The organism is Natronospira proteinivora (genome assembly GCF_024170465.1).
Lineage (GTDB): Bacteria > Pseudomonadota > Gammaproteobacteria > Natronospirales > Natronospiraceae > Natronospira > Natronospira proteinivora.
Genome location: NZ_JALJYF010000002.1, coordinates 917,984 through 975,396, shown reverse-complemented (window position 1 = coordinate 975,396; position 57,413 = coordinate 917,984). Strand labels below are relative to the sequence as shown.

The 57,413-nt window shown below is 60.7% G+C and carries 54 protein-coding genes and 1 pseudogene (2 of these 55 running past the window's edge); 34 read left to right on the top strand and 21 right to left on the bottom strand.

Annotated elements, in window-relative coordinates; genetic code table 11:
- Positions 1-432: the 3' end of a DegQ family serine endoprotease gene (locus tag J2T60_RS11455; RefSeq protein WP_253450205.1), read on the top strand. The gene continues 945 nt to the left of window position 1, outside the view; 432 of the gene's 1,377 nt are visible here — the last part of the coding sequence; its start codon lies beyond the left edge, outside the window; the stop codon is at positions 430-432.
- A gap of 92 nt (positions 433-524) precedes the next feature.
- On the opposite strand, the gene J2T60_RS11450 is transcribed toward J2T60_RS11455, so the two are convergent.
- Positions 525-1,037 (bottom strand): outer membrane beta-barrel protein, encoded by a 513-nt coding sequence (locus J2T60_RS11450; protein ID WP_253450202.1) that lies wholly within the window; start codon positions 1,035-1,037, stop codon positions 525-527.
- 41 nt (positions 1,038-1,078) lie between these two features.
- Entirely contained in the window at positions 1,079-1,870 is a 792-nt protein-coding gene (locus tag J2T60_RS11445; RefSeq protein ID WP_253450199.1) for a sulfite exporter TauE/SafE family protein, read from the bottom strand.
- A gap of 90 nt (positions 1,871-1,960) precedes the next feature.
- Here J2T60_RS11445 and J2T60_RS11440 point away from each other — a divergent pair, with 90 nt between their 5' ends.
- Complete coding sequence (locus J2T60_RS11440) at positions 1,961-2,410, top strand: DUF2914 domain-containing protein (RefSeq protein WP_253450195.1); 450 nt, start codon at positions 1,961-1,963, stop codon at positions 2,408-2,410.
- 75 nt (positions 2,411-2,485) lie between these two features.
- Here the strand turns inward: J2T60_RS11440 and J2T60_RS11435 are convergent, their stop codons facing one another.
- On the bottom strand, positions 2,486-3,850 hold the full coding sequence (locus tag J2T60_RS11435) for an NAD-dependent succinate-semialdehyde dehydrogenase (protein ID WP_253450192.1): 1,365 nt from the start codon (positions 3,848-3,850) through the stop codon (positions 2,486-2,488).
- Between the two features lie 88 nt (positions 3,851-3,938).
- On the opposite strand from J2T60_RS11435, the gene J2T60_RS11430 reads away from it, so the two are divergent.
- The 6 genes from J2T60_RS11430 to J2T60_RS11405 all read left to right on the top strand — a co-directional run bounded on the left by J2T60_RS11430 (position 3,939) and on the right by J2T60_RS11405 (position 12,416).
- Positions 3,939-5,954, top strand: a complete 2,016-nt coding sequence (locus J2T60_RS11430) for a lytic transglycosylase domain-containing protein (protein WP_253450189.1) — start codon at positions 3,939-3,941, stop codon at positions 5,952-5,954.
- 30 nt (positions 5,955-5,984) lie between these two features.
- Positions 5,985-6,941, top strand: coding sequence for a complex I NDUFA9 subunit family protein (locus J2T60_RS11425; RefSeq protein WP_253450186.1), 957 nt, complete (start codon positions 5,985-5,987; stop codon positions 6,939-6,941).
- 285 nt (positions 6,942-7,226) lie between these two features.
- A complete protein-coding gene (locus J2T60_RS11420) occupies positions 7,227-8,819 on the top strand; it encodes a putative bifunctional diguanylate cyclase/phosphodiesterase (protein WP_253450183.1) in 1,593 nt (530 codons plus the stop codon).
- Positions 8,820-9,076: 257 nt separating this feature from the next.
- A complete protein-coding gene (locus J2T60_RS11415; protein ID WP_253450180.1) occupies positions 9,077-10,615 on the top strand; it encodes a BCCT family transporter in 1,539 nt (512 codons plus the stop codon).
- 29 nt (positions 10,616-10,644) lie between these two features.
- A complete protein-coding gene (locus tag J2T60_RS11410) occupies positions 10,645-11,094 on the top strand; it encodes a hypothetical protein (RefSeq protein ID WP_253450177.1) in 450 nt (149 codons plus the stop codon).
- Positions 11,095-11,168: 74 nt separating this feature from the next.
- The gene (locus tag J2T60_RS11405; protein ID WP_253450174.1) at positions 11,169-12,416 is read left to right on the top strand and encodes a putative porin; all 1,248 of its coding nucleotides are present in this window, start codon (positions 11,169-11,171) and stop codon (positions 12,414-12,416) included.
- A gap of 71 nt (positions 12,417-12,487) precedes the next feature.
- Here the strand turns inward: J2T60_RS11405 and J2T60_RS11400 are convergent, their stop codons facing one another.
- Entirely contained in the window at positions 12,488-12,721 is a 234-nt protein-coding gene (locus tag J2T60_RS11400) for a hypothetical protein (RefSeq protein WP_253450170.1), read from the bottom strand.
- Between the two features lie 170 nt (positions 12,722-12,891).
- Here J2T60_RS11400 and J2T60_RS11395 point away from each other — a divergent pair, with 170 nt between their 5' ends.
- Together J2T60_RS11395 and J2T60_RS11390 are read left to right on the top strand one after the other, a co-directional pair.
- Complete coding sequence (locus J2T60_RS11395; RefSeq protein ID WP_253450167.1) at positions 12,892-13,233, top strand: SET domain-containing protein; 342 nt, start codon at positions 12,892-12,894, stop codon at positions 13,231-13,233.
- Positions 13,230-13,760: an outer membrane beta-barrel protein gene (locus J2T60_RS11390; RefSeq protein WP_253450165.1), complete on the top strand. Its 531-nt coding sequence runs from the start codon at positions 13,230-13,232 to the stop codon at positions 13,758-13,760. Before J2T60_RS11395 ends, J2T60_RS11390 begins: the two co-directional genes overlap by 4 nt.
- Before the next feature lie 124 nt (positions 13,761-13,884).
- Here the strand turns inward: J2T60_RS11390 and J2T60_RS11385 are convergent, their stop codons facing one another.
- From J2T60_RS11385 to pspA, 7 genes are all read right to left on the bottom strand, one after another.
- Positions 13,885-15,291, bottom strand: a complete 1,407-nt coding sequence (locus J2T60_RS11385; protein WP_253450162.1) for a KamA family radical SAM protein — start codon at positions 15,289-15,291, stop codon at positions 13,885-13,887.
- A gap of 215 nt (positions 15,292-15,506) precedes the next feature.
- On the bottom strand, positions 15,507-15,722 hold the full coding sequence (locus J2T60_RS11380; protein WP_253450159.1) for a hypothetical protein: 216 nt from the start codon (positions 15,720-15,722) through the stop codon (positions 15,507-15,509).
- A gap of 62 nt (positions 15,723-15,784) precedes the next feature.
- Entirely contained in the window at positions 15,785-16,588 is an 804-nt protein-coding gene (locus J2T60_RS11375; protein WP_253450157.1) for a hypothetical protein, read from the bottom strand.
- Between the two features lie 24 nt (positions 16,589-16,612).
- Positions 16,613-17,014: an envelope stress response membrane protein PspC gene (gene pspC / locus J2T60_RS11370; protein WP_253450154.1), complete on the bottom strand. Its 402-nt coding sequence runs from the start codon at positions 17,012-17,014 to the stop codon at positions 16,613-16,615.
- Between the two features lie 11 nt (positions 17,015-17,025).
- A complete protein-coding gene (locus tag J2T60_RS11365; RefSeq protein ID WP_253450151.1) occupies positions 17,026-17,316 on the bottom strand; it encodes a PspC domain-containing protein in 291 nt (96 codons plus the stop codon).
- Positions 17,313-17,564, bottom strand: coding sequence for an envelope stress response membrane protein PspB (gene pspB, locus J2T60_RS11360; protein WP_253450148.1), 252 nt, complete (start codon positions 17,562-17,564; stop codon positions 17,313-17,315). The genes J2T60_RS11365 and pspB overlap by 4 nt, the downstream gene beginning before the upstream one ends.
- Positions 17,565-17,589: 25 nt before the next feature.
- Positions 17,590-18,261 carry a phage shock protein PspA gene (pspA, locus tag J2T60_RS11355; RefSeq protein ID WP_253450145.1) on the bottom strand — a complete coding sequence of 224 codons (672 nt, stop codon included), beginning with the start codon at positions 18,259-18,261 and terminating at the stop codon, positions 17,590-17,592.
- A 183-nt stretch (positions 18,262-18,444) separates the two neighbouring features.
- Between pspA and pspF the strand changes: the two genes are divergently transcribed.
- The gene (gene pspF, locus J2T60_RS11350; RefSeq protein ID WP_253450142.1) at positions 18,445-19,479 is read left to right on the top strand and encodes a phage shock protein operon transcriptional activator; all 1,035 of its coding nucleotides are present in this window, start codon (positions 18,445-18,447) and stop codon (positions 19,477-19,479) included.
- 70 nt (positions 19,480-19,549) lie between these two features.
- Here pspF and J2T60_RS11345 read toward each other — a convergent pair whose 3' ends face one another.
- Complete coding sequence (locus J2T60_RS11345) at positions 19,550-20,029, bottom strand: outer membrane beta-barrel protein (protein WP_253450139.1); 480 nt, start codon at positions 20,027-20,029, stop codon at positions 19,550-19,552.
- A 176-nt stretch (positions 20,030-20,205) separates the two neighbouring features.
- Positions 20,206-20,718: a porin family protein gene (locus tag J2T60_RS11340; protein WP_253450136.1), complete on the bottom strand. Its 513-nt coding sequence runs from the start codon at positions 20,716-20,718 to the stop codon at positions 20,206-20,208.
- Positions 20,719-20,963: 245 nt separating this feature from the next.
- Between J2T60_RS11340 and J2T60_RS11335 the strand changes: the two genes are divergently transcribed.
- Both J2T60_RS11335 and dtd read left to right on the top strand, forming a co-directional pair.
- Positions 20,964-22,670: an NAD-dependent malic enzyme gene (locus J2T60_RS11335; RefSeq protein ID WP_253450133.1), complete on the top strand. Its 1,707-nt coding sequence runs from the start codon at positions 20,964-20,966 to the stop codon at positions 22,668-22,670.
- Positions 22,671-23,354: 684 nt separating this feature from the next.
- On the top strand, positions 23,355-23,804 hold the full coding sequence (gene dtd, locus J2T60_RS11330; RefSeq protein WP_253450130.1) for a D-aminoacyl-tRNA deacylase: 450 nt from the start codon (positions 23,355-23,357) through the stop codon (positions 23,802-23,804).
- Positions 23,805-23,885: 81 nt separating this feature from the next.
- Here dtd and J2T60_RS11325 read toward each other — a convergent pair whose 3' ends face one another.
- The 3 genes from J2T60_RS11325 to J2T60_RS11315 form a co-directional block, all read right to left on the bottom strand.
- Positions 23,886-26,693 carry a delta-60 repeat domain-containing protein gene (locus J2T60_RS11325; RefSeq protein ID WP_253450126.1) on the bottom strand — a complete coding sequence of 936 codons (2,808 nt, stop codon included), beginning with the start codon at positions 26,691-26,693 and terminating at the stop codon, positions 23,886-23,888.
- A 322-nt stretch (positions 26,694-27,015) separates the two neighbouring features.
- A complete protein-coding gene (locus J2T60_RS11320; protein ID WP_253450123.1) occupies positions 27,016-27,561 on the bottom strand; it encodes an outer membrane beta-barrel protein in 546 nt (181 codons plus the stop codon).
- Positions 27,562-27,652: 91 nt separating this feature from the next.
- A complete protein-coding gene (locus tag J2T60_RS11315; RefSeq protein WP_253450119.1) occupies positions 27,653-30,613 on the bottom strand; it encodes a Kelch repeat-containing protein in 2,961 nt (986 codons plus the stop codon).
- A gap of 314 nt (positions 30,614-30,927) precedes the next feature.
- On the opposite strand from J2T60_RS11315, the gene hisB reads away from it, so the two are divergent.
- From hisB to J2T60_RS11255, 12 genes and pseudogenes are all read left to right on the top strand, one after another.
- Positions 30,928-31,521: an imidazoleglycerol-phosphate dehydratase HisB gene (gene hisB, locus J2T60_RS11310; protein ID WP_253450116.1), complete on the top strand. Its 594-nt coding sequence runs from the start codon at positions 30,928-30,930 to the stop codon at positions 31,519-31,521.
- Between the two features lie 15 nt (positions 31,522-31,536).
- Positions 31,537-32,184 (top strand): imidazole glycerol phosphate synthase subunit HisH, encoded by a 648-nt coding sequence (gene hisH, locus J2T60_RS11305; protein ID WP_253450113.1) that lies wholly within the window; start codon positions 31,537-31,539, stop codon positions 32,182-32,184.
- Between the two features lie 14 nt (positions 32,185-32,198).
- Positions 32,199-32,954, top strand: a complete 756-nt coding sequence (hisA, locus tag J2T60_RS11300; protein ID WP_253450110.1) for a 1-(5-phosphoribosyl)-5-[(5-phosphoribosylamino)methylideneamino]imidazole-4-carboxamide isomerase — start codon at positions 32,199-32,201, stop codon at positions 32,952-32,954.
- Complete coding sequence (gene hisF / locus J2T60_RS11295) at positions 32,951-33,772, top strand: imidazole glycerol phosphate synthase subunit HisF (RefSeq protein ID WP_253450107.1); 822 nt, start codon at positions 32,951-32,953, stop codon at positions 33,770-33,772. The genes hisA and hisF overlap by 4 nt, the downstream gene beginning before the upstream one ends.
- Positions 33,769-34,167 (top strand): phosphoribosyl-AMP cyclohydrolase, encoded by a 399-nt coding sequence (gene hisI, locus J2T60_RS11290; protein WP_253450104.1) that lies wholly within the window; start codon positions 33,769-33,771, stop codon positions 34,165-34,167. Before hisF ends, hisI begins: the two co-directional genes overlap by 4 nt.
- Entirely contained in the window at positions 34,154-34,498 is a 345-nt protein-coding gene (locus J2T60_RS11285; RefSeq protein WP_253450101.1) for a phosphoribosyl-ATP diphosphatase, read from the top strand. Before hisI ends, J2T60_RS11285 begins: the two co-directional genes overlap by 14 nt.
- 75 nt (positions 34,499-34,573) lie before the next feature.
- A complete protein-coding gene (gene tatA, locus J2T60_RS11280; protein WP_253450098.1) occupies positions 34,574-34,822 on the top strand; it encodes a twin-arginine translocase TatA/TatE family subunit in 249 nt (82 codons plus the stop codon).
- A 2-nt stretch (positions 34,823-34,824) separates the two neighbouring features.
- Positions 34,825-35,058, top strand: coding sequence for a Sec-independent protein translocase subunit TatA/TatB (locus tag J2T60_RS11275; RefSeq protein ID WP_253450094.1), 234 nt, complete (start codon positions 34,825-34,827; stop codon positions 35,056-35,058).
- Positions 35,039-35,752, top strand: a pseudogene (gene tatC, locus J2T60_RS11270) (twin-arginine translocase subunit TatC); the annotation flags it as partial. The gene J2T60_RS11275 and the pseudogene tatC, both read left to right, overlap by 20 nt.
- 76 nt (positions 35,753-35,828) lie before the next feature.
- The gene (locus J2T60_RS11265) at positions 35,829-36,740 is read left to right on the top strand and encodes an EamA family transporter (protein ID WP_253450090.1); all 912 of its coding nucleotides are present in this window, start codon (positions 35,829-35,831) and stop codon (positions 36,738-36,740) included.
- A gap of 50 nt (positions 36,741-36,790) precedes the next feature.
- Positions 36,791-37,525 carry an LOG family protein gene (locus tag J2T60_RS11260; protein WP_253450087.1) on the top strand — a complete coding sequence of 245 codons (735 nt, stop codon included), beginning with the start codon at positions 36,791-36,793 and terminating at the stop codon, positions 37,523-37,525.
- Between the two features lie 28 nt (positions 37,526-37,553).
- On the top strand, positions 37,554-37,802 hold the full coding sequence (locus J2T60_RS11255; RefSeq protein WP_253450084.1) for a putative signal transducing protein: 249 nt from the start codon (positions 37,554-37,556) through the stop codon (positions 37,800-37,802).
- Between the two features lie 4 nt (positions 37,803-37,806).
- On the opposite strand, the gene J2T60_RS11250 is transcribed toward J2T60_RS11255, so the two are convergent.
- The 3 genes from J2T60_RS11250 to uvrD all read right to left on the bottom strand — a co-directional run bounded on the left by J2T60_RS11250 (position 37,807) and on the right by uvrD (position 42,915).
- Positions 37,807-39,258, bottom strand: coding sequence for a TrkH family potassium uptake protein (locus J2T60_RS11250; protein ID WP_253450081.1), 1,452 nt, complete (start codon positions 39,256-39,258; stop codon positions 37,807-37,809).
- Between the two features lie 19 nt (positions 39,259-39,277).
- Positions 39,278-40,654, bottom strand: a complete 1,377-nt coding sequence (gene trkA, locus J2T60_RS11245; protein ID WP_253450078.1) for a Trk system potassium transporter TrkA — start codon at positions 40,652-40,654, stop codon at positions 39,278-39,280.
- A gap of 95 nt (positions 40,655-40,749) precedes the next feature.
- Positions 40,750-42,915: a DNA helicase II gene (uvrD, locus tag J2T60_RS11240; RefSeq protein WP_253450075.1), complete on the bottom strand. Its 2,166-nt coding sequence runs from the start codon at positions 42,913-42,915 to the stop codon at positions 40,750-40,752.
- 113 nt (positions 42,916-43,028) lie between these two features.
- Here uvrD and J2T60_RS11235 point away from each other — a divergent pair, with 113 nt between their 5' ends.
- Positions 43,029-45,575, top strand: coding sequence for a putative bifunctional diguanylate cyclase/phosphodiesterase (locus J2T60_RS11235; protein ID WP_253450072.1), 2,547 nt, complete (start codon positions 43,029-43,031; stop codon positions 45,573-45,575).
- A 32-nt stretch (positions 45,576-45,607) separates the two neighbouring features.
- Positions 45,608-46,123, top strand: coding sequence for a BsuPI-related putative proteinase inhibitor (locus J2T60_RS11230; protein ID WP_253450069.1), 516 nt, complete (start codon positions 45,608-45,610; stop codon positions 46,121-46,123).
- 79 nt (positions 46,124-46,202) lie between these two features.
- Here the strand turns inward: J2T60_RS11230 and J2T60_RS11225 are convergent, their stop codons facing one another.
- Both J2T60_RS11225 and J2T60_RS11220 read right to left on the bottom strand, forming a co-directional pair.
- Complete coding sequence (locus J2T60_RS11225; protein ID WP_253450067.1) at positions 46,203-48,776, bottom strand: M14 family zinc carboxypeptidase; 2,574 nt, start codon at positions 48,774-48,776, stop codon at positions 46,203-46,205.
- Between the two features lie 652 nt (positions 48,777-49,428).
- Complete coding sequence (locus tag J2T60_RS11220) at positions 49,429-50,934, bottom strand: aminotransferase class III-fold pyridoxal phosphate-dependent enzyme (RefSeq protein ID WP_253450064.1); 1,506 nt, start codon at positions 50,932-50,934, stop codon at positions 49,429-49,431.
- A gap of 248 nt (positions 50,935-51,182) precedes the next feature.
- Between J2T60_RS11220 and J2T60_RS11215 the strand changes: the two genes are divergently transcribed.
- The 7 genes from J2T60_RS11215 to J2T60_RS11185 all read left to right on the top strand — a co-directional run.
- The gene (locus tag J2T60_RS11215; protein WP_253450061.1) at positions 51,183-51,848 is read left to right on the top strand and encodes a class I SAM-dependent methyltransferase; all 666 of its coding nucleotides are present in this window, start codon (positions 51,183-51,185) and stop codon (positions 51,846-51,848) included.
- Between the two features lie 49 nt (positions 51,849-51,897).
- Positions 51,898-52,371 (top strand): hypothetical protein, encoded by a 474-nt coding sequence (locus J2T60_RS11210; RefSeq protein WP_253450058.1) that lies wholly within the window; start codon positions 51,898-51,900, stop codon positions 52,369-52,371.
- Positions 52,368-53,249, top strand: a complete 882-nt coding sequence (gene nudC / locus J2T60_RS11205) for an NAD(+) diphosphatase (protein ID WP_253450055.1) — start codon at positions 52,368-52,370, stop codon at positions 53,247-53,249. Before J2T60_RS11210 ends, nudC begins: the two co-directional genes overlap by 4 nt.
- A 124-nt stretch (positions 53,250-53,373) precedes the next feature.
- Positions 53,374-54,771 (top strand): MFS transporter, encoded by a 1,398-nt coding sequence (locus tag J2T60_RS11200; protein ID WP_253450053.1) that lies wholly within the window; start codon positions 53,374-53,376, stop codon positions 54,769-54,771.
- 13 nt (positions 54,772-54,784) lie between these two features.
- Positions 54,785-55,198 (top strand): hypothetical protein, encoded by a 414-nt coding sequence (locus tag J2T60_RS11195; RefSeq protein WP_253450050.1) that lies wholly within the window; start codon positions 54,785-54,787, stop codon positions 55,196-55,198.
- Positions 55,199-55,210: 12 nt separating this feature from the next.
- On the top strand, positions 55,211-56,125 hold the full coding sequence (locus tag J2T60_RS11190; protein ID WP_253450047.1) for a DMT family transporter: 915 nt from the start codon (positions 55,211-55,213) through the stop codon (positions 56,123-56,125).
- A 95-nt stretch (positions 56,126-56,220) separates the two neighbouring features.
- On the top strand, positions 56,221-57,413 hold the 5' portion of the coding sequence (locus J2T60_RS11185) for a 1-acyl-sn-glycerol-3-phosphate acyltransferase (protein ID WP_253450044.1). Its footprint extends 277 nt past the window's final position; only the first 1,193 of its 1,470 coding nucleotides appear in the window; it begins with the start codon at positions 56,221-56,223; its stop codon lies off the right edge, out of view.

Here is a 57,413-nt window from a genome sequence, read left to right as displayed (position 1 = left end):
ACCCGGGTCAATGACCGGCCCATCACCAGCATTCGCGAACTGGTGACCCGAATCGGCCTGCTGCGGGTGGGCGAGTCGGTGTCCATCGAGCTCTTGCGGGAAGGCGAAACCCTGACCGTGGAAGCGGTGATCGGTGACCCGGAAGAAACCACGGTGAGCGCCGAGGATCTGCATCCCAAGCTGGAAGGCGCCAGCTTCACCGAGCTGGATGAGCGCTCGCCGCTGTTTGGCCGGGTGGAAGGCGTACTGGTAGAGGATGTCTCCGGCCGCAGTCCTGCTTCCCGACACCTGCGGGAAGGGGATGTGATTACCTCGGTGAACCGCCAGGCGGTACGCAATCTGGCCGAGTTCCAGGAAGCGGTGGAAGATGCCGACACCCTGGTCCTCAATGTTCGCCGGGGTGAAGGCGCGCTGTTCGTGCTGATTCGCTGAACTCACCCATCATGCCTCTGGCATGAAAAAGCCCCGTCCATTTGGGCGGGGCTTTTTTTGATCTTGTCTCCTTCAAACTACCGTGGCCGTAACTAGAAGCGCCAATGCAGGGTGACGGTATTGATGTTGCTGTCGATGGAGGTGACATGCAGCTCCAGGGGTTGGTCGAAGAGCTTGAAGCCCAGACCGACGCCCGCGGCGATGCCGACATCGCTGTCGGTGACGCCTTCCACATCCACGTAATTCGCTGCCAGCCCGCCCCGGAACTTGAGATAGAGCCTTTCACGGCCCCAGTAAGCGCTGAAATAGGTCGAAGCAGAGGCAGCAGACCAATCTCGGCCCTGCCAGCTACCGTCGGTGGGGGTCAGACCAAACTCGGCTTCCACACCCAGCCAGTCGGCAAACGGCTCCGGCGCGAAGCCCCAGGTACCGCCCAGGTAGCTGGCCACATTGCTGGCGTCAAAATCATTGAAGGCGTGATCATCCCAAACGTAGGCAAAGCCACCATGGATGGACCAAAAGTCTCGGCGATCATCCTCCGCCTGCAGCGGCGCAGCCAATAGCAGCGTGAGCAGGGCAAGTGGCCCAATGGCTGTTTTGCCCATGAATTGCCCCCTGTGGAAAGCGTGGGTGGTTGCGCTTGAGTCTAAAGCAACATGGTTAGCCCCACCACCAGCAAAACCAGGGCGAAGATGCGCCGCAGACGCTGGTCGGGCAGGCGACGGGCCAGGCGCCCGCCCAGCGGGGAGACCACCATGCTGACTGCGGCAATGGCTATCACCGAGGGCCAGTGGACCAGGCCAATGGTGCCGGGCAGGTCACTGGCAGCCCCCTTGAGCAAATAGACCGCGGTGGCAATCACGCCCACCACCATGACAGCGGTCACCGACACCGCCACGGCCTGGGCCATGGCCAGACCCCGCCACTGCAGCCAGGGCACCGTGAGAATACCGCCTCCCACGCCCAGCATGGCCGAGAGCAGGGCAACGCCCACACCACCAAAACCCAACTCCAGCGGCCGGGCCCGGCCCGCCTGTTGGGGTGAACGCTGGGGCATCGCCATGCGCGCAGCCACGGCAAACATGAAACCGGCAAACAAGGCGGTGAGGAATGACACCGGAATCCGGGTCACCAGGAAGGGTGCGAGCACCGAGCCCACGGCCACGCCGGGCAGCAACCAGGGCAGCAGATCCCGCCGGGTGGTGCCCAGCAACCAGTGAGCCCGGGCCGCAGTGGCCGAGGTGAGCACCATGGTGGCAAGCGATGTGGCCACCGCCACCTGCATGGCCAGCTCCGGAGCCACGCCCTGCCAGCGCAGCAGCCAGAACAGGGAGGGCACCACCGCCAGGCCGCCGCCCAGGCCGAGCATGCCGGCCAACAGGCCGGCCACCGCCCCGGTCAACAGCAGCAAGGGAAGCATCATCATCCAATCAGTCATGCGCGTATGCTACCCGTGGCAGGGGCATTTCTCATCACTTGGTCTAAAATAAAGGCGCCTGTTGAACCATTTAATGCGAAGGGGGAAATCATGAAGCATTGTTTGATTACACTCACACTGGCCGCTTTTCTCTGGGCCCCCATGGCCATGGGGGGAATGGCCATGGGCGAGATGGCCCCGAACGAGATGACCAATGAACAGAACGATGACACGGTGGAAGGCAGCGTCCACCGGGCCCAGTTCACCACGGCCCTGGAAGACCGTGAGCCCATGGATGATCTGGATGTTCTGGAACAGGATGTGGAACGGGTGATCTTTTTCACCGAGATTCGGGACATGGCCGAGACCACCCTCACCCACCGCTGGAGCCATGATGGCGAATTGGTCAGCGATGTGGAACTGGAGATCGGCTCACCTCGCTGGCGGACCTGGTCCAGCAAGACCCTGACGCCGGATTTGGCGGGCGAATGGACCGTGTCGGTGCTGGACGAGGACGGAGATGAAATGGGCAGCTGGTCTTTCGAGTACGCACCGGAATAAATTCAACCCTCAGCGGAACAAGAAGCCGCCGCCGGAGCCCGGCGGTGGCTTTTCTGTTCTCGACACCCGTGAAACTCAGGCAAGCCAGATGGTTTTGATGTTCACGAATTCCCGCAGGCCCAGATAGCTGAGTTCGCGGCCATAGCCGGAGCGCTTGATGCCACCGAAGGGCGTGCGGGGATCGCTCTTGGTGATGGTGTTGATGTAGGCCCCACCACTTTCCAGCTGGCGCGCCAGGCGCTCACCCCGTTGAAGGTCCCGTGTCCAGAGACTGCCGCCCAGACCATAGGGGCTGGCATTGGCCACTTCCAGAGCCTCGTCATCATTGGCCACGGTGATCAGGCTGGCCACCGGCCCGAACAGCTCTTCTTCCCAGGCCCGCATGCCGGGGCGGATATCGGCCAGAATGGAGGGCCGATAGAACCAGCCGGGCCCGTCCACGGGTTCACAGCCGGTCACCTTTCGGGCGCCCTTGTCCAGGGCATCTTCAACCTGGGCGTGAAGCTCGTCTCTCAGGTCCTTGCGGGCCATGGGGCCCAGCCGTGTCGCCGGGTCCATGGGATCGCCAAGTTCCAGCGATTCCACGGCGGCTTTGAAACGCTCTGTGAAACGTTCCGCAACTCTTTGGTCCAGAATAAAGCGTTTTCCGGCAATACAGCTCTGGCCATTGGCCTGGAAGCGGGCATTCACCGCCGCTTTCACCGCAGCATCCAGATCCGCATCGTCCAGCACGATGAAGGGATCCGATCCGCCCAGTTCCAAGACGGTTTTCTTGAGCGCGGCCCCGGCCTGGCGGGCCACGGCGGACCCTGCCCGCTCGCTGCCAGTGAGGGTGACCGCATGGACCCGATCGTCCTCGATCAACTTGCTTACCGCATCCACATCCACCGGCAGGTTCTGGAACACCCCGACGGGGTAGCCGGCATCCAGGAAGAGCTTTTCCAGGGCCCGGGCACAGTTGGGGACATTGGGGGCATGCTTGAGCAAGGCCGTGTTACCTGCGGTGACCGCCGGGCTGGCAAAGCGGATGACCTGCCAGAAGGGAAAGTTCCAGGGCATGATCCCCAGCACACAGCCCAGGGGCTGATAATGAATGTAACTGCGCTGGGCCCCGGTGGGGATGGTTTCGTCGGCCAGGAAACCGGCGGCGGTATCAGCATAGTAGTCACACAGCCAGGCGCATTTTTCGATCTCGGCCCGGGCCTCGCCAATGCATTTACCCATCTCGCGGGTAATAAGCGCGGCAAAGGTTTCCTTGCCGGCCCGTAAGCCGTCGCCCAGGCGAGCCAACAGGGCAGTACGCTGGTCAATGGTTTTCTTGGCCCATGCAGGGCCGATCTCATCGGCCCGCGCCAATGCCACATCGGCTTGGGCATGACTCATGGTTTCCACGCTCTCCATGACCTGGCCGGTCACCGGGCTGATACTTTGAATCGTCATGCCACCCCCTTTGGCTCGATTATGTTTGCCATTGCTCGATTCCGCTACAATAACGGCAGTTTCGGGGTTTTGACAGGGAAGCGTTAGCATGTGGTATCGGCCTGATGAGGGAAAACGGTTCTGCACCGCACCTCGCCCTTTCCCGTTCAAGGCGCTGCTGGCCCTGACCCTGCTCGCTTTTCTTCCTGCCACGGTTATGGCCAACCATGGCAGCGATGATCCGGTCCGTGACTTTACCCAGGCCCTGCTGGCCGGTGAACCCCTCCCCTATCCGCCCCTGGTGCTGGATGATCACCCGGCCATGCCCTGGCTGAAGATGCAGTGGATGCGCCCGCGACTGGGTGAACTGGATGCCGAGGAAGTGATCCGCTTTATATCCCGGCACCGGCATCGGCCCTTTGCCGCCGAATTCCGGCGGGACTGGCTGGTGGCCCTGGGGCAGGCGGAACGCTGGCGGGATTTTGACCGATATTATCGCGGCGAGCGGGACCAGACCCTGCAATGCCTGCATCTGCAATCGCGCCTGGTGCGCGATGACGAAGGGGCCCTGCGCGCCGCCGCCGGCCTGTGGCTAACGGGCCGAACCCTGCCCCGGGATTGTGAGCCGCTCTTCGCCGCCGCCCGCGAGGCCGGTGAAATCAGCGACTACATGGTGGCCGAACGGTTTCGTCTGGCTTTGAACCGGGACAATCTGGCACTGGCCACCGAGCTTGCGCCCCAGGTAGGCGAGGCCGCGGTGGCCCAGGTAGACCGGCTGCGGGCCATTCGGCAGAACCCGCGCAGCGTACTGGACAACATCGACCCGGCCCGAGCCGGGGAAGCGGCAATAGCGGATTTCGTGGCAGCCACCAAGCGCCTGGCTCGGCAGGACCCGGTTGCGGCCCATGAGCGCTTTGAAGCGGCCCTGGCAGAAGACCTTGAGACCACCGACCAGCAACGCTTCTTGGTCCAGCGCCGCCTGGCCCTGGAAGCGGCCCGGGATCATCTGCCCCAGGCAGAGGCCTGGCTGGAACAGACACCGGCCAATGATCAGTTCATTCGCGCCTGGCGAATTCGCAATGCCTTGCGACTTGGGGATTGGACCGCAGCCCTGGAGGCCATCGACAGCCACCCCCATGACAACAGCCGGCAATGGCAGTACTGGCGGGCCCGGGCCCTGGAGCAACTGGGCCGCGAGGATGAAGCCCGCCGGCTTTACACGCAGCTCGCTTCAGACAATGCTTATTACGGCATTCTCGCCAATCGGCGCCTGGGCCGGGCGATTGAAACCGAGCCACGGATCATCGAAGCGGATGCCACGGTACTGGCACAATTGCGAAGCGACGAGGACCTGCAGCTGGCCCGGGCTCTGCTGGATGTAGGCTGGGAAACCGCCGCCCGGACGGAATGGCGGCAAGTCCTCAATGAGAGCCCCCGCCACACCCGCTGCCAGTCAGCGTTGCTGGCCCATGAATGGGGCTGGTCCGGCGAAGCAGTGCGTATGGCGGCCCGCTCCGGCTGCCGGGGCGACCCCCGCCTGGACTACCCCCTGGCCTTTGCCGATTACATGAAACCCTCGGTGGCGCGTTTGGAGCTGGATGCCAGTTGGGCCTGGAGCATCATGCGGGCCGAATCCCTGTTTGCCATCGGGGCCGAATCCCATGTGGGGGCCCTGGGCCTGATGCAACTGATGCCGGGCACCGCCCGGGAGGTGGCCAGGGACCTGGAACTGGAGCTGAACGGCAGTCGTGACATCATTGACCCCGCCCATAACATCCAGCTGGGCACCGGCTATCTGCGCCAGATGCTGGACCGTTTCGATGGCCATCCCCTGGTAGCCACCGCGGCTTACAATGCCGGCCCCCATCGCGCTCAGGCCTGGCTGCCCGAAGAAGGCACCCTGGACGGTGATGTCTGGGCCGAGATCGTTCCCTTCCGGGAAACCCGCCGCTATATCCGCCGGGTGATGACCCATAGCCTGGGCTTTGACCGCCAGCTGGATGCGGTGGCCGGCAACGGAGACCGCTTGGCGATGCGCATGGCGCCGGTGGGTGAAACAGACCCGGAATCCTGCCTACTGGCGACAACCCCGGAACTGGACGAAGAGATCACCTTGAGCTGTTAGAATGGCGCTCTTGTTGAGCGGGAGATTTCCATGAACTATCGCAGCATCTGCCTTCTGGGCGGCACCGGCTTTGTGGGCGAACACCTGGCCGCACGCTTGGCCCAGGAAGGGGTCTACGTCAAGATCCTCACTCGCTATGCCCATGGCAACAAGCGTCTAAAGGTCTTGCCCACTGTGGAACTGGTGGAAGCCAATTGCCACGATCCGGCGGTGCTGGAGCGGGAGTTCCGCGGCATGGATGCGGTGATCAATCTGGTGGGCATCCTCAACGAGAAAGGCCGCAAGGGCGAGGGCTTTCGCCATGCCCATGTGGAACTGACCCGCAAGGTGCTGGATGCTTGCGAAACAGCGGGGGTCAACCGCCTGCTGCACATGAGCGCCTTGGGGGCGGATGCCAGCGGGCCCAGTCACTATCTGCGCAGCAAGGGCGAAGCCGAAGGGCTGATCCACGTGCACAGCAACAAACGCCTCAAGTCCACCATCTTCCAGCCATCCACCATTTTCGGGCCCAATGACAGCTTCGTGAACCGCTTCGCCGGTCTGCTCAAACTGCTGCCGGTCTTCCCACTGGCCTGCCCCAATAGCCGCATGCAGCCGATCTATGTGGGGGATGTGGTGGAAGCTTTCCTGCGCTGTCTGGATGACCGATCCAGCCATGGTCGGCGCTACCAGCTGGCCGGGCCGGATATCATGACCCTGAAGGAAATCGTGAGCTACATTGCCAAGGCCATGGGCAAGCGGCGCCTGATTATCGGCCTGCCGGATGTGCTGGCGCGGCTGCAGGCCAATGTCATGGAGTTCGTGCCGGGCAAACCCTTCTCCCGGGACAACTACAACTCCCTGCAGGTGGATAATGTGGCCAGCGACAATGACCTTGAGACACTGGGCATTGATCCCACCAGCATGGACGCGGTGGTACCCGGCTATCTCAGCAACTCGGGTCTGCGGGGGCGTTTCCCGGAGATGCGCCAGCACGCCAAGCGCTAACGGCCCAATACGCTGGTACCCCACTAACTGACTCGTTCGGGGCGGCCTGCGGATCCGGCTCCCCATCACGCCTCCGGAAAATCGAAGCAAAAAAAAGCCCGGCAAAGCCGGGCTAATCATTCTCGCTTCTTTATCCGGACCCCCCGTCCTTTTTTCTTCCCCTCGCCAATTGGTTTTCAGTCTACGCCGCTTTAAAGCCCTAAAATGTGAACCAGTTCACAGTTTCATAACCCCAGCCCCAGCAGCTGCTATAGTTCTTCAAGGTGACCAAGGACTGGAGAAACCATGGAGCTGAATGATTACCTCTCCCGGCGACGGCCGGGCATCTATGCGCTCAGCATCTCATTGACCTATCTGGTCTTGGCGGTCACCTGGATCGGGTTCTCGGATCAGTGGGTGGCCCGACTGGCGGATGAGCCCGAAACCGTCAGCCAGCTGCAGACGCTCAAGGGCATTTTCTTTGTGGTGGCCACGGCCACCATGCTCTTTCTGTTTACCTACTGGACCGGTCAATCCCTGCTCCAGGCCAATCGCATGGACCAATGGTCCCGGCGCGACCCCCTCACCGGCCTGGCCAGCCGCGTCCAGATCATGGAAATCCTGAAGCAGGGCTTGGCACATCGGGAGCACAAAGGCGGTCAGTTGGCGGTCATCATCCTGGATGTGGCCCAGTTACGGCGAATCAATGAAAGCTTCGGGGTGGCCGCCGGGGATGCGGCCCTGCTGCAGCTGGCCCATCGCCTGCGCCATGAAGCCGGCCCCAACATCAGCCTGGGCCGGCCGGGCGCTGGGCAATTCGTCGCCATCGTTCAGCCGCCCTGTGAGACGGAAATGGCAATCAGCTGGGCCGAGCGACTTCTGCAAGTCACCCGGGAAGCGGTGCAGGTGGGCGGCCGGGCCATTCGATTGCGACTGGATGCTGGTATTGCCCTGGCTCCGGATGACGGCGATGATCCCCAGACTCTGATTCAACGAGCCCATACTGCGGTGTTCCGGGCCAAGAAGCGGGAGAACCCCAGCGTCTGCTTTGCCTCGGAGCTACAGAGCGGGCCCAGCCAGCAAAGCCTGAAGCTGGAATCGGATCTGGGCCTGGCCCTCAAGCGGAAACAATTCCAGCTGCTTTATCAACCCATTGTCAACGCGCTGGATGGCCGGATTGAAGGCTGTGAAGCCCTGATCCGCTGGGAGCATCCGGAGATGGGTTTAATCCCGCCCAATCGCTTCATCCCCCTACTGGAACAATCCGGACAGATCGTGGACGTGGGCGCCTGGGTCATTGATCAAAGCCTGGCGCAACTAAGGCGAGTAGCGGATCCTGCCCTGTCCATGAGTATCAACCTGTCCCGGCGCCAGCTGTGGGACAGCAGCCTGACTGGCACCCTGGAAGCCGCCTGCCGGCGCCACCACGTGGACAGGCGGAAGGTCTGCCTGGAGGTGACGGAATCCCTGGCCATGCATGACCCGGCGGGCACCAGCGAAATGCTCCGGGAGCTTCAGCAAATCGGCTACTCCCTGGCCATGGATGATTTTGGCTCGGGCTACTCCTGCCTGGCTTATCTCAAGCAATACCCCCTGGATATCCTCAAGATTGACAGGGCTTTTGTCAGTGGCGTCCCTGAGGACCAGGGCAATCGGGATTTGCTGGAGATCATTATCCACATGGCCAAGCGCTTCAAACTCAAAACCGTGGCCGAGGGGGTGGAGACCGAGACCGAATGCCGCACCTTGCAGACTCTGGGTTGTGATTTTCTGCAGGGCTACTGGCTGGCTCGCCCACTTACCGGAGAGGGACTGGAAGCCCTCATGGTACGTCATAATGGCTACCTCTCCCTGGAGCCCAGCTTTCGCAACACACTCAAAAGGACCGCCAGCCCCTGAGGGACTGCCCAGGCCCATCTCATCGTGGTGAGCATGCCCCGCTAGGCAGTTTCTTTGGCAGAGACCGGATCTGGCTGCTACGGTATGAGGATGGGTTTGCCGCAATGGCAACACCTCTATCGACAAAAGGGGCCTCCGCTTCATACGGCCCTGGCGACATCAAATAAAAACCCGACTTGGCAATACCATACCGGGACAGACAAAGTCGCGCACCAACCCGTAGCAACTTTTGCGCGGCGTTCTCAAGGAGAAGCCGAATGAAAGTGAATCCTGTTATTTTCTTCACATCAGCCATTTTGGCGGTGTTGTTCGTGATCTACACCGCAACCTTCACCGTCCAGGCCAGCGAAGTCTTCGGTCAGGTTCAGTCCTATATCGTGGAGAACCTGGGCTGGTTCTATGTGATGAGCGTAACCATCTTCCTGGTTTTCGTCATTTACCTGCTGTTCAGCCGCTTTGGCGAGATCACCCTGGGCAAGCCCGGGGATGAACCGCAATACAGCCGTTTTTCCTGGTTCGCCATGCTGTTCAGCGCGGGTATGGGCATTGGCCTGCTGTTCTTCAGCGTGGCCGAACCCCTGTTCCACTACTCGTCGCCCCCCAGCGGGACCGAGGACAATGTGGAAGCGGCCCGGGAGGCCATGCGCATCACCTTCTTCCACTGGGGGCTGCATGCCTGGGCCATCTATATCGTCATTGGCCTGTCTCTGGCCTATTTCGCCTATCGCCATGATTTACCGTTGACCATCCGTTCCACGCTATACCCCATCCTGGGTAACCGCATACACGGTGGCATTGGGAACACGGTGGAAATCATTGCCGTGTTCGGCACCCTGTTCGGCATTGCCACCTCCCTGGGCCTGGGGGTGACCCAGATTAACGCCGGCCTGGCCCATCTGGGCTGGTTCGAATCCAATATAACCAACCAGATCATACTGATCGCCGTCATTACCCTGGCGGCCACCATCTCGGTGTTCTTGGGCCTGGATAAAGGCATTAAGCGCTTGAGTGAGATCAACCTGGTGCTGGGGCTGGCCCTGGTCCTGTTTGTCTTCCTGCTCGGGCCCACCACCTTCCTGCTCATGTCTTATGTGCAGGGCACGGGTGCCTACCTCTCCAACCTGGTGAGCATGAGTCTGCAGACCGACGCCTATGAGGGGCCGGAATGGCAGTCGGCCTGGACCATGTTCTACTGGGGCTGGTGGATTTCCTGGTCACCCTTTGTGGGCATGTTCATCGCCCGCATCTCCCGGGGACGGAGCATCCGCGAGTTTGTGGCCGGGGTGTTGCTGGTGCCGACCCTGCTGACCTTCGGCTGGCTGACGATATTCGGCAACACGGCCCTGTATTTGGAGCTCAATGACCTGGCCAATCTGGCCGGTGCGGAAAACGTGACTGATACGGCTCTGTTCCTGTTGCTGTCGGAGTTTCCGTTTGCCGCGCTGACCTCGGTAGTGGCGGTCATTGTAATTGCCACCTATTTCGTGACGTCCTCGGACTCCGGCTCGCTGGTGATCGACACCCTGACCTCCGGCGGTGAACTGAACACGCCCAAGTGGCAGCGGGTGTTCTGGGCCCTGTCGGAAGGGGCCATTGCGGCCGTGTTGCTATTGGCCGGCGCGAGGGCCGTCGCCAATGGCGGAGAGGAGGATGTGGACGCGGCCACCGGCCTGGAAGCGTTACAGGCAGCCGCCATCACCACGGCACTGCCCTTCTGCATCATCATGCTGGCCATCTGCTGGAGCCTGTACAGAGGGCTTTCCCGCGACAAACAAGCCAAATCCCTCAGCCGCTAAGGGCGGACGCAGAATCAGGAGTCACGACCATGAGTAACTGGAAAGAAAAACTGAAAAACATGGTGGAAGGCGCCTCCGAGCCCCAGGCGGATATGGAAGCCGCCCAACGCAAAGTGGATACTCGGCGCGAGGAGATCATGCAGTTCATTCAGGAAACCGTCCTGCCCGCCTTCGATGACATCAAGCAGGAGTTGGAGCAATACGGGCGGGAGGTGGAAGTCACCCCGGGCAAATACAAGGCCCGCTTGGTGGTTTATCTGAATGAGGCGGAAGAGTTCTCCTACGTTATTCGGGGCGACGCCTCCCACCATATGTCCTTCGCTTGGCCCGTGATTCGGCCCGGCGAAGAGGACAATGAAGTGGCCCGGGCTGAGATCCAGCGGCCCGGTGGCTTAAAGCGTGCATTCAAACTCGCCGAGTTCACACGAGAGGGCATCATTGAGGACTTTCTAGAGGGGTACAAGAACTGGGTGCAATGACATAGGCACCGGCGGGGCGGCTTGCGCCCCGCCAACCCCTCGATTCGAACGCGACTCAAGGAGCGTCAAGAATCATGAACAACAAGAATCGTTTCATCCCGCACTCAGCCACGCCCATTACCCTCCTCGCCTGTGCCGGCTTGCTGACCGCCCCGGCGGCGATGGCCGATCCACGTGCCAATGCGGATGCCATTGAAGGGCTGGAAGAGCGCCTTGTGGATCTGGAAGACACCCACGGCGAGTTCACTCTGGGTGGTGCGGCCTGGCTCAATTACGAATACAACACCTACGACGACCAGATACAGGACCGCCTGGGTGATTTCCGTTTTGACCTGATTCGCATCGAGGCCCGGGGCAGTTCCGGACCCTGGGAGATCAGCGCCCAGTATCGCTGGTATGAGTACATGGATGTGATTCACCATGCCTGGATCGGCTATGAGCTGGAAAGCGGCGCCCAGCTGCAGACCGGCATCAGTCAGGTGCCCTTCGGCCTGCAGCCTTATGCCTCTCACAGCTACTGGTTCGGCGTACCCTATTACCTGGGCTTCGAGGATGACTACCAGGCCGGGGTGAAGTATGTGAACCAGACCGGCGAATGGGACATTCAGGCTGCCTACTATCCCAATCCGGCCATCGCCACACCCAGTTCCAATGATCGCTACGCCTGGAACGTCGTGACCAACCAGGACCTGGATGCGCCGGAAGGCTATGAAACCCAGGCCAACCGCCAGAATGACCAGGCCAATCTACGGTTGGCCCGAACCTTTTTCCAGGACAGCGACTTTCCCACCGAGATCGGCCTGTCCACCCAGTATGGCCGGCTCTACAACGAGATCACCGAGGAGCATGGTGATCACTGGGCCACGGCCCTGCACTCCCGGACCAACTTTGGCGAAGACGAGGCCTGGGGCCTGGAACTGGAGTGGATCAACTACCAGTACAACCCCGAGAATCCCGAAGGGATCAATGACGATGCCGTGCTCTACGGGGCCTTCCTCTTCGACAGCCTCGCTGCCGCAGAGGGCGATCTCTACATCGCCAACCTGACCCGGGATTTCCACGTGGACTGGGGCCCGGTGAGCCACCTGACCTGCTATATCAATTACAGCGTGCTGGACAAGGCGCCCCAGGATTTCGCGGATTCCGAACTCCACACTACCGGTTGCGCGGTCACGGCCGGCCCCACCTATACCTTTGTGGACATTATCCGAGGCAAGAACCATAACTTCATGGGCAGCGACCCAGTGACCGCCTTTGCCCAGGGCGATCCCAATGCCGACTGGGAGACCCGCTTTAACATCAACATTGGCATTTATTGGTAATTCACCCGGATTTTGGCCCCAATTGGCCAGGGATGGCCGCTTTAAGAGCAGGGCCGCCTACAACAGCGTCGTCATTCGTCGGCCGAATAAGGGACGCGCTTGAGGGCACCACGGATTGACACCCCACCACTGACCACCACCATATCCCGACAAAGCTGGGATATTTCAGACAGGCCGTTGGCATACTCTGCCCCCGCGGGAGGGCCAGGATCACGCCATTGGGTATAGGCAACCACACCGCATACCACCAGGATGACCAGGGCCAGAATGGTTTCGGTGGGCCGGTTACGCAATCCTTTGATCATTTTTCGCCACAACATGGCGAAGACACCGCAAGTTGCGTGCCAAAGCACCACAAAGCTCGTAGGGGGCTGTTCGCCGGGCCGGTGCCGAACCATTTCCGCGATACCCGGGCGTTTTCCCGACCAGATGTGGCACAATTTGCTCCATCTTGTCAGTTAACGAGGAATGCATTTTGGCCAAGTACGATACCGAGCAGCATCCGCTGGTCTACGCCGGCCCATCCGAGATTCACGGCACCGGTCTTTTTGCCCGCAAGGCGATTCGCAAGGGCCGTCACATCGGCACCTATGAAGGCCCCAGCACCCGCAAGGACGGCATGCACGTGCTCTGGGTCTATGACGAAAATGACCAGAACCCCGTGGGCCGCAATGGCAAGAACATCCTGCGCTACTGTAATCACAGCAGTCGCCCCAACGCCGAGTTTGACGGTTTTGAACTGTATGCGGTGCGGGGCATCAAGAAGGACGAGGAAATCACCTTTCATTATGGCGACGACTGGGATGACGAGGAATGAGCCGTTTAGCCAAGTATCCTCAAAGCCTGTTGCTGCTCAGCTGCCTGGCCACGAGCCTGCTCTGGTCCGAAGCGGTGGATGCCAGCTTCCAGCTCCGAGCCCAGCAGGAAACCACCAGCACGCCCGCAGGCACCATTCGCGGCACCTCCCTGCGGGGTCACTGGCTGGCCTCACCCGGTGTACCGCTGGGCAACGGCTGGTTCCTGCGGCCCGGCGCGGAAGGCGCTTACGGTCGCTTTGAACGAGGCAGCCGAGAACAGCGTTTCTGGGAGGCCGGCGGCCTGGGACAGTTGAATTATCCCGGGGAATCGGTGGGCTTTTATGTGCAAGGGGGATTGTCTTACATCAACATGGCGAACCGGGACGATACCGTCGGCGCCATCTTTACCAGTAATGATGTGGTCTCCCAGGTAGAAGTGGGGATTCGAGTCCACGAGGGCATGCGGCTGGACCTGGGCTATCGCTATCGCCGTTATCACGACCAGAATTTGAGCACCCGGGGCTTCGTCCTCGGTCTAAGCTTCTAAGCCCTCGTGGGCCAGTCACTCAAACGACCATCGCAGGGCCAGCTCGTAAGTGGTATCCAATGAAAAAGGCCCCGACCACCATCCGGGCAGTCGAGGCCTTGTCGCGAGATCAGCACTGGCTTAATTAGACCAGTTTCTTGCCTTCCAGGAAGGTGCGGGCGTCTTCGCACATCTGGCGGTACTCGGCGTCGAAGAAAAACTCCTTCTCGCCGAAGGCCGGCTGCAGCTGATCCAGCCAGGTGGCTTCGGGATCGTACTTGGCGAAGAAGGGCCGGTTGACCCAATCCGGGTTACGGCCCTGGATGAAGCGCAGCACGATCACCTTCTCGCCCTTCACTTCGGTCACACCCTGGATTTCCACCTTGCCGGGCCCGGCACTCATGGACGGGCCCCGGGCGGTACGGCCCAGTCCGGAGACCTTCTGCATGGCCTGCTGATAGATCTCCCAGGCACGGACCAGTGGCACTTCGAAGTAGGCCTTGGCCCCGGTATCCCGCTCCACAAACATATAGTAGGGGATCATGCCCAGGCGAACCTGCTCGTTCCACATGCGGGACCAGACTTCCGGATCGTCGTTGATGTTCTTGAGCAGGGGGCCCTGACAACGGATCTCGGCACCGGTCTCCCGCACCCGGCGGATGGCCTCGTGGGCGATGTCGGTCTGCATTTCCTGCCAGTGATTGTAGTGGGCCATCACGGCCACATGCTTGCCGGAGGCCACTAGCTCACGAAACAGCGCCAGCACGTCATCGGCATCTTTGTCGGTGACAAAGCGATAGGGCCAGAAGGACAGGGCCTTGGTGCCGATACGGATGGTCTGGATATGATCAAAGGCCTCGGTGGTGAGCGGCTCCAGATACTCCCGCAGCTTGCGGGTCTTCATGATCATGGGGTCGCCGCCGGTGAGCAGCAGGTCACTAATCTGCTTATTGGACAGCAGATAGCTCTGCATCTTTGCCGCGTCATCCGAGGCAATCTTGAATTCCTGATCCCCCACGAACTGCGCCCAGCGGAAACAGAAGGTGCAGTAGGAGTGACAGGTCTGGCCGTTGGAAGGGAAGAACAGCACGGTTTCATTGTATTTGTGCTGCAGTCCGTCAATCACCTCACCGTCATCATCTTTGGGCAGATTCATCTCCTTCTGCCCGGCCGGATGGGGGTTGAGCGCCTCGCGCAGCTCACGGGCCTTGGTCTTGATTTCCTTCTTGTCGGCACCCCGGCGATGCAGCTCCGCCATCTCTTCATAGAGTTCCGGCGGCAGCATGTCCCGCTGGGGGAAGGTGAGCTGATAGAGGGGATCGTTGGGGACCTTTTCCCAATCGATCACGTCATTGATCATGTACTCGTTGACCCGGAAGGGCAGCACACTGGACACCACCTTCATCTCGAAGACGGTCTGCTCGTCGAGCTTGGACAGATGCTCGATCTTGTCCAGATTCTTGTCCGTAAAGACCTTGAAGCGGCGCGGCTCCAGATCGGATTCCGTCGCTTGATTCATGCGCCCTTCTTCAATTCTGGTCACCTTGGACATGGTCACCCCCATGTAACGTTACGCGCCGATTTTTTCGGCATAAAACCAGAACCGCGGGCACTGGGCCCGCGGCAAAAGACCGGATATGTTAACAGGCGGACAGAGTCTCCGGCTAGTTTCGCCGCCCAGGGATTTAGACCCGGGTGGTTTCTGCAAGTTCTCCGGCCTGAATAATCATCATTACAATCAGCATGTTGGCCTGCAACAAGCCCGACTCAGAGGCGATCGAATTCGTCTCGCAGGCGAGAGCGACGATCGGTCACGATGGCCTCCAGTGCCTCCACCCGCTCTCTCAGCTCGGCCAGCTCCTCGCGCACCTGACGGCTGGCGCCGCCATCCAGTTGTTTGCGGCGATTCTTGAGCCACTCGGAGATCACCCCACACACCGTGACCACCACCACAATCGCCACTACCATCTCAAACGGCCCCATAGCCTTCCCTCTTTGCTTTTCTGATCAATTGAATTGAATGGATTGGATGATCCGGCGTCACGCTACAGCCGCACACGGTCCAGAATGCCTTCCAGCACCAGGCTGTAGATCTTGCGATGCTTTACTAGACTGCGGCGGGTATCAAAAATAGCCAGAAACAAACCCGCCAGGCCGGTCAAGCCCATCAACCATCCGCCCAGCGACCAATCCATAACACCGATGAACCCCCACGCCATCAACAACAGGACAAAGAGGGCACCGCCCCAGCCGCCCAGGTAATCCTTGCGCTGATTGGAGATATCGGCAAACAGGGTGACACGGCTGTAGCCGGTCTCCAGGGGAATCACGCTGAGGGAGATGGATTCCGCCCCCGCCAGACGATAGCGCCGCCCGCTGAAATCCAGGCTGCGCTCGATGATTCCCGCCAGGTCCCCGCTGGGTTCCCAAACGGACAAGCCCCCACCCTGACGAATGGCTTGCAGGCCTTCGGCTTTCAGCTGGGCTTCCAGCTTTTCCTGTAGAGGGCCCGCCGACATCGGCAAAGAGCGTTCCACTCTCACCACAGTCTCACCCAACAAGCGATCCAGTAGGGGATGGCTGTCCGGGATCACCGCCTCGGGTACTTGGCACTGCATTTCCCGCAATGCCCGGCGAACGTACTCCGGCGCCAGACCCACGTCCTCGGCGATCCGGATCACTTCGGCCTCGCTGAAGGTACCCAAAGCCCCATCCCCATCGGCGGATTGCAGTTCCGCCGCCCGGCGAACAATGTGCTCCAGCTCTTCGGGGCTGTATCCCGGCGCCTGCGGCGTGGATTGCTCCGTGGCGGGCCCAGCGTGGCGATCCGCTTTTGCATCAGCATTCATCGTCTATCTCCGTCCCAAGAGCGATCAGCGCTCCAGATCGCGGAACTCACGATCCAGATTGTAGCGCCCGGAGGTCACATAGCGCTCCATCTTTTGGAGGCGGCGTTCCATGTCCCGGAAACGGCCGCGCACCGAGTCAAACGTGGAGGCCGGCGAGGCGCGCATGGACCGCCAGAAACGCTCGTCCTCTTCACCGCGGTACAGCCGGGGCGGGCGCTTGGACAGCACCAGGGCCAGCACGATATAGGCGGTGATGACAAAAGGCATGAAAAACAGGGCCAGCACCACCGTGATCAAGCGGATCCCGGCCGGATTCACGCTCAGGTAATCGGCGATGCCGGCACAGACCCCGGCCAACCAGCCGTTATAGGGGTCCCGATAAAGCCGCTGGGGCCCGTCACCATGGATATTGTTGATTCGAGTCATCGTTTTCTTCCTCAATCGCTTGCTTCACGGGCCGCCGCCCGCCAGAAATCCCGTTCGGATTGACGCCCGCGCCACAACAGCCGGCGGCGGGGCAATAGCAAGGCGCTTAGCAAATAGGCCGTCACCGTGGCCGCGGTGAAAAATACCAGAGCGATCAGCGCCAGCACCCGCAGCCCCCAGGGATTGATGCCCAGGCGATTAGCCAGGCCCGAGCAGATACCAAAGATCACCGCGGTTTCCGGGTCCCGATAGAGACCAAAAGGGGGTCCGGAATGCTCTCCATGCACGCGATACGGCTTCATTTCGGCCTCCTCCATTCACTGTTCTGCTCATCCAGAATCCGCTCAAGCGTCTCAATACGCTCTTCCATGCGGCCAGCGCTCTCCCACAGCTCCTCGAGCATGTGCTCGTCTTCCCGGGACAGGCCCCGGGATTGACGCCACCGGGTGATGTAGTGCAGCAAGAGCCACAAGGGCACCACGATGGTGATGAAGACGATGGCCAGTACAAAGGTCATTTCACTCATAAACCGCAAGCTCACTTCTTCCACGAAACATCCCCTTTATTGATCCGGCTCAGCCCTTGTCGCCGCCCCGCACGCGGGCCTTGAGCGCTTCCAGTTCGCTCTGCACCGCCTGCTCCGATTCCAGCTCGTCAAAGGCGGCCCGCAGGCCCGGCTCCCGGCCCATGTCCATGGCCTCGGCATCGCCTTCCATGCGGTCCAGGCGCTGCTCATAGCCCTCGAAGCGGGACAGGGCATCGTCCAGGCGCCGGTCATGCACGTGGCGACGGGCCTCCAGACGGCTACCCACCGCCTTGCGCCGCTGAATCAGGCTCTTCTGGCGGCTGCGGGCGTCATCCAGCTTGGCCTGGAGACGACCAATGTCTTCGTTGAGCTGCTCCAGATTGTCGGCCAGCGTCTTGTCCTCGGCCTCGATCCGCTCCAGCTGCTGGGCCAGCTGATTCTTTTCCAGCAAGGCCGCCCGGGCCAGATCATCCCGCTCTCGGCTGATGGCCAGCTCGGCCTTCTCTTCCCATTCCCGGATTTCGCTCTCCACCTGGGCCCGACGCCGCCCCACAGTCTTGCGGTCGGCAATGGTGCGGGCCGCGGTGGAGCGAACTTCCACCAGGGTTTCCTCCATTTCCTGAATGATCAGGCGGACCATCTTTTCCGGATCCTCGGCCTTGTCGAGCAGGGCATGGAGGTTGGAATTCACGATGTCGCTAAAGCGGGTAAAAATGCCCATGTATCTCACCTCATGTTGATCGTTGGGTTCCGGTGGCACATTGGCGTGCCTCACCGCCTCTTTTGCAGCTACCGTGCCAACCTCGTAAGTAATTGTTTTTCATGAACTTAATAAATTTCCCGCCGATTAAAAAATGGTCTAGAATGTCATTATTTGGTTATTTTCACCGACGCAGGTGGTTTAATGGACCAACAACTACGTCATCGTTCCGGACTCATCGGAGAGTCCAGCGCCTTTCTGGAAATGCTGGAGCATGCCTCCAAGGCGGCCTCCCTGAGCAAGCCGGTACTGGTCATCGGTGAGCGGGGCAGCGGCAAGGAGCTGGTAGCCGAACGCCTGCATTACCTCTCGCCCCGCTGGGATGGGCCGCTGGTTCGGCTTAACTGCGCCACCCTCAATGAGTCCTTGCTGGAAACCGAGCTCTTCGGCCACGAAGCGGGGGCCTTCACCGGCGCGACCCGCCAGCATCCCGGCCGCTTTGAGCGGGCGGACGGGGGCACGCTGTTCCTGGATGAATTGGCTACCATCTCGCAGCGCATGCAGGAACAGCTGCTACGGGCGGTGGAGTACGGCGAGTTCGAACGGGTGGGGGGCAACGAGACATTGCGCGCGGATGTGCGGGTGGTGGCGGCCACCAATGCGGACCTGCCCAAGATGGCCCGGCAAGGCGCCTTTCGCCCGGACTTGCTGGACCGCCTGGCTTTTGACGTGATTCGGGTCCCGCCCCTGCGGGAGCGGCCTGAAGATATTCTGCCCCTGGCCGAGCACTTCGCCATTGGCATCATCCGGGAACTGGGGAGGGATTACTTCCCCGGCTTTGATGAACGGGCCCGCCAGCAGCTGCTGGATCATCCCTGGCCGGGCAATGTGCGGGAACTGAAAAACGCGGTGGAACGCTCCGTCTACCGGGAAGAAGAACCCGATGCCCCCATCAGCACCATCGCCCTGCATCCTTTCGGCTCCCCGTGGCGGGCAACGGAAAGCGAAGCGGATCTGCCTGGGCAAGACAGCATGGAGGCAGCCGGAAAGAATACCACCCCCCTAAGTCACACCGCACCTCCCGACGATCTGGACCAGGCCCTCACGAATCTGGAAACCCATTGGATTCGGGGGGCACTCGAGCAGAACCGTTTCAATCAGAAAGCAACGGCCCGCGCTCTGGGCTTGAGATACGACCAGCTACGCACTCGCATCAGAAAGTATCGAATCCCGATCTGACTTGAGCGATGGCTTTGGCGTTTTTCATACGCCCCGCCTTAGCGGCAAACAAGGCGGGTATGGAGCGGCGCTAGAAACGGTAAGCAAAGTTGAATTGGAAGGAATCGATATTATCGCGAGTCACCAGCTCTCCCCTCAGATCCAACTGCTGGGTAATCCGGTAAGCGCCACCAATTCCCACCATGATGCCGTCATCATCACCGAAATCGAGACCGGCACGACCCAGCAAGCTCCAATGACCGGTCAGGGGCAGGCTCACCACCCCGTTGGCCCAAAGCCCACGGGCGGACACGCTCCCGGGGCTCCAGCTCCGGTCCATATTGCCCGTATTCATATAGCCCACTTCCGCCATGATACTGGCATCGCCAAGAATCGGCCCGAAATCGTAGCCCCCCAGCACCTGGGCACCAAACGCGCCGTCCAGGCCGGAGGCAGAGTTATGAGACAGACCACCGCCGATGTAGAAATTCTCCAGATCCTGGGCCATGGCATTGCTGGCTGCCAGACACACCCCAAGCACGAAAGCAGATCCAAAATATTGACGCTTCATTGATCACTCCTTGTCGATGGATGTGAGACCTGAGACAGGTCGAGACAAGGAATTATCCATTGGATATTCATTTTTGTATATCGGGTTTTTTCCATAAAAGAGATCTTTGGGACACAAAAAACCCCCGCCGAATTTCCCCGACGGGGGTCGATACTGAGCAAAGCCAATGGGGTGGTTTAGAAACCCACCACGAAATTGCCCTGGATAGAGGTAATGTTGTCACGTTCAACCAACTCACCACGGAGCTCGAAGTCGTCACCGAAGTGGAAAGCTGCACCACCGCCGATCATGAAACCATCATCATCGCCGAAGTCCAGACCGGCGCGGGCAAAGAAGGACCAAGTCGGGTTCAGGCGATAGCGCACGCCACCGGTGGTCCAGATACCGGAATGGTCCATTTCACTGGTAACCGGCTGGCCAAACCAGGTGGTGGTGGACTCGAAGTCGTCCGTTTGCATGTAGCCAGCTTCCACCAGCAGGTCCAGCTGGTCGACGCCGAAAATCTCGCCGAAATTGTAGCCACCGAAGACCTGGAAACCAAAGGCATCATCCCAGCCGGACAGGGAGTTATTGCTGATACCGCCACCGGCGTACATATTGCCGGCGTCGAACTCCATCGCGTCCGCGGCGACGGGGGCGGACAAAGCCAGCCCAACAGCAGCTGCCAAAACACCACGCTTCATCATCATGAATACTCTCCTTGGTTTTACTGATATGGCCATCAGCCCGAAGAATTTCTTGCTGGTTTTCGGGCTCGGTCATGCTTGTCACCCACCACGCTCAGCGGTGAGAATGAACCTTTTGATCCACTGCGTATTTTAGCAGACGCGCGCCGCTGGAATGACCCCCCCTGAATGGGGTCCCCCATAGTGCCACAGCTGGGTGGCAACGGTGAGCGAGACCTATTCACTGGAACCTGATTGAGGCATTGTCCATGCAAACATTCCGACTGCAGCGTAACCCCGATGGCCCGGACCGGCTGGAAGTTCCCCTGCGAGGGCGCGCCCTGCTGGCCCATCCCATGTACAACAAGGGCACGGCGTTCACCGCCGAGGAGCGGCGAGGCTTTGGCCTGGAGGGTATGCTGCCGGAACGGACCTCCAGCGGGGAGGTGCAGCGTAAACGCACCTACCAGGCTATTGTCCGCAAGGATGACCCCATTGAACGCTACATCGGCCTGGCGGCCCTGCAGGATCGCAATGAGGTGCTTTTCTATCAGCTGTTGCAAGAACACCTGGATGAATTCCTGCCCATTGTCTACACCCCCACGGTGGGCCAGGCCTGCAAGAAGTACAGCCATATCTTTCGTCGGGGCCGGGGGCTGTGGATCACGCCCCGGGACAAGGGTCGGATCGACGAGATCCTGGGTAATGCACCCTATGATGATGCTCGCTTGATCGTGGTCACCGACAATGAACGGATTCTCGGCCTGGGGGACCTGGGTGCCGGGGGGATGGGCATTCCCATCGGCAAGCTGGCCCTCTATACCGTGGCCGCCGGCATCCACCCCAGCCAGTGCCTGCCCATCAGCCTGGACGTGGGCACGGACAACGAAGCCCTGCTCAACGATGAACTCTATGTGGGCTTCCGCGAGAAGCGCCTGCGGGGCGAGGCCTATGATGAGCTGGTGGAGGAATTCATCCAGGCGGTCAAACGACGTTTTCCCAAGGCCCTGCTGCAGTGGGAGGATTTCAAGAAGGCCAATGCCTTCCGCCTGCTGGATCGCTATGCCGACCGCCTGCTTTCCTTCAACGACGATATCCAGGGCACCGCGGCCGTGACCCTGGCCGGGGTCATGGCCGGCTGTCGCATTCTGGGGCAAAGCGCGGCCGAGCAGCGGGTGTTGATCCTGGGCGGGGGTGCCGCGGGTATCGGCATTGCCCGTCAGCTGCGGGAATGGCTGCGCCGGGACGGGGTGGAGGGCGAAGCCCTGACCCGGGCCATTGCGGTACTGGATAGCAAGGGCCTGATCATTGACGATGGCTCGATTAGCGACGAACACAAAAAAGACTTCGCCTGGCGGCCGGAGGATGCCAAAGCCATCGGCATTGATCCGGAAGGGGACAAGGGCCTCGAGACAGTGGTGGCCGCCCTCAAGCCTACGGTCTTGCTGGGGACCTCCGGACAGCCCGGGATTTTCACCCGGGAGGTGATCGAGTCCATGCAGGCGGGTGCCGAACGCCCCATCATCCTGCCCATCTCCAACCCCACCGCCAACACCGAGGCCCGTCCGGAAGACTTGATTCACTGGACCAAGGGCCGGGCACTGGTGGCCACGGGCAGCCCCTTTGACCCGGTGGAGTATGAGGGTGAGACCCATGAAATCGCCCAGGGGAATAATGTGTATATCTTTCCGGGCGTGGGCCTGGGTGCCCTGGCGGTTGAAGCCCGGTCCATCTCCGACCGCCTGTTCACCGTGGCGGCGGAATCGTTGGCCGAGTGCATTTCACAGGCGGATCTGGATAAAGGTCGCCTCTATCCACAAATGAGTGGTCTGCGGGACATCACCCGCCATATCGCCCTGACCGTGGCCCGGGCCTGCATTGAGGATGGCCTGGCCGAGGAGCCGGTGGGCGGCATCGAAGCCGCCGTGGATCATTTGATGTGGGAGCCGGAGTATCCGGAGATGGTGCCGGTCTGACAGGGGTAGCCGGGCCAGGAATGGCCCTCCCACAGCTCCTTTTCGGGCATGGGGTCGCTGGCCTGGGGTAGCTGTGAGTGGCTGGTGGGCTGTGGCGTGCGCTCGCGCCGGGCTGGACTGAAAGGCGTAGCAGCGCTTATCGAAAGCGGCTAATCGCCGCTTTCGTCGCGGATGAATCCGCTCCTACGGCTTCCAGGGTCGCTGACCCGGGGGATCTGCGGTGGCTGGTCGGCGTCAGTGGTCTCTCGCGCCGATCTGGAGCGAGGTGCGTAGCAGCGCTACGTGCCGAGTGAAGATCAAGCGAGAGGCCGCTGACGACGGCCAGCCACCGCAGATCCCCCGGGCCAGCGACCCCCAAACAAAAAAACCCCGGCCTTCCTGGCCGGGGTTCACCTGATACGCAAAGGTGATTGAGTGCGTGCCCGCCACCTTACCTGGCGTGTGCTCCCTGCTTTGGCCGGCTGACCGCCATCCCGCGATCTCTCCCTTGAGCGACTTCCTGTCGCCTCCTGCCTGGCCAACGGACGCTTACAGTATGGGCGGTAGCCGGTCCGTCCACAGTCCTCCCAAGGCTGATTCGCCTGTAGGACAACCCCTACACTGGCCTGGCCGGGCTTGGCCGGACGGTGTGTGGAAATGCCATAATCAAGGACTTTACACTCACCCCCGGATAAGGATTGTGATGTGATTGCCTTATTGCAAAGAGTCAGTGAATCCCGAGTCGTGGTGGATGAGGAGGCCATAGCTACCATCGATCAGGGCCTGATGGTCTTGCTGGGCGTGGAAAAGGGCGACCGGGAGAAGGGGGCCGAGCGCCTGATGCAGCGGATCCTGGGCTATCGCGTCTTTCCCGACGATCAGGGCCGGATGAACCGCAGTCTCAAGGACGCCGGCGGCGGCCTCCTGCTGGTCCCCCAGTTCACTCTGGCTGCAGACACCCACAAGGGCACACGCCCCAGCTTTACCCCTGCGGCCCCGCCCGAGGAGGGCGAGCGCCTGTTCCAACACGCCCTGGCATTCGCTCGGAATCATCATGGCCCGGTGGAAGCTGGCCGCTTCGGGGCTGAAATGCAGGTCTCACTCACCAATACCGGCCCGGTCACCTTCTGGTTGTCGGTACCCCCCACCGCCTGAATGCCAAGTTCTGATGACGAGCAGGGGAGACCGATGGGCGGCCTCCCCGCATTGCCAGCGCCCTGATACGCAGCAATCCGCTCAAATGGGTTCCAGGGTTTCGGCATCCAGCACGACGAAATTTTGATGATCATCCCCATTGACCCGATCAAAGGAACCGAACACGAGAAGATACTCACCCGCCGGTTTTATGCCGTTCACCTGATGACCCTCGAAAGTGGGGCCATTGTCCTGGTGAACGAAATCGCTGCCGTCGAATGTCATCGCCGCAAAATTGGACCGATTCTCATTTCCCAGAGTAGAAAATCGCCCGCCCAGCAGCAAACGGTCTTTATCTGAATTCCACTGCAATGCCCGCACCGACTGTGTGAAGCCGAGGGTGGGGGTGGACAGATCCAGCTCGGTGTCATCGGAATAGCCGAAGAAACCCTGATGGTCCTGGCCTTCTACCTCTTCGAAGTTCCCCCCGATGAATTGATAACGGTGTTCCGCCGAGTAGGCCGTTGCGTGGATAGAGCGGTTCCGCTCGGTTTCAAAGGCATGCATCAATTCCTGGGTGTCCGAATTGATTACTGCATGGTCACGCACGGTCTCGCCATAGATCTCGTTGAACAGGCCGGTAACAATGAGACCCGGCTCGCCGCCAAAGTCAGGTACCCAGGCCAAGTCTTCTACCCGGCCATCCATGTCCACATCGGCAATTCCGCCACTCTCAATGCACAGACCGGTTTCCTTATCCACAAAAGCCAGTTGGCTCTGCTGACAGTGGTCATCGTGGGTATTGAGATGGGCAAAGTTGCCGCCAAGATAAATGCCATCCGGGCTCAGGGCCATGGTATTGATCCGGCTGTCTGTTTCCGGACGCCAGGACAACAAGTCGCCGGTTTCCCGGTCGAAAGCCGCCCCATTCCGTCGCTGGGCACGCTCTTGGCCAGCATTAACGAATTCCCCGCCAACATAGAGGGTATCGTCGTCAATGAGCAGAGAACGGACCGTGTCACTGGTGCGTCCCAGCCAAGTCTCGTCGCGAAGACCGGTTTCCAGGTCGAGTGCGACCAAGTTGTCCAGAGGAGATCCCGGCCCCGAGAAGCGGCCGCCCAGCGTGACCTGATTCCCATGCACAAAGCTGCGGAAGGCGGCTGTCCCCGTACCCATGTCGTCAAATTCCGGCAGCCAGTCCTCATCCCACTCGCCGCTTGCCATGGCGTATCGGCGATAGCCGGGCCTTTGACCTAGGAAGCCAAAGGGGTAGATGGCGGACACATAGAGGTATTCGCCATCGGAAGTCACATGATGGGCCAGTCTGTCTCCACCCACATCCCAGCTCTCGTCCAGCGCCCCGCTGTCTCTATCCAGGCGAGCCATGCCACGGCGGATTACGCCCATGGCCTCCCTGAAATACCCGGCGACGATTAACTGGTCGTCCTGCGGGTAAAGGGCCCAGACATCGTCATCCAGCTCAGGAGCAAAGTCTTCGTCCAGAGCGCCTGACGCTCGATCAACCGCTGCAAGATAGGCTTGCTCTTCACCATTGACCTGGTCGAAGCCACCCGCCAGAACCACTCGATCTTCCTCTATCAGAAGATCCCGAACCGGTCCGTTGGCACTGGCGGCGAAGCCGGCAATCGCGGCACCCGTTTCAGCCTCCAAAGCCACCACTCCAGACTGCTCATCCGGACCATAGTCATCGAAGTCGCCAGCAACAAAGAGCTGATCATCCACTGCCACCAGGCGATGGACCTCACTATTGGGCACTTCCGGCTGGAATGTGTCGGCCAAACTCCCATCGAGATTCAAAGCCACCAAATGCTGGTAAGCCGGATCATCCACCGAATCAAACCAGCCACCGAGATACAGCCGATCCTGATGCACGACCATGTCGTAAACAATGTACCCTGTCAGATTAGCCTGCCACTCGGTATCCACACTCCCGTCCGGGTGAAGGCGGGCGATGTTGGCCTGTGAATGGCCACTAATTTCGCTCCAGTTCCCGGCAACGAACCAACCGCCATTGGGATCCTCCACCATTGTCGTCAACTTGGCGCTGAAAGGCTCCAATTTAAGGACAGCTCCTCCCAGGCGGGCCTGTTGGTGGTCGGTCTGGTAGGTCGCCACGCCTCGAGCGCGGCTGTGGTAGGCGCTCAGATTGCCGCCGATAAAAATCTGCTCACCTCCCATGACGGCATCATAGATGGTTCCGCCCACGGAATGGCGGATCGGGGTGGCATGGGCCGGCCGTGAAAGGTCATTACCCTGGCTCAGGACAAAGGTATAAGGCTGGTCATCCAGCAAGTCATCTTCATGGACGGAGAGATGGAGAGACCCGTCTTCGACCTGGGGAATGTGCCCCCCGTTTTCGCAGCTGGAGACATTGTTCCAGTCACATTCAAGATCACTGCTGTAGAGGATATCCACCAGGCCATCGACGCTCCAGGCCAAGCTCACAGCCCGGTCTCCACTGACTGCCTCCAAGGCCAATTCACTACAATCAACCGCAACCGCGGTTGCGGCGTCGCTGCCCACTGGCCCTTGCTCACCGGAGAGCGTACAGGCCTGCCCCATGGAATGATCAATGAGTTCGACCAGATAATCCTCCCCCTCTTCCAGCTCTTCCGGGAAGAGGAAACCACCATTGGATGTCAGTGTCAGTTCACTGCTGTCATTCAGGGAGAGAGTGAGCTGACCATGCACGAAGCCGGATAGCTGCCCACCGACGGGGTAGGTGACGGGCTCTCCACCATTTCCGCCATTTCCGCCCCCGCCACCGTCGTCGCCGTCACCGGGCCCCTCTCCGGAACCACCGTTCCCATCATCACCCCCACTATCACCACTGCTGCCGGAACTGCAGGCGGTGAGGGTAAAAAGCAGAATCAGGACAAAAGCCGCCATGCGGACACAACGAGACAGGACTGAGAACCGGGATTCACAGTCTTGGAAATTTGAAGAAAACATGGGTACTTCCCCCTCCCTGGTGGACAAATCAGGCGCACAGACGCCCTGACAGACCGGCGGTGACCGGCAGGAACAGAAAATGGGGGAAGGAAGGTCAAGCTGTTGAAAGCGTGGCGGTATCCAGCCGTGGTGCGGTGCCCCATCCCCAATTCCCCCTTGAAGGGGGAATATACACAGTCATTATTTGGGGATCAAATAGCAAAAAATCTTTCACAGGGAGGGAAACGGGCGGACCCAAGGGCCCGCCCGTCAATATTCATCAGAATCGGAAACTGCCACCCAGACGGATGAAGGTCTGGTCGAGGAAATCGGCTTCGTAGATTTCCACATCCATACCCACGGAGATCTCGGGCGTGATGTCGTAAGCCGCCCCCAGCCCGATCACCAGGGTTTCGTCATCCATGTTGTCAAAGCTCAGGAACTCCAGCTTGCCCTGGACGGAAAACTCGTCCATGACCTGATAGCTGGCAATACCATGAAGGCCGTACACATCGTCTTCGAACGGGCCTTCAAAATCCCAGAACTGGTAACCAGCCCCCAGCTCAATCTCCAGGCCCATTTCTTCCATGCCCAGGACCCAACCGGCCCGGCCCACCAGGGCATCCAGATTGTCCACGGCGGTGTAGGAACCGGACAGGCGCACGGATTCGATCACATCCAACTGCCCGTGAGCGCCAAAGCCGGAATCAAAGTCGTCATAGTCGGCAAAATGGATTCCGACTTCCATGTCTATTGCGCTGGCGGAGCCGGCCCCCATCAGCAAGGAAACTGCAGTCACCACCAGAAGGTTCTGTTTAGCTTTCATTTCATTCTCCCTAAGAATGCTTTGCGATATTGCATGATTTTGTGCTCGATCATCAGGGCCCGCCACTTGAAAGTAGCGAGCCCTGAATCTCTTAATGGTTACGTTCAGTCCCCATAAGCTTTTCCAGAAGCGATCCTTGCTTAACGTCAACATCATCGCCCAACTCCCGTTCATCCTGAGGAGATGAAAGAATCCGACGATCAGAGGACAAGAGCGAGGCCCGCTTCATGGACTGAGGCTCCTGATAACTCTCGTATGACGAGCCTGAGCCAAGCACAAGGTCACCACTGATCGCATCCAGCAAAGCAATACCTGACCGTAACTGCTCATTGACCAGAGTAAATTCACCGCCCGCTCGAACAGCTCCAGCCTCAACATGAAGGCCGAAAACAGGGCCGTTCACCGTGGGCCGCCAACCTAAATCCAGGTTTCCATTGGAAGCATTTACGGCTGCGAGACCTGATTGCTCGTTGCCATCGATCTCCGTGAAGTCACCACCGACAAAAATACGGTCGCCATCCACACTCAAGGCGTACACACTGTCACTGGCACTTGGCGCCCAACTACGCAACGTTGGATCCGGGGTATCCTCCGCGCTGAACGCTGCCAGGAAATCCCGGTCATCTCCATTAGCTTCCGTGAAGTCACCACCAATATAGATATCACCGTTATGCTCAATTAGGACATTGACCGGCGAATCCACACTGGGGTCCCAGTTATTGAGGTTACCTGTCGATGGATTGAGGGCCGCAAGATGATCGCGATCTTCGCCAGATGCATCTTCGCTAAAGGCTCCACCGATATACAGATAGCCATTATGCAATAGCAAATCCCGAACCTGACCGTTGAAACCAGCGCCATCCAGGCCGGCATGCTCCTGGCCGGTTTCAAGATCAAAGGCTGACAGGTGGTCCGCCGAGAAGTCATTCATACCAACATAAAGATAGGAATCATCTGCAACTATTGCATTCACATTACTTGCACCATCAGGTGCCCAACCGTCCAAGCCTCCATCAGAAAGATCATAGGCAGCTAGGTTATCTCGAGGCTCACCGGGCGGAGTAGCTGACAACACGGTTGCCAAGTCAAAAGGCCCGCTGCCTGCAACACCGAAGTCACCGCCGATATAAAGGCGGCTATTGGCAGTCTCAACAGCATCAACGCCTGCCGGAAACACATAGCCTGTCCAGTCACGATCAACAACACCCGTCTCAGCATCAAAAGCAGCAACGCCAACATGGAGATGATCACTTCCGTCCAGATAACCGTCCACGAGGCCGCCGATGAACACTTCACCATTATGGCCCGGTGTGATCTCCCAGAGGTCCACCTCGCCAAAGCTGCCGTACTCAGTCAGCCACGGCCGCCAATCAACATCGGGTGAACCATCCACCGGGTCCAGGGCGGCTGCGTGCATGGCGAGATCGTCATCAACGACCACCATGTTGCCTGCCACATATATTCGACCATCTTGATAGCTCAGGCCTCGGATGAGGGCAGGATCTCCCGGATCATCCAGGGCTTCAGGCGCCCAATCAGAAAGGCCTCCGTCAGCCACATCGAAGGCGGCCAGACTAGTCCGCTCAATGGCCTGACTGGTCTCAGTAAATTGACCACCCACATAGAGAGTGTCATCGTGAATTTCCAGGGCAAGAACTGGCCCATCCAGCCCAGCGTCCCAAGACGGATTCAGGTTACCGCTAACAGTATCGATCGCAGCCACATGTCCAACGGATTGACCATCGATCTCATCGAATTCGCCACCAGCAAAGACGGAATCCCCCTGTGCTGCCAAGGTCCACACCGAATCGCTGGCTTGCGGTTGCCAATCCGACACCACCTCGTCTGAAGATAGATCGAAGACAGCAAGGTTTCCAAAACCGCTTATGCCTTCGATTTCGTTGAACTCACCGCCGATATAGAGATGTCCGTCATGCTCCAACATGGCAAGGACTGCACCATCAAGCATGGGTGAGAAATCACCTACCAGCTCACCTGTTTCCGGATCCATCGCGGCAAGCGCTCTGACCGTTGAAGATTGATCCTCAAACTCACCAGCCACATAAAGACGTCCGTCTACAAGACTCAAACCCAGTATCTCGCCACCCAAAATTTCGGGATCAAAACTCTCATTCAGTGAACCGTCGGCATTCACATGGGCCACGGATGGCCTTTCCACCCCGTCGACTTCACTGAAAAGGCCACCAAGATACCAACCACCGGCCCCATCCGGCTCGGCGGTGGCAACAACACCCTGATCCGGTGCGCCAAATTCCTCAGCGGTAAAGCGGGGCATGCTTCCGCGAGGCGCTGCAGTGTCCCGGTCCACGGTCAGGCCACCGGGGGTTGCCATACCAACACCTACTATGTCACCTACCATATAGAGACGGCCATCGGCTTCGGCAAATTCTCTGGCACCCCCAAAACCCCAGAAGCTTGGGGCGGCAGCCCGGGCACCGGCTACTTCGGAACGAACCGCCTCACTTTCGACGACAAAATACAGGGGGGCATCAACCACCATACCCTCTTCCACGGCCACCAGAGTCGATTCATGTCCAGAGGCACCACTGATTCGGCCCCCATCGTCACAACTGGCGTAGTTGCCCCAGTCACAGTCGGGGTCGGTGGAGTAGACCAGGTCAACAGTCGATGGCCCTGTCCATGCCAAATGGACCTGCATGATATCCGCGGTGGCGGAAATCATAGTGCAATCCAATTGCACATCATCGACATCCTGGCCATCAACGCTGCCATCACTGTTGGCCAGACCACATTGCCGGTCTCCCGGAACATCACTAATACTGACCGAATAGCTGTCACCGTCTTCCAGCTCGGTCTGGAACTCAAAGCCGCCATCGGCATCAACGGTTAGATTCTCACCGCCTGACAGGGACAGTTGCACCGGCGTATCACCGATGCCCACTGCCTGACCAGAGACGGAATACGTGTCGGCGGACGGCGGACCCCCATTTCCACCGAAGTCCGGTCCCTCATCCGTATCCATATCGTCAGCCAGACAACCTACCAATGTCAGGGTAGTCGCAAGCAGCACGGCGCTACCAACCGTTGTACGATTCACCTTCGAGGCGTTGCTCAAACTCGTGTTCTTCCAATCAATCTCAACCATCCCTTTACTCTCCCGTTTCAGTTTAGGATCCTGGCATATCTCAGTTCCCTAAAGCGCAGGATAATTGAGATCGATGTACGAATTCCCCCCCCCATACAAGGGGCACCCGCCCCCCCACACGGGGACCATCCAGGGACGACTGACCACGAAACCCGCCCCGATCAGCCCGCTGAAAAGGCTGAACAGAAGGTTGACTTGGGGTATGCTGGCGGTTCCAGACACCAGCAAGAAGAAACGTCATGACCGCCCGCAAGGCAACCATTCATCGCAAGACCCGTGAAACCGATGTCCGTGTGGAGTTGAATCTGGACGGCAGCGGTGAGCGGCATTTCCAGACCGGCGTCCCCTTTCTCGAGCACATGCTGGATCAGATCGCCCGCCACGGCATGGTGGATCTGACGGTGGAAGCGGACGGTGATCTTGAGATCGACGCCCACCACACCGTAGAGGATGTGGGTATTACTCTGGGCCAGGCCCTGGCCCAGGCCTGGGGCGATGGCCGTGGCATTGTCCGCTATGGGCATGCCTATGTGCCCTTGGACGAAGCCCTTTCCCGGGTGGTGATCGATCTCTCCGGCCGCCCCGGTCTGGAATACCGGGTGGATTACCCCCGGGCACGTATCGGTGATTTCGATGTGGACCTGATCCGGGAGTTTTTCCAGGGGGTGGTCAATCACGCCCGAATGACCCTGCATGTGGACAATCTCCAGGGGCGGAACGCCCACCATATCGCGGAAACCATCTTCAAGGCCTTCGGCCGTGCCCTGCGCATGGCCGTCGAGCATGACCCCCGCCTTGGGGATGCCACGCCATCCACTAAGGGGAGCCTCTGAGGCCGGCTAAGCGCTATGCATCAGATTGCCCTGATTGATTACGGAATGGGGAACCTCCACTCCATGGCCAAGGCCCTGGAGAAGGTTGCACCGAATAGTCACATTCGTATTACCGACGAGGCCGAGACCGTCCGCGCAGCCGACCGGGTGGTCTTCCCGGGTGTGGGTGCCATGGCGGCCTGCATGCAGGCACTGCAGGAGCGGGATCTGATCCCGGCCATTCAGGAGGCGGCCCGGAACAAGCCCATGCTGGGTGTCTGCCTGGGCATGCAGGCCTTGTTCGATGAAAGCGAGGAAGGGGGCGGTGTAGCCGGGCTGGGCTTGATTCCAGGCCGCGTCCGCCGCTTTACCTTTGACGAGGCGGCGCGGCTCAAGATCCCCCATATGGGCTGGAATGAAATCCAAGCGAGCGGCACCCACCCCCTCTGGTCCGGCATTCAAACCCCCTGGTTCTATTTCGTGCACAGCTTCTATTGCCAGCCGGACGAGACCGCCCACGGTGCCGCCTACTGTGACTACGGGCAGCGTTTTTGTGCCGCTGTGGCCCATGAGAACCTGGTGGCGGTTCAGTTCCACCCGGAGAAGAGTCAAACCAGTGGGCTTCGCCTGCTGGCGAATTTCGTGGCCTGGAATGGAGAGTCCAAGCACTCTCCGGCAGCCTGAATGGAGGAGAAACCATGCTTGTAATCCCCGCAATCGATATCCAGGACGGCCGTTGCGTGCGGCTCCGGCAAGGCAAGCTGGATGATGCAACGGTCTTCTCGGACGACCCGGCGGCGGTCGCCCGCCGCTGGGTGGATGCCGGCGCGGAACGGGTGCATGTGGTGGACCTGGACGGAGCCAAGGCAGGCAAACCGGTGAACCAGGGGGTGATTGCCGAGATTGTCGAGGCCTGCGGTGATATCCCCGTTCAGGTTGGCGGCGGCATCCGGGATGAGGACAGTGCCGAAGCCTATCTGAGCACTGGGGTTGAATGGGTGGTGATCGGCACCCGGGCAGTCAATACCCCGCATTTCGTGGAAGACTTGTGCGTGGAGTATCCGGGGCGGATCATCGTAGGCCTGGATGCCCGGGACGGCAAGGTGGCCATCGACGCCTGGTCCAAGCTGTCCGAACATGATGTGCTGGATTTGGCCCAGAAATACGAAGGCGATGGTGTTTGCGCCATCATCTTTACCGATATCAGCAAGGACGGAATGATGGGCGGACCGGCCGTGGATTCCACCGCGGAACTGGCCCGCAGTATCAACATTCCGGTTATTGCCTCCGGCGGGGTCAGCAAGCTGGATGATCTCAAGGCCCTGGCCAAGCATCAGGATGACGGCATCCAGGGCGCCATTGTGGGCCGGGCCATTTATGAAGGCGGTCTGGAGTTGACCGAGGCCATCAAGCATTTCCACGGCGATCCCCGACCGGACGATGACATCGTATGAGCGCGCTTGGCGGCAGGCAGGGTGCCAACAAGCTGGCCCGCCGCATCATCCCCTGCCTGGATGTGGACAAGGGCCGGGTGGTCAAGGGTGTTCAGTTCAAAGACATTCGTGACGCCGGTAACCCGGTGGAGATCGCCCGCCGCTATGACGCCGAAGGCGCGGACGAGATCACCTTCCTGGACATCTCCGCCAGCCATGAAGGCCGTGAAACCATGGTGGAAATGGTGGAACAGGTGGCCGGGCAGGTTTTCATGCCCCTGACGGTGGGCGGCGGCATTCGCACACCGGAGGATGTACGCCGCATGCTGCGTGCCGGGGCCGACAAGGTGGCCATCAATACCGCGGCGGTGAACAACCCCGAGCTGGTCCGCCAGGCCGCCGAGCGCTTTGGCAGTCAATGCATCGTGGTGGCGGTGGACGCCAAACGGGTCTCGACAGAAGGACAGATGCCTCGCTGGGAAATCTTCACCCATGGTGGGCGCAAACCCACGGGCCTGGACGCGGTGGAATGGGCCAAACGCATGGCCAGCCTAGGCGCGGGCGAGCTGCTGCTCACCAGCATGGACCGGGATGGCACTCGCATCGGTTTCGATCTCGAACTGACCCGTGCGGTAAGCGATGCGGTGGGCATTCCTGTCATCGCCTCCGGTGGCGTGGGCTCTCTGGACCATCTGGTGGAAGGCCTACAAGCCGGCGGGGCCGACGCGGTGCTCGCCGCCAGCATCTTCCACTTTGGCGAATATCGCATCCAGCAGGCCAAGGACGTCTTACGTGCGGCCGGTTTGCCGGTTCGTCCGGTACCGGAGGAGGCGGCATGAGCCAGAGCACCTGGCTGGAGCAGATCCGTTTCAATGAACAGGGCCTGGTGGCCGCCATCGCTCAGGATGCCGACAGCGGGCAGGTTCTGATGATGGCCTGGATGGACCGGGAAGCGGTGGCGGAAACGGTTCTACGCGGCGAAGCCGTGTACTTCTCCCGCTCCCGCCAGCGACTGTGGCACAAGGGCGAGACATCCGGCCATGTCCAGCGGGTCCATGAGATCCGACTGGATTGCGATGGCGACACCCTGCTTCTGCAGGTCAGCCAGCTGGGGGGCATTGCCTGCCACACGGGCCGTGCCCGATGCCTATTTCGACGACTCAACGAGCAAGGGGAGTGGGTCAGCACCGATCCGGTGCTAAGAGACCCAGACGACATCTATGGCCAATCCTGACACCCACTCCATCCTCCAGGACCTGGACCGGCTCATTGCCGAGCGCCGTTCGGCCGATCCGGAGGCCAGCTATGTGGCCGGCCTGCTCCGGGACGGTCCGGCACGTATCAGCCGCAAGCTGGGCGAGGAAGCCGTGGAATCGGTGATCGCCGGCCTCCAGGAAAGCGATGAGGCCCTGGTCGGGGAGATCGCCGACCTCTGGTTCCACTCCCTGGTCTTGCTGGCCACCCGGGGCCTGTCCTCGGAACAGGTCCTGGCCGTGCTGGCCGATCGCTTCGGGCTCTCGGGCCTGGAAGAAAAACGCCGCCGGCAGGAGCCCGGCAGCGCATAGGCAAGCCCGGATTGAGGTACAATCGGCCCATCAAGACCGACCGGGTCCCACACCTTGATCTTGCGGAGTATGACCATGGGCTTTGGCAACATCGGTATCGTTCAACTCCTGATCGTTTTGGCGCTGGTCCTGCTGCTGTTCGGCAGCAAACGACTGCGTAGCCTGGGATCGGACCTGGGTAGCGCCATCCGCGGCTTTCGCTCCTCCGTTCGAGACGGGGAAAATCAGGATGAGGAAGACGAACAGACCTCGGAACAACTGAGTCAGAAGGATGACAAGGCGGACGCCGAGTTCGACAAGCAAGAAGAGCGGAAAGAACGCTAGGAATGGGCGTCTGGGAGATCGTACTGATCGCCTTGATTGCCCTGGTGGTGGCCGGCCCCGAGCGATTGCCCACCATCATGCGGACCCTGGGCTACTGGGTGGGCCGGGGCAAGGCCACACTCCATGGTCTGCAATCCGAACTGGAACGCGAAACCAACAGCCTGGGCCGCGATCTGGACCCAAGCGAGGGTCCGGAGAAGACCACCCCCAACAAGCATGAGGATGGGCGTGACTGAATCAGCGCCTGAAACGCCCCTGATCAGCCACCTGGTGGAATTGCGCAGTCGCTTGTTGCGTATCGCGGCGGGTATTCTGGTGGGGATGTTGATCCTGGCGCCCTTCGCGCGGGAACTGTTCACCCTCATGGCCGAACCCCTGGCCCGTCATTTACCGGATGAGAGTTCGCTGATCGCCACCGAAGTGGCCTCGCCCTTCCTCACGCCCTTCAAGCTGGCCCTGGTGGGCGGAGTGATGCTGAGCATTCCCCACACCCTGTATCAGATTTGGGCCTTCGTGGCGCCGGGTCTGTACAAACGGGAACAACGTTTGGTGTTTCCGCTGCTGGTCTCCAGCAGCCTGCTTTTCTACCTGGGTTCGGCATTCGCCTGGTTTGTGGTACTGCCCATCATCTTTGGCTTTTTTGTTGCCGTGGCACCGGAAGGGGTGGCGGTGATGACCGACATCCGGCACTACCTGAATTTCGTGCTGGCCCTGTTCGTGGCCTTCGGCATTGCCTTTCAGGTGCCCGTGGCCACCGTGCTGCTGGTCCGGGCCGGGGCCACCACGCCGGCCGCACTCAAGAAAAAACGACCCTATGTGCTGGTGGGTACCTTTGTCATCGGCATGGTATTGACCCCACCGGACATCATCTCCCAGACATTGCTGGCCGTGCCGGTCTACGCCCTGTTCGAGCTGGGCCTGATCATGGCCTACCGCCTGGTCCCCGGCATCAAGGAAGTGGAAGCCCAACGCGGCGAACGCTGACCGAATCGAAGGATTCAGCCCCATGTCGTCCCAACCCCCCTGGCTGGCCAAGCTTGGTCTGTTCACTGCCTTTGCCCTGATCTGCCTGATCTGGGGCTCCACCTTCATGGCCATCCGCATTGGGGTGCAGGATCTGCCCCCGGCCCTGATGGCAGGCTTTCGTTTTCTGATCGCCGCCGGGCTGCTGGGCCTGGTGGCCCTGGCCTTCGGCCAGCGCCCCCGGGGCCGCGCGGATTGGCTGGCGGCCACGATCATGGGTCTGTTGCTGGTGGCAGCGGGCAATGGCTTGGTTACCTGGGCCGAACAATGGGTGCCCTCCAATCAGGCCGCCCTGCTGATCACCACCGGCGCCATGTGGATTACCCTGTTTGGCAGCCTGGGCCCAAACGGCCACCGGATTACCCCGCGCATTGGCATCGGCCTGGTGGTGGGCCTGGCCGGCGCGGCCATGATGCTGGCGCCCCAGAACGGTCTGGACCTGCAATATCTCTGGGCCCAGATTGTGATCCTGGCCTCCTCGGTAGGCTGGGCCCTGGGCACCACCTATCGACGCAATATCAAGGTAAAAACCGGGCCGCTGATGTTTGCCGCCATGCAGATGTTCACCGGCGGACTGATTCTGACGGTCATCGGCCTTGCGGCCGGGGAGCTGTCCGAATGGCAATGGACCGCACCTGGCATTGGCGCCATGGCCTATCTCACCATTTTCGGCTCCTGCATTGCCTATGCCTTCTATGTCTGGCTGATCGATCGAACCACGCCGGCCCGCCTGGGAGCCACTGCCTATATCGTCCCTGCCATTGCCACGGTCTTGGGTTGGTGGCTATTGGATGAGACCCTGCAGGGAATTCAGTTCATTGGGGTGTTCGTCATTATTGTCGGCGTCATCCTGGTCACCACACCCGCCCGTCGCCGGCGCAGTGCTGGCGATTAAGTTCAAACCACTGTTATTCTGATCCAGCCTCAAACCAAAAGAGACACAGCATGAATGACGATAATTTCAGGGAACTCACCGATCGCCAGAAGGCGCGTCAACGCAATGACAGCAGCCTGACCCGGGAGTCCTGGAAGATCTTCCAGATCATGGCCGAGTTCGTGGAGGGCTTTGAAAAGCTGTCACGCATCCGGCCTTCGGTGAGCATCTTCGGCTCGGCCCGAACCAAGCCGGATCATCCCTATTTCAAGCTGGCCGAGGAAGTGGCGCATAAACTGTCCGACTCGGGTTTCTCGGTAGTCACCGGGGGCGGACCCGGCATCATGGAGGCCGCCAACCGAGGCGGCATGAAAGGCCGCGCGCCTTCCATCGGTCTCAATATTGATTTACCCCAGGAGCAAAACGCCAACGGCTTCCAGGACATTGAGCTGCATTTCCGGCACTTTTTTACCCGCAAGGTGATGTTCGTGAAATACGCCTCGGCCTATGTGGTGCTTCCCGGTGGCTTTGGCACCCTCGACGAACTGGCAGAGATTCTGACCCTGGTACAAACCGGAAAGACACGCCGTATCCCCATCGTCTTGGTGGACAAGGCATTCTGGTCTGGTCTGGTGGATTGGTTGGAGGCACAGCTGGTGGACAAAGGCATGATCTCACCGGAAGACATGTCCCTGTTTCACTTGGTGGATGAAGCGGACGATGTGGTCAAGATCATCTTTGATTATTACAGCACCCGCCAATTCGAACCGTCCGACACGGAAGCAGATCTGATGCTGGATCTCTAAAGGCAATAGCCGAGACAAGGGTGAAAACGTGAGCTACCAAACGGTTGAAAAATTCAAGAACAGTCTGGAAGCCGAAGTGGCAAAGGCCCGGCTGGAAGCCGAAGGCATCCCGGTTCTGCTGGCCGGGGTAGGCCTTGGGCCCCTGGTGGGTTTTTTCAATCCGCGAAGCAATTTCGTACGGCTTAAGGTCCCCGAAGAACGCATGCGGGAGGCCAGGGAGATCCTGGACACCGACTGGTCCGCGGAAGTAGATGAACAATGGGATCAGGATCAATAAGAACCTAACGTCGCCAGAAGGCCGGCGTGAGCAAGACCAGTACAGTGAAGATTTCCAGCCGGCCCATCAGCATGGCTGCCACCAATACCCACTTGGATACATCATCCAGCACCGTGAAGTTGGCCGACACTTCCCCCAGGCCCGGCCCCAGATTATTCAAGGCGGCGGCTACGGCCGAGAAGGCTGTGACCTGATCATGTCCTGAGGCCATCAGGATCAGCATCATCACTACGAACAAGGCCACATACACCGAGAAAAAGGCCCAGACGGAATCCAGCACCCGTTGGGGCACGATACGCTTACCCAGCTTGGCCGGTATTTCGGCATTGGGATGAACCAGGCGGTTGATTTCCCGAGCCCCCTGGCTGGCCAGCAAACGCATTCGAATCACCTTCATGCCACCACTGGTGGATGCCGCACAGGCGCCAATGAAGCTGGAAAAGATCAACAGGACCGGCAGAAAACCCGGCCAGCCCGCATAGTCCGCCGAAGTGAAGCCCGTGGTGGTTGAAATGGACACCGCCTGGAAGGCGCCCTTGACCAGGGCATCCAGACCCGATTCATACACCCGGGTCAGCAATAGATAGCTCACCACACCCACGATGATGACCACCTGAACCAACAGGTAAGTCTTGAATTCGGGATCCTGAAAATAATGCCCCACCATTTGCCGGCGAACCGCCAAAAAATGCAGAGCAAAGTTCACCCCGGCGATAAACATGAAAGCCACGGCCACCATTTCGATAACATGATTATCGAAATACCCCAGGCTGCCGTCATAGGTGGAGAAGCCGCCGATCCCCACGGTTGAATAGGCATGACCAATGGCATCGAATGGCGTCATCCCCGCCAGCCAGTAGGCGAAGGCGCAGGCCGCAGTCAGACCCAGATAGATATACCAAAGTCCCTTGGCCGTTTCGGCAATCCGCGGGGTAATGCGGGTTTCCTTCATGGGACCGGTGATTTCGGCCCTAAACAGCTGCATGCCGCCCACGCCCAGCATGGGCAGCACGGCAATGGCCAGCACAATGATCCCCATGCCACCCAACCATTGCAGTTGCTGGCGATAATAAAGAATCGATTTGGGAAGCTCTTCCAGCCCCACCAGTATGGTGGAACCGGTGGTGGTCAGGCCCGAGACCGCTTCGAAGGCCGCATCGGTAAAACTGATGTTCGGATTTTCCGACAGCATCAGGGGAACGGCACCGGCCAGGCCCAGCACCGTCCAGAAGCCGGCCACCACCACAAAGCCATCCCGGGCACGCATGTCCCGGTATTCCTTGCGGGCAGGTAGCCACATCAAAAAACCCAGCCCAGCGACAATGGCAAAACCACTGATAAAGGCCATGTGGCTGCCATCGGCATACCAGAAGGAAACCCCAATGGGGGGCAGCATGGACAGGCTGAAGGCCATGAGAAGGAGGCCGAGGATGCGCTGAATAACCTTCACATGCATGGCGGGCCCTCGAGTGACACTAAATAAATGTCACATCCACCTGGAACAAACGTTCCACATCAGTGACGTATTTCCTGTCCACCAGGAAAAGAATGACATGGTCTTCAGGTTCGATCACGGTGTCATGGTGGCCCATGATCACTTCGTTTTCTCGCACAATGGCACCAATGGTGGTCCCCGGCGGCAGGGTGATTTCGCCAATGGCCTTGCCCACCACACTGGAGGTATTTCGATCACCGTGGGCCACCGCCTCAATGGCCTCGGCTGCCCCCCGGCGCAGGGAGTGAACCGCCACCACATCACCGCGACGGATATGGGCCAGCAGGGAACCGATGGTTACCTGCTGGGGAGAGATGGCCGTATCAATGGCGCCACTCTGAACCAGGTCCACATAGGAAGGGCGATTGATCAGGGCCATGGTCTTTCGTGCGCCCAGATGCTTGGCCAGCATCGCAGATAGGATGTTGGCCTCTTCCGCATTGGTCACACCACAGAAAACATCCGTGGCCTCGATGTTTTCGTCCCGAAGCAGTTCCTCGTCGGCGGCATCCCCATGCAGCACGATGGTCTTGTCCAGACGTTCGGACAGCTTGCGGGCCCGATCCCGGTCCCGTTCAATGATCTTGACGTTATGGGTTTCTTCCAGGGCCGCGGCCAGGCGCTCACCGATGTTGCCACCGCCGGCAATGATGATGCGGCGGGCCGGCTTGTCCAGCTTGCGTAGCTCGGAGATGACCTGGCGGATATCTTCACGGGCAGCGATGAAAAAGACTTCATCATCCGCTTCAATTACGGTATCGCCTTCTGGAATGATGGCCTCACCCCGGCGATAGATGGCCGCCACCCGGGTATCCAGGTCAGGCAGGTGTTCGCGAATGGTTCTTAACTGACTGCCCACCAATGGGCCGCCGTAATAGGCCCGCACAGCCACCAGGCGGACCCGACCCTCGGCAAAGTCCAGGACCTGCAAGGCACCGGGATACTGAATCAGGCGGCGAATGTAATCCATCACCAGCTTTTCGGGGCTGATGGCCACATCCACGGGCATGGCCTCCTGAACAAACAGGCCCTCGGCGTGAACGTATTCGGTGGAACGGATGCGGGCGATCTTGGTGGGGGTGTGATACAGAGTGTAGGCCACCTGGCAGGCCACCATATTGGTTTCATCGCTGTCGGTGACGGCAACGATCATTTCCGCATCGTCGGCACCGGCTCGCTTGAGCACGTCGGGAAAAGAGGCAAAGCCGCGAACCGTGCGAATATCCAGGCGATCCTGAAGCTCCTGCAGACGCTCGGCGTCCAGGTCCACCACGGTGACCTCATTGGCCTCTTCCCGGGCCAGGTGTTGTGCAACGGTGGAACCGACCTGGCCGGCCCCAAGAATCAGGATCTTCATGCAGGCGAAGATTACGCCCAGGGGGGGATTTCTGCAATGGCCCGGGACCGCCGCCAAACCTGTTCATGGCCTGGCCATAAACCTATCCTGCCCCATCAAACCGCTTCCAGGTTTGCATAGCCCAACACCAGCCATTTGCTGCCGACCCCTTCAAAATTGATCTGCACCCGGGCCTGGGGGCCATCCCCTTCACGATGCAGCACCACCCCTTCACCAAAGGCCGGATGACGCACTCGAGCGCCCAGGGTAATCCCGTCATTGGCCGGGGCCGGATCACTGAAGCCCAAGCCGGAAGCCGGATGGCTGACCTGGACCCGCGGCCGCACCTCATGCAGACAATCCTGGGGGATTTCCACCAGGAAGCGGGAGGGCACGCCATAGGTCTGATTGCCATGCAGGCGGCGGCTTTCGGCATAACTGAGATACAGGTGCTTCATGGCCCGGGTCATGCCCACATAACAAAGGCGGCGTTCTTCCTGAATACCTTCAGGGTCTTCGATGGACCGTTGATGGGGAAAGAGGCCATCTTCCATACCGGTGAGAAAAACCAGGGGGAATTCCAGGCCCTTGGCCGAATGCAGGGTCATCAGCTGAACACAGTCTTCCCAGGCATCGGACTGTCCTTCCCCGGATTCCAGGGCAGCGTGGGATAGGAAGGCGGCCAGCGGAGGCAGCTCTTCTTCCAGCGGGTCGGGCTCATAGCCCCGGGCCGCGGAGACCAGTTCGTCCAGGTTTTCCAGACGGGCATCGGCCTTTTTTTCCCCCTTCTCCCGGCCATAGTGGTCATACAGGCCGGACATCTGAATGACATGGTCCACTTGCTCGTGAAGATCCAGACCGGCAGTGTCTGCGGCCAGGCGATCCACCAGATCCAGGAATTTTTGCAGCGCACCACCGGCCCGGGCAGAGATATGGCCGGATTGAATCAGATGGCGGGCTCCGGTCCACAAACTGCTGCCCTGCTCCCGGGCATGAGCACGCAACTGTTCCATGGTGCGCTGCCCAATACCCCGGGTGGGCACATTGGCCACCCGTTCCATGCTGGGGTCGTCATCCCGGTTGGCCACCAGGCGAAGGTAGGCCAGGGCGTCCTTGATTTCCTGGCGCTCGAAGAAGCGCAGGCCGCCATAGACCCGGTAGGGAATGCCTTCCCCCATGAGCAGCTCTTCAAAGATCCGGGACTGGGCATTGGAACGGTAAAGAATGGCGGCATCGGAGCGGGCACCCCCGTCTCTCAAGTACTGACGCAGGGATTCGATCACATACTGGGCCTCGTCCCGCTCATTGTAGGCCGCATAAAGGGTGACCGGCTCACCGTCTTCGCCATCGGTCCAGAGATTCTTGCCCAGCCGGTCATGGTTGTGCTGAATCAGGGCATTGGCGGCCCGGAGGATGGTGCCGGTGGAACGGTAATTCTGCTCCAGGCGCACCACCTTCACCTCGGCAAAATCCTCCCGGAAGGTCTGCAGGTTTTCCACCTTGGCCCCGCGCCAGCCATAGATGGACTGATCATCATCGCCAACAGTAAATGGCTGGCCCTCGCCCCCGCAGAGCAGACGAATCCAGGCGTACTGGATGGCATTGGTGTCCTGGAACTCGTCCACCAGCACATGGCGGAAACGGCGCTGGTAGTGACGCAGAATCTCAGCATTGTCCCGCAGCAACTCATGGGCCCGCAGCAACAATTCCGGAAAATCCACCACCCCGGCCCGCTCACAGGCTTCCTCGTAGGCATGATAAACCCGAACGAATTGTCGCTTGATGGGATCATCGTTGTCCGGCACATGCCGGGCTCGCAGGCCTTCGTCCTTGCGGGCATTGATGAACCACTGAATCTGCTTGGGCGGCCAGCGCCCGTCATCGATTTCCATGGCCCGCATCAGACGCTTGATCATGCGGTGCTGGTCATCGGCATCCAGAATCTGAAAGCCTTCCCGCAAACCCGCTTCCCGCCAATGCAGGCGCAGAAGGCGATGAGCCAGGCCGTGAAAGGTGCCCACCCACATGGTGCCGGCGGGCGCACCCAGCAGCTGTTCAATGCGGCCCCGCATCTCGGCAGCGGCCTTGTTGGTGAAGGTCACGGCCATGATGCCGAAGGGAGAGACCCCCTCCACCTGCATCAGCCAGGCAATACGATGAACCAGCACCCGGGTTTTGCCACTGCCGGCCCCGGCCAAAACCAGGGCCGGCCCGGCAGGGGCGGTTACCGCTTCGCGCTGGGCCTCGTTTAAGGGGTCAATAATTGCGGTTACATCGTCCATGCTGGATATTTTAACAGGCCTGGGCGTTTTACTGCTTGCTGGGTTCCCTTATCGACTTGTTGAAAGATGCGGGGCCTGCAATGATGGGCGAGCTCGCACTCGGGGAAATCGGAATGCTCATCCACACACTGCAATGGCTCAGTTTTGTCGCCGTCGCGGCTTGCCCCGGGCTTGGCCCCATGGAGTGGAGCGATGAAAGCCTGCAGATGCAGGAGCTAAATCAGGTCCATACGGTCCGGGGGCCCGCCGACCAATTGGATCCGGATCATTTGCTGGCTTCGGCAAACTGCCTTGGCTCCCCCACCGCCGCTTCCCAGACCAACGGTCAACGCTTCTGGCAACTACTCAATCCCCAGTCAGTGCCGGCTGGACAGAGCTGGGGCCTGAGTGTGCCGGTCACCGGCTACCGGGATCTCTGTGTATTCTGGCCGGCTCGGGCGGGGGGCTGGCAGAGCCGCTGTGCGGGACCCGCCCCCGACGGATTGCCGGAAGCCCAGAGTCAGCGCCAGAGCATTTTCATTGCCCCCACAGCATTGGACCCGACCCGACCCGTGCTTGTCACCGCTGAATCGCCCTTTTTCGGGGCATTTCCCGTCAAGACCGGGCCGGCAGATCTGCTGGTGGCGGAGCAAACCCGGAACACCCTGCTTCAGGGCCTGGTCTACGGCACCCTGCTGGCATTGGTGATCTACGGGCTGCTGCTACTTGGCAATATCCGCAGTCTGGGTCTGCTCCATTTCTCGGCTTATATCGGTTTTTTCACCGCATCCTTGTTCCTGGGTGAACACCTGCATGTTCAGTGGCTGGGGATCGGCACCCATGCCTGGCAGGTGCACGGCGTCTTTTTCTGCCTGGCCCTGGCCTTCGCGGCCGGCACCTTGTTCCTGGCCCATTTCTTCCGTCATGCAGAGAGTGCCCCCTGGATTGATGTGGTGTTGTGGGGAACGGGGATCCTGGCAAGCGGCCTGCTGGTCATGGCCGGCCTGATGCCAGACCGGGCCTTGCTGCTGAGTGAAGCGGGCGCCTTGCTGTTTGCCTTCGGCGGTCTACTCCTCACCGGCGCCGGCGTCAGCCAAGGGAGACAGAACGCCGGCCCGCTGTTGATGGGCTTTATCTTTCTCATGCTGGCCCTGATGGTCAATGGCCTGTTTCGTCTGGGCTGGTTGCCGAACCCCGGCCTGAGCAGCTTTGATGTGCTCAAACTGGGCCTGCTGGCCGGGGGCTTGTCCCTGGGTCTGGCGATTCAATGGGAATTTTCCAATCTTCGCCGTCAGAGGGACCGGGCCTCCTTGCTGGCGGAGACCCACCAGCGAATCGCACGACACCGAGCCGAATTCGATGCCACCACGGGACTTCCCGGACGCAATCGTTTCTTCCAACTGGTCAGCGAACGGGTAGCCAGCACCCGGGGCCCCAGGCATGGTCAGGGTCTGGGCTTGCTGGTGGTGGATATTGACGGTTTTCGCCGTCTGCGGCACCTCCACGGGCAGGCCCTCAGCGACAACATGCTGCATGCTCTGGTGGCCCGCCTTCAGACATTGGAAATCGGCGGCCGGGTGCTGGGGCGCACGGAAAGCGACGAGTTCAGCATGCTGCTGCCATTGCCCGGTGGTCAGAGTGCAGCGGAAAGCCTACTGGCCGGCGTGGCCCGAGAGATTGCCGAGCAGGTTGGAGAACCGCTGCAGGTGGAAGGCCATGATGTACGCCTCACGGCATCAGTGGGAGGCAGCCTTTATCCCCATATTGCCAACGGTAGCGACAATCTGGTCCGTCAGGCGGAAGCAGCCGTGTTCGAAGCCCGGGAAAGTGGGGGGAACCGCTTCGCCCTATTTGGGCAGAGTGAAGGCCCAGGCCTAATGGAACGCTGGGAAATGCGTAACCGTTTGGCCGATGCCATTGAGAACGACCAGCTGTCGATTCATTTCCAACCCATTCTCTCCCTGACCAACAAGCGTATTTGCTATTTGGAGGTGCTGGCGCGGTGGCATGATGAACGGCTAGGTCCGGTACCACCGTCCACCTTCATCGGCGTGGCTGAGAGCTTCGGCCTGATTGATGCATTAACCCGTTCGGTTATCGAACAGGCCTGTGTCCAGGCGGTCGCATGGCAAAGGCAGGGGATACTGAATCAAGTGGGGCTCTCACTAAACCTCTCTCCTCTGCAGCTGAGGGACCACGCTTTTGAAGAAGGGCTCATGCATTGTCTTAAAAGCCATGGACTTCGGCCGGATCAAATTTGCCTGGAATTAACCGAAAACACCCTGGTGGAGAATCTGGACCAGGCCCGCTGGCGCTTGCAATCCCTTTCCCGAAGAGGCTTCAAGATCAGCGTGGATGATTTTGGTGTGGGCTATTCTTCTTTGAGCTATATCCGGGAACTGCCCATTGATACCATCAAGATCGACCGTAGTTTTCTATCCAGGCTGGATCAATCCTCCGCGGAGCAGGAAATCGTTCGAAGCATTCTGGAGATGGCCCGGAAACTGGGTTTAACGGTGGTGGCCGAAGGCATCGAAACTCGGACACAGGCCGAGTTTCTTCGGCGCCACGCCTGCCAGTATGGTCAGGGCTTTCTGTTCAGTCGCCCCGAACCGGCGGAAGCGATTACTCGCCGGCTGCGCCGGGAATCGCCGATTCCCAGGCCCGCCACGGCGGACTGACATTAACTATTGGAAACAGCGAGGATTGTGTCATGAAATACCGTGCATTGATGGCAGCCCTGCTTAGCCTGCCCCTGTTTCTGCTGGGCTGTGATGATGATGACGACGAGCCGAGCCGTTCTCTGCATTTTGTCAGCGAAATGGAAATCCGTGACGCGAATGGACAAACCATTACCTCGGCAAGTGCGGGCGAGAATGTAAGCATTGTGCTGTTGATTCGTAATCGCTCTGACAGCGAAGCGACCCTGGAATTTGGCAGTACCCGAGTCAGTGACTTCCTGGTGCTCAATGACGCCGGCGAGGTGGTTCGGCTCTGGTCCGATGACAGAAGCTTTTCCCCCACGGTCACCACCGAGACCTTCGAAGCAGGTGAGCGTCGGAGCTTCGAGATGAGTTGGTCCGGTCTCGACGATGACCAGGGCAATGCCCTGTCGGCTGGGGAATACGAGATCCAGGCCTGGGCGGCAACGGATGATGAAGACGGGATCGACGACCTTGAACCCAGCCCACTTCGCAGCACCCTCAAGCCTTTCGAAATCACTGAATAGAGCCGAGGCTTTCGCCCCAAAAGAAGCCGCCCGCTGTTAAACGGGCGGCTCTTTTTTGGCTTTCAGGTGTTGTCGTGGATCAGGCGCTGGGGCCCAGAATCACGGCGTTGAGGAAGAGACGGTCCACCGCGCGCCAGTAGCCGCGGAAGTTGATGTCTTCGGGGAAGGCCACCACCCGGCCGTTGCCAACCTGCTCTTCCCAGGCAAAAACACCCCCCGGCAGACGCTCCACGCTCTCGTCCCAGGCATGGCCGGCCACCGGCCCTTCCAGCTCCTGGGCATAGCGAATCACCGCATTGCGGGCGGGGGAGGCGGGCTTGTCCGGTGCCTGAAAGATCCGGCCGGAATTGACCATCACCTTCGGTGCCTGGGCAAAGCCACCGGCCAGCCAGTGGCGCTCATCCATCTCGGTGGCAAAGAAAGCACCGGGCACGGTAAAGCGTTGGACCACCTCATCCTCATCTTCGCCTTCCCAGGCGTCGGTGAGATCGATCAGCTCCAGATGCTCCCGGGCGAAGTTCACCGAATCACCGATCACCACCAGATTGCCGCCGTCCCGGACCCAGCGCTTGATCCGTTCCATACCGTCCTCACCCAGCCGCTCGGCCAGGGCCGGGGCGGAGAAGGTATCGGCGATGACCAGGGTGCTGAAGGATTCCAGACGGGTACCGGCCACCGATTCCAGACGCATGACGGTGGTGTCCAGGTCATAGGCCTGATCCAGGGTATGCCAGGCCCAGCCGAAGGAATAGGCGTGCATGGGGTGCTCGGCCAGCAGGGCGATATTGCTCTTGGCCAGGGAGAAGGTGGCCGCACCACCCAGGGCCGGCAAATCGCCCCCCGCGGTCCGGCCGCCGTCCACGCCGTGGGCCTGTAGGTCATAGCGCGACACCAGCTCGGCCAGGGTGTCCCGCAGCCCTTCTGGCTGCTTGCCGGCCCGGACAATGACGGTGCCGGTGGCGAAGGCCTGGCCATCATGGCGGAAAGCCCGCGGGCTCACTGAGACCCGGTAACCGGCATTGCGTAGATGATGGGCCGCGGCCACGGCCGCGGTCTGGCGGCCATCCAGCAACCAGGCGTAGTTGGCGTCCGGCAAGTCACCGCCCACGGCGGGGCGGCCATCCACCTCGGAGACCGGCAAGCTGGCACCGCTGGTGCTGGCAAAGACCTCCAGATCAAACATCAAGGGGATGGACCAGGCCGTGATGTCATAGAAGCGGGGGTTCTCGCCCCGCTCCACCCGTTCCCGCGCCTCGGGCAGGAAATCCTCCGGCACCGGGGTCTCCGGCTCCAGCAGGGCGCGGATGAAGCGATTGCGGGGTTGGGCGGCCTCGATCACGAAACTGCCCGCCGGCAGGGTCTCGGTGCCGACCCGGTTGCCTTCCCGATCGCTCAGCCCGCGCAGACGGGTGTCCTCGTCCAGACGCAGCACCTCGATACCGTTACGCTGCAGCATGGCCACGGTCTCGGCCAGGATCTGCGGATCGGCATTGGAGGTGAGGATGTAACGGCGGGTGCCGCTTTCCCCATCGCTGATGGCCTCTTCATGGCCCTGGCGGTAATCGCTGAGCAGGTCCATCCGTTCCCGGGCCGAGAGATCCACCGCCGCGCGGGCGGCCAGGTACTGCTGATCCAATGCTTCCTTGAGGGTGCGGGTCACCCCGTCGGAGCGCTCCATGGCCAGGCCCCGGCTGGAACCCTGCTCGTAGAGCATGCCCACGGCCCCCTGATAACTGCCCCAGGACGTGGTGTAGGCGGGATAGAAGTAGTTGAAGATATCGCGCTTGGTGTACTCCACGCCGGCCTCGTCAAAGGCATCGGCGTAGGCGGCCCCAAAGCGTTCAAACCAGTCCCAGGCAAAATCCGGGAAGACCGGATTACGCGGCTCGGTGGGCGGGTCGAAATAGAACTCGGTGTCATGACCCATTTCATGGGCATCCACCACCACCTGGGGCCGCCATTCCTGCAGCAGGGGCATGCGCTGGCGGGTCTCGGGATGGGTGTGGGCGAACCAATCCCGGTTGATGTCAAAGAAGTAATGACTGGTGCGAAAACCCAGGGCATCCCAGCCATCGAAATCATTGGACCAGTCCTTCTGGGAAGGATTGGGTTCGCTACCAATGCGCTGGTGATTGAACATGGCGAAGGCATCACGGCCATCCGGGTTCAGGGTGGGGTCGATGATGACTACGGTATTGTCCAGCCAGTCCAGCACCTCATCGGCATCGCTGGTGGCCAGCTCCTCCATCAACTTGGTCAGACCATCCGTGCCGGACAGCTCGAAACCGTGGATGGAGCCACCCAGCCAGAGCACAGCGGGTTGGTTATCAATCTCGGCGTCGCCGAGCCGGGGATCGCCCAGGCGCTGGGCCGTTTCCTGGATCTCATCCAGGCGGGCATGGTTATCCGGTGAAGTGATAATGGCGGCGATCAGTGGACGGCCCTCATAGGACTCGCCCTGATGGACCAGTGTGACCCGGTCCGTTTCCCGCTCCAGGGTTTCCATGTAGCGGCGGACGTCATAACTGGTGGCGATGCGTTCGCCGAATTCGTAGCCCACCACGGACTTGAAGGCCAGGTCATCGCTCTGAGCTGGCTGGGCTAGAATCCCCAGACTGCTCAACAGGGCCAGGACGATCATCAGATACCGCATGCAATCACTCCTTTTACTTGGAAGGCTTGATCAATCAAGGGAAGCCACATTAGCAGAACTGGCGAGAAGGCCAGTGCACACCCTTGTGCTGACCCAAGCCCCCCAAAGAGGTTCCCCCACCCCCACGGAAACAGCGCAGTAGACCGAATGCCCAAGCCGCGCTTATCGAAAGCGGCTAAGCGCCGCTTTCGTCGCGGATGAATCCACTCCTACAGCTTCTTCTCAGGCATCGTGGAATAGTTGGGGTCGCTGGCCTGGGGTAGCTGCGAGTGGCTGGTGGGCTGTGGCGTGCTCTCGTGCCGGGCTGGACTGAAAGGCGTAGCAGCGCTACGTCTTGAAGGAAGCCCAAGCGAGAGCCCTTCGGATACCACACCTCATTGCTATAGCAGCGGCCCGGGGTCGCTGGCCTGGGGCAAGGGCGGATGGCTGGTGGGCCGTGGTGTGTCCTCGCGCCGTGCTGGACCGAATGCCGTAGCAGCGCTACGGCTTGAGGGAAGCACAAGCGAGGGCGCGCCACGGACCGCCAAACACCGTCCTTGCCCCAGGTCAGCGACCCAAAGAAAAAGCCCCAACCATCCGCTGGTCGGGGCTTTTTCGGGACGCTTCCGTTGTGAAGTTCACGACGGAAGTCATTACTGTGACTACTCAAAACTCAACCAGTTTCACGCATTTCCTTGCGTGGGCCATTTTTCAGGGCGTCATGGGTGGCATCCACCATCAGATCCACTTCTTCGGAGGTGATGGCGAAGTGGGGGGTGAAGCGCAGGGAGTTCTCACCCCCGTGGATCACACCCAGGCCCCGGGTCCGCATGTACTCTTCGGTGGAGTTGGCGCCGTAGCACTTGAACTCGCTGGCCTGCAGCTCGCAGGAAAAGAGCAGACCGGTGCCCTGGACCTTGGTGATCTTGCCATCCATCTCTTTCTGCAAGGCCTTGAACTTCTCCAGGCATTCTTCGCCACGGCGGCGGATGTTCTGGCGCATGTCATCGGTAATGGATTCCAGCACGGCGGTGCCTACGTCCATGGCCCGGGGATTGGCGGTCATGGTGTTGCCGTAGATGCCCTTGCGGTAAAGGCTGGCGGCCCGATCATTCATGGCCAGCACGGACAGGGGATACTGGCCGGCATTAAGCGCCTTGGAATAGCTTTCCATGTCGGGGCCGTCCAGCTTTTCAAAGCCGGGGTAATCGACGATGGAAAGACAGCCGGTAGCCCGCAGGCCGGCCTGGATGCTGTCCACCAGCAACAGGGTGCCGTGTTCGCGGGTGAGTTCACGGGCGGCCTGATAGAACTCGGGGGTGATGGCCATGCCCGGGTTGCCCTCACCCATCACCGGCTCGATAAACAGGCCTTCAATGAACACACCATCGGCCTCGGCCTGGGCGAACTTGGCCTTGAGGTCTTCCACATTGTTCACTTCCACGGTGACCAGATCATTTTGCCGGTCGCGGAAGCTGGCCAAGTGCTTGGCATAGGCACCGAGGCTGGAATCGGAAAACTGGGCCGGGCGGTCGGTACGGCCATGGAAGCCGCCCGACAGGGCCATGCGGCGGATGGGCTTGCCGGCATGGGGGCCGCCCTGGTCAGTGGCGATCTTGGCGTTCACATCGGCGATGCGGGCGGCCACCGTCACGGCCTCGGAGCCGGAGTTCATGCACAGGAATCGATCAAAGGGGTTGTTGCCGGCCCGGGCATGACCAATCTCCCGGTCCAGGGCTTCCACCAGGCGCAGCTGGCTGAAGTTGGCGGTCATGATGTTGGCCATCACATGGGGCTGATTCATGGCCTCCAGAATCTTCTCGGGCCCATGGCCCATGCCCAGCATGCCGTAACCCCCGTTGTCATGCAGAACGGCGCCCTTGGCGGTCACAATCCAGGGACCGCGGGCTGCCAGGGTCACGTAAGGGTTGATGGCATCTTCCGGGTAGAAGTTGACATAGCGATGCTGGATCGCGTCGATCACCGCCTCTTCATCACGAGCCAGAATGTCCCCGTACTGGGATTGCAGGGCGCGGAAGGCCGTCACGGCCTCTTCCACGGCCTGGCCCAGCAGGGCATCCTGCTCGGCGAAGTGCTTGATCATTTCATCGGACAAACCCGGGGTGCGCACAGCGCCCCCAACCTGACGAATTTCCTGCAGTTGCTCGAGTACCGTCATGACTCCGGCCTCTCTGTCGTTGTAGAACCTTCGACAAGCCCGCCCAATGCCGGCCCGCCTCAGCGTTCAAGACCCCAAAAACAAACACCGGACGGAAAACTCGAACGACTTGAGCCAGCCCGTCCCCGCTCTCGAAACCCGCGAGTGGGTGGCTGGCTCAGCGCCCGGAATCCGCCCGGTTGCTGTAAAATCCCTATTGTTCGGCCAATCGCCGAAAGACCGATCAATATAACGGAATCACCGTGTCCATGTCCATTCCAGAGATCCCCGCCTGTCCACTTTGCGGGCAGGCTGAAACCCGCTTGTTCTGCCTGGACTTCCTGCGCCAACGGCACTATTGGCGCTGCCCGGACTGCCACCTGAGCTGGCGCGATGCCCGTCATCATCTGGATGCAGCGGCAGAACGCGCCGTCTATGAGATGCACGAGAACCACCCCGACGAACCGGGCTACCGGCGTTTTCTGACCCGGGTCAGTGCCCCCTTGAGGGAGCGTTTGCCGCAAGCCGCCCGGGGGCTGGACTTCGGCTGCGGGCCCGGACCGGCCCTGGCTCGGATGCTGGAGGAAGCGGGGCATTCCGTGGCCCTGTATGACCCCTTCTTCCATCCGGATACCTCGGTGCTCAATGCCGAATATGATTTCATCACCTGCACCGAAACCATGGAGCATTGTGCCCAGCCCGGTATGGAACTGGCGCGGCTGCTGGGGATGCTGAAAGCGGGCGGCCACTTGGCCATCATGACCGGCCATCTTAGTGAGGACGCCCGTTTCGCTCGCTGGCATTACCGCCAGGACCCGACTCATATCTGTTTCTTTCAACGCCGCAGCTTTGACTGGATTGCCCGGCACTGGAATCTAACAACGGTTTTTCACCAGGGCGATGTCTGGATCGCGCAAAAGCCCGGAAGGATTTGATGGGCGGCCCTGGGGGACGAGGCGAGCAACGGGGGCTTATACTGGCCTTATGAAAAGCTCAGCCCGTAAAACCATGGCAGCCTTGCCGTTATTGCTTCTGGCCGCCTTGCTCATTGGCTGCGGCGGTGCCGCCGACGATCCGGAGCAGCGCATCCGGGCGCTTATCGTCGACGCCGAGCAGGCCGCCGAGGCCGGCTCCACCCGCCGAGTGATGCGCCATGTCTCGGAGGCCTATCGGGACGAAGCAGGTCGTGACAAAAGCGAGCTGCGCAATCTGGTGCGCGCCTATCTGTTTCAACAGGACTCGCTCCAGCTGGTCACCCGGATTCGCCACATTGAGGTCGCCACGGCTTACCGGGCCCATGCCGAAGTCCAGCTGGGCCTGGCTGGCGACGCGGCCGAGCGCGCCCGATCCATGACCGGTCTCAATGCCAATAATCTGCAGCTGCAGCTGACCTTTGACCGGGAAGCCGACGATGAATGGCGACTGATCCGGGCCGATTGGTCCCGGGGGTCGGAATGAGCCCCGGGGAAGACCTGGCCCCCTTGTCGGGGGAGGCCCTGGAGGCCCGCTGGGGAGGCAGTAACTGCCACCTCCTGCCGGTCTGCGAGAATCGCGTCTTCCTGCATTGGCCCAAGGACCAACCCCGGGCGCTGACCCCAAGCTACCAGGAGGCCGGCGAGCTTATCACCCATGCCCGCTCACCGGTCTGGATTCACTCCGCCCAGGGACGGGATTTCTTCGCCGTTGAGCTGGATCGCTTTCAGCCCAAGCGACGTATTCCCGGTGGGGATTTCGAAGACCTTCGCTCGGTGGCCGGTTTGTTGAGCGACCCGGACTGGTCCCTGCTGGCCCGCGCCAAGGCCATGATCCAGTGGCATGCCAGCCATACTTTCTGTACCCGTTGTGGCGCCCCCAGCGGGCGTTCACCGGGGGGATTGGCCCGCTATTGCAGCAACCCGGAATGTGGCCAGCGCCACTTTCCCCGCACCGACCCGGCCGTGATCGTGCGCGTGGTGCAGGGGGATCGCATCCTGCTGGGGCGCCAACCCAACTGGCCCCGCACCCGGCGTTCGGTATTGGCGGGCTTTGTCTCTCCGGGCGAGTCGGCGGAAGCCACCGTGGTCCGGGAAGTGTTCGAGGAAGCAGGCATCCGGATTCGTCCCGACAGCGTCCGCTATTTTTCCTCCCAGCCCTGGCCCTTTCCCGGCTCCCTGATGCTCGCCTACACCGCCGAGGCCGGAAACACGGATATTCAGCGGCTGGACGGGGAGCTGGCGGATGCCGAGTGGTGGTCCCGCCCGGCGCTGAACGAAGCACTGGCCGAGGAAGCGATTCAGCTGCCCAACACCCGCTCCGTTGCCCGACACCTCATTGAGGACTGGCGAAGTACCGACTGACCCGCTCTCCGCCGGGCGATGGAAGCCGCCCGGGATTTGTAACGGGGGCGCCACCCCCTTCCCGGCATAGTCCAGGCTAAAGGGTCTGATAAACTGACACGCTTTCAGCCCCCGGAGAGCGCGCGTGAGCGAAGCATCCAAGGTCAAGATTCGGAACCCCGAACAGCTAAGCAATCGGACCTATGCGGTCCTGAGCGGCGATGACCAGACCGACCGGCTCTGCGAAGCGATTCCGGAATCCGCCTGTACCAATCTGCCCCGCAATTACCTGCTGAACGTGGGCAATGGCTCGGCCAGCAAGCTGGCCGAGCAGGTGGCCGGGCCCAATGTGGTGCTGCCCTGGTTAATGGCCGCCCTGGGCGCACCCGCTGCCCTGATCGGCCTGCTCATGCCCATCAAGCAGGCCGGCTCCCTGTTGCCCCAACTGGCCATTGCCGGCGCCATCCGCTCGGTGGCCCGGCGCAAGTACTTCTGGGTCTTTTCCGGCCTGACCCAGTCGGCCTGCCTGCTGCTGATGATCGCGGCGGCCATTTTTTTAACCCCCACCCAGGCCGGCTGGACCATCGTTGGGCTACTCGCAGTCTATGCCATGGCCAGCGGCACCGCCTCGGTAGCCTTCCAGGATGTGGTGGGCAAGACCATCCCCAAGGGCCGGCGGGGACGATTACTGGCCAACCGGGCCGCCATCGGCGGGGCGCTGACCATTGCCGCGGGCATCATGATCCATCAGTACGTGGGTCGCGGCGACGACATGCTGGTCTATCTGGGGCTGGTGTTTTTCGGCGCCCTGCTCTGGTTCCTGGCATCGGGGTTCTTCTTTCTGATTCGCGAGGAAGCCGGCGCCACCGCGGGCGGGCGCAACGCCCTCGAGGAAGCCGGGGTCGGGGTGCGGCTGGTGAAACAATTGAGCGGTTATCGCCGCTATCTGCTGGCCCGGGCCCTGCTGCTGACGGTGGAAATCGCCACCCCTCTGTTTGTCCTGTTCGGCCAGGGCGTGGTGGCCGGTGGCGCGGTAGGGCTGGGCACCTTCGTGGTGGCGGTGGGCGTGGCCCAGGTGGTGGGCAGCCCCTTCTGGGGACGTTTTTCCGATGCCTCTTCCCGCAAGGTGCTGTATTGGAGCGCCCTGATCGCCGCAGCCGCCGGGGTGGTGGCCCTGCTGATCACGCTACTCCCGGAAAGCCTCCAGATTCCGCCGGTCTACGCCCTGGTCTTTATCCTGATCGGCTTGGCGGAGGCGGGCGTGCGACTGGGCCGCAAGACCTGGCTGGTGGATGCCGCACCACCACAGGACCGGGCCACCTGGGTGGCCTTTTCCAACACCAGCATTGGTCTGCTGGTTCTGGCAGGGGGTGCCCTGGGGCTGATTGCCCAGTTCCTGGGTCATGAGATCATGATGCTCACCATCATCGCCCTCAGCCTGGCCGGCGCCTTGGCGGCCTGGTATATGCCGGAAGCCGCAGAGGCCGAGCGGGAAGCGATCAACAATCCATTGGCCGATAACGGCCCCACACACCACAGCTAGCCCTGGACATCCTATGCAAGAAAAACGCCTCGAGACATTTTTGTTGGTCATTCGCAGCCTGATCGCCCTGTCGGTGGGCATGGTGGTCGCCCTGCTTACCCTGACATTGGCCTTCTGGTTGCAGGCCGAGTACGTGGGCACCGAAGCCGATGTGCTGGCGTCCACCATCAGTTTCATCACGCTGTTGCTGCTGGGCGGGCTGGCCACGGGCCTCAGTCTGCATCCCGGTCGATTGCGGATTGCCGTCTTCCACGGCCTCGGTCTGGCCGTTTTGTTCCTGCTGATCTTTTTGCGCGGCGCCCTGCAAAGCGAGGATGTGGGTACCGGCCTGGTCCTTGGCTGGATGCTGAGCGGCTTGCTGGCGGGTGGCCTAGGCGGGCTTGCCGGTCATTGGCTGAGGCACAAGCTTCGCCGCAAGCGGCAATAGATTGGCTCGCCCATGAGCCGGACCCTCGCCGACAAGGGTGCCCTGGCCGCCTTCGTCTTGCTGGTGGTGGTCTGGGGCTATAACTGGGTGGTGATGAAAATCGCCCTGCAGTACAGCGGGGCGCTGGATTTCGCCGTGCTGCGCAGCCTGGGCGGCATGGTGTGCCTCTTTCTCATCACCGCCGCCTTTCGCATTCCCATCATGCCCCGTTCCATGGCCTGGGTCCTGGCCCTGGGTCTGTTGCAGACCACCGGCTTCACCGGCTTGGTGACCCTGGCACTGGAAAGCGAAGGCGCGGGCAAGACCGCCGTATTGGCCTTCACCATGCCTTTCTGGGTATTGGGCTTTGCCGCCCTGGCACTGGGTGAACGGGTCCGGGATTGGCAGTGGCTGGCGGTAACCCTGGCGCTCACCGGCCTGATGTTGCTGATCGGCCCCTGGGACCCGGATTTGCGCACCCCGGGCAGCCTCTTGGCGGTGGGTGCCGGGGCCGCTTGGGGGGCCAGCGTGGTGGTGGCGAAGAAAATCCCCATGGAGACACGCTGGGAGCTGATCCCCATCACGGCCTGGCAGATGGCCCTGGGGGTCATCCCCCTGATCTTGCTGCTGCCTTTTGTGGAACAACCGACCATTGACTGGAACGCGGCCTATATCGGTGCCCTGTTGTTCAACATCCTTCCGGCCAATGCCCTGGCCTGGCTGTTCTGGCTGTATATCGTCAGCCGCCTGCCGGCCGGGGTCACCGGCCTGTCGGCCCTGGTGATTCCGGTGATCGGCAGCACCGCCGCCTGGCTGCAGCTAGGCGAACGCCCCAGTGGCCTGGAAGGCACCGGCATGGCCTTGATCCTGCTGGCCCTGACGGTCCTCAGCCTGCGGGGCTATCTGCGCTGGAAACGACGGGGTGAGGTCTCCAGAGAAGGCTCATAAGTCTGCAGCCTGAAAATTGGGGACCATCTACCTCAGCAATTTCATCGAAGCACCTTTTTTAGCCGGGAGCAGGGCGAAAAGGCTATCATTGGGCCATGACCGATACAGTGGAAATTCCCTACTGGTTGCTGTTGACCATTGGCCTGCTGGCCCTGTGGGTGCTGCTGGAGCGCCTACTCTTGCCCAGCGTGCGCTGGTTCTTCCGGCGCCGGGTCAATCAGCTGATCGATCGCCTCAACCAGCGGCTCAAGCTGCGCCTGCCCACCTTCTCCCTGACCAAACGCCGGGTCCTGGTGGATCGCCTGGTCTATGACCCGAAAGTACTGAACGAAGTGCGAGAACACTGTGAACGCACCGGCGCCCCCTGGGATGCCACCCTGGAACGGGTGGAGGGCTATGCCCGGGAGATTGTCCCCGCCTTCAACGCCTATTTCTACTTCAACCTGGGCCGTCGTTTTTCCCGCTGGATGGTCCAGCGCCTGTACCGGGTCCGCCTGGGCAAGAACAATGCCCGGGGTCTGGAAGGGATCCCGGACAACGCCAGCGTGGTGTTTGTCATCAATCATCGCTCCAATATGGACTATGTGCTGGTGTCCTATCTCTCCCAGAAACAGGCAGCCCTTTCCTATGCCGTGGGGGAATGGGCCCGGGTCTGGCCCTTGCAACAGATCGTCAAGGCCATGGGTGCCTACTTCGTCCGCCGGGGCTCGAACAATGAACTCTACCGTCGGGTACTGGAACGCTATGTGCAGATGGCCGTCGAGGGGGGCGTGGTACAGGCGGTCTTTCTGGAAGGCGGCCTGAGCCGGGACGGGGCCTTCCGGGAACCGCGCATCGGCTTGCTGGATTACATGCTGCGCGATTTCGACCCGCAGGGTGCGCGGGACATCGTCTTCGTGCCGGTTTGTCTCAATTATGATCGGGTGATTGAGGATCGCACCCTGATCCAGGAAGCCGGCAAACGCGTCGAACGAAAGTCTGCCATATCGGCGGTCTGGGGCAGTCTGAAGTTTCTCGGCCGCAGTTTGCGCCGACGGTCCCGAGGCCAATGGTATCGCCTGGGCTATGCGGCCGCCGGCTTTGGCCGCCCGGTCTCGGCGTCAGCATGGTGTAGGGCGGAGAGACTGGATTTTCGAGCGCTGTCACGGCGGGAACGGATAGAGGAAACCCGCCGCTTCGCGGATGGCCTGATGGGGCGAATTGCCGCGGCCATGCCGGTATTGCCGGTATCAGTGCTCAGCTGGCTGATGCTGCAAGACCCTGAGCAGGCCTGGCGTCGTGAACAACT

Bases quoted from the DNA above. Each gene is read 5' to 3' on its own strand.
- J2T60_RS11450 (WP_253450202.1), bottom strand. From the start codon at position 1,037: ATGGGCAAAACAGCCATTGGGCCACTTGCCCTGCTCACGCTGCTATTG.
- J2T60_RS11445 (WP_253450199.1), bottom strand. From the start codon at position 1,870: ATGACTGATTGGATGATGATGCTTCCCTTGCTGCTGTTGACCGGGGCG.
- J2T60_RS11440 (WP_253450195.1), top strand. From the start codon at position 1,961: ATGAAGCATTGTTTGATTACACTCACACTGGCCGCTTTTCTCTGGGCC.
- J2T60_RS11435 (WP_253450192.1), bottom strand. From the start codon at position 3,850: ATGACGATTCAAAGTATCAGCCCGGTGACCGGCCAGGTCATGGAGAGC.
- J2T60_RS11430 (WP_253450189.1), top strand. From the start codon at position 3,939: ATGTGGTATCGGCCTGATGAGGGAAAACGGTTCTGCACCGCACCTCGC.
- J2T60_RS11425 (WP_253450186.1), top strand. From the start codon at position 5,985: ATGAACTATCGCAGCATCTGCCTTCTGGGCGGCACCGGCTTTGTGGGC.
- J2T60_RS11420 (WP_253450183.1), top strand. From the start codon at position 7,227: ATGGAGCTGAATGATTACCTCTCCCGGCGACGGCCGGGCATCTATGCG.
- J2T60_RS11415 (WP_253450180.1), top strand. From the start codon at position 9,077: ATGAAAGTGAATCCTGTTATTTTCTTCACATCAGCCATTTTGGCGGTG.
- J2T60_RS11410 (WP_253450177.1), top strand. From the start codon at position 10,645: ATGAGTAACTGGAAAGAAAAACTGAAAAACATGGTGGAAGGCGCCTCC.
- J2T60_RS11405 (WP_253450174.1), top strand. From the start codon at position 11,169: ATGAACAACAAGAATCGTTTCATCCCGCACTCAGCCACGCCCATTACC.
- J2T60_RS11400 (WP_253450170.1), bottom strand. From the start codon at position 12,721: ATGATCAAAGGATTGCGTAACCGGCCCACCGAAACCATTCTGGCCCTG.
- J2T60_RS11390 (WP_253450165.1), top strand. From the start codon at position 13,230: ATGAGCCGTTTAGCCAAGTATCCTCAAAGCCTGTTGCTGCTCAGCTGC.
- J2T60_RS11385 (WP_253450162.1), bottom strand. From the start codon at position 15,291: ATGTCCAAGGTGACCAGAATTGAAGAAGGGCGCATGAATCAAGCGACG.
- J2T60_RS11380 (WP_253450159.1), bottom strand. From the start codon at position 15,722: ATGGGGCCGTTTGAGATGGTAGTGGCGATTGTGGTGGTGGTCACGGTG.
- J2T60_RS11375 (WP_253450157.1), bottom strand. From the start codon at position 16,588: ATGAATGCTGATGCAAAAGCGGATCGCCACGCTGGGCCCGCCACGGAG.
- pspC (WP_253450154.1), bottom strand. From the start codon at position 17,014: ATGACTCGAATCAACAATATCCATGGTGACGGGCCCCAGCGGCTTTAT.
- J2T60_RS11365 (WP_253450151.1), bottom strand. From the start codon at position 17,316: ATGAAGCCGTATCGCGTGCATGGAGAGCATTCCGGACCCCCTTTTGGT.
- pspA (WP_253450145.1), bottom strand. From the start codon at position 18,261: ATGGGCATTTTTACCCGCTTTAGCGACATCGTGAATTCCAACCTCCAT.
- pspF (WP_253450142.1), top strand. From the start codon at position 18,445: ATGGACCAACAACTACGTCATCGTTCCGGACTCATCGGAGAGTCCAGC.
- J2T60_RS11345 (WP_253450139.1), bottom strand. From the start codon at position 20,029: ATGAAGCGTCAATATTTTGGATCTGCTTTCGTGCTTGGGGTGTGTCTG.
- J2T60_RS11340 (WP_253450136.1), bottom strand. From the start codon at position 20,718: ATGATGATGAAGCGTGGTGTTTTGGCAGCTGCTGTTGGGCTGGCTTTG.
- J2T60_RS11335 (WP_253450133.1), top strand. From the start codon at position 20,964: ATGCAAACATTCCGACTGCAGCGTAACCCCGATGGCCCGGACCGGCTG.
- J2T60_RS11325 (WP_253450126.1), bottom strand. From the start codon at position 26,693: ATGGCGGCTTTTGTCCTGATTCTGCTTTTTACCCTCACCGCCTGCAGT.
- J2T60_RS11320 (WP_253450123.1), bottom strand. From the start codon at position 27,561: ATGAAAGCTAAACAGAACCTTCTGGTGGTGACTGCAGTTTCCTTGCTG.
- hisB (WP_253450116.1), top strand. From the start codon at position 30,928: ATGACCGCCCGCAAGGCAACCATTCATCGCAAGACCCGTGAAACCGAT.
- hisH (WP_253450113.1), top strand. From the start codon at position 31,537: ATGCATCAGATTGCCCTGATTGATTACGGAATGGGGAACCTCCACTCC.
- hisA (WP_253450110.1), top strand. From the start codon at position 32,199: ATGCTTGTAATCCCCGCAATCGATATCCAGGACGGCCGTTGCGTGCGG.
- hisF (WP_253450107.1), top strand. From the start codon at position 32,951: ATGAGCGCGCTTGGCGGCAGGCAGGGTGCCAACAAGCTGGCCCGCCGC.
- hisI (WP_253450104.1), top strand. From the start codon at position 33,769: ATGAGCCAGAGCACCTGGCTGGAGCAGATCCGTTTCAATGAACAGGGC.
- J2T60_RS11285 (WP_253450101.1), top strand. From the start codon at position 34,154: ATGGCCAATCCTGACACCCACTCCATCCTCCAGGACCTGGACCGGCTC.
- tatA (WP_253450098.1), top strand. From the start codon at position 34,574: ATGGGCTTTGGCAACATCGGTATCGTTCAACTCCTGATCGTTTTGGCG.
- J2T60_RS11275 (WP_253450094.1), top strand. From the start codon at position 34,825: ATGGGCGTCTGGGAGATCGTACTGATCGCCTTGATTGCCCTGGTGGTG.
- J2T60_RS11265 (WP_253450090.1), top strand. From the start codon at position 35,829: ATGTCGTCCCAACCCCCCTGGCTGGCCAAGCTTGGTCTGTTCACTGCC.
- J2T60_RS11260 (WP_253450087.1), top strand. From the start codon at position 36,791: ATGAATGACGATAATTTCAGGGAACTCACCGATCGCCAGAAGGCGCGT.
- J2T60_RS11250 (WP_253450081.1), bottom strand. From the start codon at position 39,258: ATGCATGTGAAGGTTATTCAGCGCATCCTCGGCCTCCTTCTCATGGCC.
- trkA (WP_253450078.1), bottom strand. From the start codon at position 40,654: ATGAAGATCCTGATTCTTGGGGCCGGCCAGGTCGGTTCCACCGTTGCA.
- uvrD (WP_253450075.1), bottom strand. From the start codon at position 42,915: ATGGACGATGTAACCGCAATTATTGACCCCTTAAACGAGGCCCAGCGC.
- J2T60_RS11235 (WP_253450072.1), top strand. From the start codon at position 43,029: ATGCTCATCCACACACTGCAATGGCTCAGTTTTGTCGCCGTCGCGGCT.
- J2T60_RS11230 (WP_253450069.1), top strand. From the start codon at position 45,608: ATGAAATACCGTGCATTGATGGCAGCCCTGCTTAGCCTGCCCCTGTTT.
- J2T60_RS11225 (WP_253450067.1), bottom strand. From the start codon at position 48,776: ATGCGGTATCTGATGATCGTCCTGGCCCTGTTGAGCAGTCTGGGGATT.
- J2T60_RS11220 (WP_253450064.1), bottom strand. From the start codon at position 50,934: ATGACGGTACTCGAGCAACTGCAGGAAATTCGTCAGGTTGGGGGCGCT.
- J2T60_RS11215 (WP_253450061.1), top strand. From the start codon at position 51,183: ATGTCCATTCCAGAGATCCCCGCCTGTCCACTTTGCGGGCAGGCTGAA.
- J2T60_RS11210 (WP_253450058.1), top strand. From the start codon at position 51,898: ATGAAAAGCTCAGCCCGTAAAACCATGGCAGCCTTGCCGTTATTGCTT.
- nudC (WP_253450055.1), top strand. From the start codon at position 52,368: ATGAGCCCCGGGGAAGACCTGGCCCCCTTGTCGGGGGAGGCCCTGGAG.
- J2T60_RS11195 (WP_253450050.1), top strand. From the start codon at position 54,785: ATGCAAGAAAAACGCCTCGAGACATTTTTGTTGGTCATTCGCAGCCTG.
- J2T60_RS11190 (WP_253450047.1), top strand. From the start codon at position 55,211: ATGAGCCGGACCCTCGCCGACAAGGGTGCCCTGGCCGCCTTCGTCTTG.